Here is a 54,790-nt window from a genome sequence, read left to right on the forward strand (position 1 = left end):
TCATCGGGAGCATACTCCCACTTACAGCCCACGGACACCGCGTCCGTGGGCTATTTTCATGTGTAGCGAGCGGCCACACCACCACACCCGACCGCTAGGCTTAAACGCTCGACTGCGGTACGTTCGATAGCGCCAAGGTGGCAGAGTCTGGTCAGACGCAGCGGCCTGCAGAGCCGCCCAACGCCGGTTCAAATCCGGCCCTTGGCTTTCCTTCGAACTCCGAGGTCCGGTCGCTCGGTGAGTCGGGCGGTCGACTACTATTCGGCGTCGTCTCAGAGGTCGCCCGCGTCGAGCACTTCGTGCGGGATGTTTTCGTCGCGGAGCCGCGCGGTGTGTTGCGGCAGTTGGTCGGCCGTAACCACCAGTAACACGTCCAGTCCCCGCACTGCGGCCTCGGCGACGGCGTCGGCCGTCCCGAACCGGATGTCCGGGCGCGCGTCCGCCCGCGTCGCGAGCGCGTATGCTTCGGTTCCGGCGACGGCGAGGAGGCTCTCCGGGGTCAGGGTTTCCGTGAGCACCTCGGTGTTCACCGACTCGGTGTCCGTGACGGCCGGGACGGGGAGTACCGTGACGTACCCGGTGTCGTAGTCGACCACGCCGTCGAAGTCGGCGACACCGACGGCGTCGCCCGCCGTGGCGGCGGTGACGGTGACGGCCGTCGCCGTCCCGCCCGCGGGGTTCGCGTGGAGGACGCCGTTGCGCATGACGAGACCGACGTTGCTCCCCTCGGAGACGTCGTCTATCGCGATCGCGGCGTCGACGTCGACGCTGCCGAGGACGTCCGAGCTGACGCGGTCGAGGTACGCTTCGAGGCTGTCGGTCCGAGAGATCAGCCAGTCGACGCCCTCCTTCGTCACCTCGTAGCGTCCCCGACCTTCCTTCTGGACGTAGTCGTGCTCCACGAGGTCCCTGACGTAGTCGCTGACGGCCTGCGATGTCACGCCGATCGCGTCGGCGATCTCCGTTTGGCTCACCGCGGGCTGTCGGGCGGCGATCTCAACCAGAACTTGGTACCGCGTCGCGTCGCGCTTGCTGTCGAGGACTTCCGGTGGCGCCGCCCCGTCGGGATCTGTCATTGCCGGTGTTCGGCGGCGCGCAATTAAAGTACTGTTGCAGACCTCTCCGTCAGGGAGCGTCTTTCGACCGATCGACGACTCTAGTGAAGATTCTATTGTACCGGATCAGTCTTGATTGTTCGCTGTTCGCGTTTACTTGCGCTCTCTCGGGAGTTCGTTCGCCGCCACTGACCCGGTGGGCCGCCGCCACGGATCGGGGTCCGTCGAACCGCGTCGATCGATGCCGCTCCCCGACGCCGTTTCGCGCTTCGGGAGCACGGCTTAGTAACCGTTATACACCGGGTGACCCATGCTGGAACTATGCAACGACGCGCTGTGGCCGTGTACGCCGCGCTCTTCCTTCTCGTTGCGGGCGTGGCCGGTGTGCTCACTGTGACGGCTGAGAGTCCGGAGGTCGCGTTCGAGAACCCCGATCTCGAACTGTCCTCCGGTGACACGTTCGAAGTGGACGGCGCGGAGTACGCCGTCGCCGACATCTCCGAGGTCGAAGAGGGTGGTGGCGGCCACGGTGGAAGCGCCGAGACCTCGATCGTGGCGACGATCGAACGGGGGGTCACGGTAGAGCAGTCCGAGTCCTGGGGGAACGGGTCCACGGTCACCGTCGACGACCGCGAGTGGACCGTTGAGATCACCGGAGACGACCCGTCTGCGTTCACGCTCGTCGAAGTGCTTGACCGGCAGGCGATCCTCGAATCCGACGACGCCGCGGACAACGAGACCGTCGAGCGCGACGACGGCGAGTACGTCGCGGTCACCGAGGACGGTGAGACGACTCTCGTCCCGGCGGACGAGTACTTCCCGGCCCCCGAGGAGCAGTCGTACGCGACGGGTGACTCCTTCGAGTACGACGGACAGTCCGTGACCGTCGATCAGGTCGCCACTGATCAGGCTGTTATCGTCTGGGAGGGAACCCAGACCAACTCGATCGAGGTCGAAGAGGAGTCCACGGTGACGCTCGGTGAGACGGACTTCGTCGCGAACTTCCCGGACGCGTCTACGCTGACGATGTCGAGCGACATCGAGGGGTACGAGGCGCAGGTCTCGGAGATCGATCGGTTCGAACAGTACAACTCCGGGCTGACGCGCGTGGTGATCCTCGCGCTGTTCTCGGTCGTGCTCCTGCTCGCGGCGGCGTTCGTCCCCTCGCGGTACTGATCTCCGGCCCCGATCGGCCCTCTCGGTTCGCGGTGTCTGTTCGGTTTCCGTCTCCGTTCTCGGCGCGGTATCGCCTCTCCGCAGAGCGCGTCGCGACCGGCAACCTATACTCTTCGGACCCGTTGCGGGGCGTATGATCGAGACCGCGGAGAAAGTCCGCCAGCTCGCCCCCCACTGGGGCGTGATGTTCGTCGCGATGTTCGTCGTGTTGGCGCTCGTCGAGCGCGTCGTCGGATCGCTATCCGTTCTCCCGTCGATGCTTCTCGTGTTCGCCGTCGCGTTCGGCTATCCGGTCGTCGTCCGGGCGCTCGGCGTTGCCCCGCCGGTGTGGCAGCGGTCCTAGCCTCTCCGTCTGGCGGACCCCGTCTCCGGGTCGGGCCCTCGCGGTCACTCCTCGGCGGAGTCTCGGAACGGGGCCGCGAGCCGCCGGCCGTACGTGGCCGAAACGACGCCGAGAACGAACGAGACGACCGCGGCGATCGCGATCCACAGGGTGTTCGGATGTTCGAGTCCGGAGTGTAGCAGTATCTCCATGCCTCCCGGTTCGCGCTGTCCGGATTAAGGGGTTCGCTTCGGCGTCGACGCTGCTTCGGGCGCGATGTTCGATCCCCTCCGCGCCCGCTTTTCCGGCGCCACCGACGCTCGACCGGATAACACCGATGTCAGCCGGTGGCTCGGCGGTCCCTTTCGCTTTTATACGTGTTCGTCTCGTATCGGTGGTATGAGCGACGAAGACGCGGCTCCGGTCACGCCGGAGCGCCCGGACGCACCGTTCCACACCACCGGCACCGACCACATCACCGTCTGGGGGAGCAACGAAGCCGACACGATCGCGTTCTACCGCGACCTGCTCGGCATGCCGCTCGTCCTCCGCCAGCCGAACCTCGACGACCCCTCGCAGACGCACCTGTTCTTCGACACCGGCGACGGTCGCATCCTGACGTTCTTCGTGAGCGACGACCGTCCCTCGGCCCGCGGCCAGCGCGCCGGCACCGGCGCGGTCCACCACCTCTGTTTCAGCGTCGAGCCTGACGAGTACGAGGAGATCATGGAGGCGCTCGAAGAGGCCGGCAAGGGATACAACGTGTTCGACCGGGGGATATTCCACTCTATCTACACGCAGGACAACAACGGCCTCGTCATCGAACTCTCCGCCGACAAGTACGAGATCCCCGACGACCGCAAGGGCGAGGTGCTCGCGACCGCCCAGCGCCTCCGCGAGGAGGACGGCGCCGACTTCGCGCAGGACCGCCACATGAAGGGTGCCTTAGAGGAGCTCGGCCTCCCCGTGAAGAAGCACGACCTGCCCGACGCGGACGCGGGCGTCGGCGTATGAGCCGGGGATCGCCGCACGCGGGCGACGACCCGCACGCGGACGAGCCGCTGGTGACCGCCGGCACCGCGATTGAGGCGGCAGACGCCGCCGTCGTCCTCGTCCACGGCCGCGGCGCGACCGCGCGGAGCATCGTCGAGTTCGGGGAAGAGGTCGCCGGCGACCGCGAGGTCGCGCTCCTCGCGCCGCAGGCGGCGGCGAACACGTGGTACCCGAACTCCTTCCTCGCGCCGGTCGCGGACAACGAGCCGGGCCGGAGTTCCGGGCTGCGGGCGGTCGGTCGCGCGGTCGGGACCGCGACGGACGCGGGAATTCCGGCCGAACGGGTCGTCGTCGTCGGCTTCTCGCAGGGCGCCTGCCTCGCGAGCGAGTTCGTCGCGCGGAACCCCGCTCGGTACGGCGGGCTCGCGGTCCTGAGCGGCGGGCTCATCGGCGAGTCGATCGATCTCGACGGCTACGTCTCCGACGCGGCGGCCGCGATCGATGGCGACGCCGCCGACGCGCTCGCGGGGACGCCGGCGTTCCTCGGCTGCAGCGACGTCGACCCGCACATTCCGGAGGAGCGGGTCCACGAGACCGCCGAGGTCTTGGAGGCGCTCGGCGGCGACGTCGAGACCCGGATCTACGAGGGGATGGGTCACGGGATCAACGAGGAGGAGACGGCGTCCGTCTCCGAGATGGTCGCGGATATGGCGTAGGGCCGCGGTCGTTCGCGACCGAGCGCGCCGTTTCTCGACCGCCAGTCACGCCAGCCAGTCGTCCGGTTTCGTGTCGTAGTCGATCTCGTCGGCCGCGATCCGCGCTCTGATCTCCGGATCGAGGTCGTGTTCGGTCACCTCGCCGCCGTCGTACTGGAAGCGCACGCCGACCTCCTCGCCCTCCGGCTCGGTGCCCCGCCGCTTGGCGCGGCGGAGCGCCTCGTCGGAGTACTCGACGCGGATCGTCGCGAGGTTCACCGGGCGACCCCACAGCTCGAAGACGCGCTCCAAGGTCGCCTTCGCGGACTCCTCGTCGAGAGGGACCCCGTTGTACCGGTGGCCCAGGAGGAGTTCTCCCCGGTTCCGGTAGTTGCCGTCGAGCACGACGACCGTCGGCTTCCCGAAGTTCGTGAAGCGCAACAGGAGCTTCTTCCGCACGTCGTCGGCGTCGACGCTGGCGACCCGGTGCTCCTCGGCCGCCCGGCTGTACTCGTAGGTGAAGTAGTTCCCCTCGCGCACGAACTCGTCGGTGAGGAACGCGTCGATGAACGTCACGTCGTTGTGGCTCTCGCGGACCTCGAGCATCCGGTCCCAGCCGGCCGCGCGGTCCGCGTCGGCGAGCGCCTCGTCGACGGTCGCGTACCGGTCGACGTCGAACATGTACCGCGCGCGCTCGGCCAGCGTCTCCCGCGAGACGTTCCGAAGGGCGCCTCGGTGTTCCGGCCGCGAGAGGACGTAGTGGCGCTCGGCGAGCCCCTCGCGCGTGAGCAGTTTCCACGGGTACCGCTCGATGTCCGGGCCGGCGTCGGGATCGGTCTCGCCGCCGTCGCCGCCGGACGCCGGATGGTCACCGCTCCGGGCCGACAGCGCCCGGTCGACCGCCTCGGCGTCGACGCGGGGGTCGCCGTCGGCGGCGAGGTCCGCGAGTTCGTCGAGCGTCGCCGGTCCCGCCCCGGCGATCGCGGGCTGCGGTTCGAGCGCGTCGGCGACCTCGTCGAGGTCGACCCGCGAGTGGAAGTTCTCGGGCGTCACCCCCTCGACGCGGAGCAGCCTGTCGATCACGTCGCGGCGGGCGGCCCGCAGCTCCACGTGGGTCCACAGCTCGAACCCGAGCTTGTAGGGGTTGACCCCGGGCGAGCCGAGCACCCGCGACATGTGGTCGGCGTACGTGAGGAACTCGTCGGGGCCGGCGAACCCCTCGCCGCCCATCATAACGGATTCCCAATATGTTGCCCATCCCTCGTTGAGCACCTTCGTCTGCTTCTGTCCCGCGAAGTAGTACGCCTCCTCGCGGAGCGCGTCGATGACGGTCGTCTCCCACGGCTCGCGGTCGACCGCCTTCCCGCTGTCGGGGTCGTACCGCTTCCCGTGGTCGCGCAGGAACGCGAGCACGTCCGGGCGCGGCTCCTCGGGCTCGACGCCCTCGCCTCTGGCTTCGAGCCACTCGTCGTCGAACACGTCGCGGCGCACCTCCTCGGAGAGGTCCAGCTCCGCGATTCGGTCCTCGATCGCCGCGAGCGCGTCGTCGTCGGGGTCGTTCACGTCCTCCGCGATCCCCGGCTTCTCGACCGACCGCGCGGCGTCGATCGGGCTGTGCTGGTCGATCGTGTCCTCCAACGCGGTCACGGCGTCGATCAGGCGCTCGACCTCGTCTCGCTCGACCCCGGGGCGGTCGGCGATCGCAGCGATCCGGTCGGCGTTGCGCTCCAGCCGCGCCGCGGCGTTCGGGCCGCCCTCGCCGCGGTCGGCGTACAGCCCGAACCACCCGTTGTTCGCGAAGAAGTCGGCGTGCGCCTCGACGTGGGTGATCACGGCCTTCTGGTCGGCCGCCGAGTTCGACTCCTGCAGGAACGCGTGGCTCGGGTCGTCGTTGTTGACGATCTCGAACGCCTTCCCGAGCCCGTGGCGGTCCAACTTCGCCTGCCGCTCGTAGTTCATCCCCCAGCGCCAGTGGGGGTACCGCCGCTGGAACCCTCCGTACGCGATCAGCTCGTTCATCTCGTCGTGATCGACCACCCAGTACCGGACCGGATACGGCTCCAGCCCGAGCCGTTCGGCGAGTTCGCGGGCCTCCTCGGCGGGCTCGTCGAGCGATTCCGCCTCGCGTTTCGCCTCCACGCGCTCGTCTCTCATCGGTCCTCACCCCCGTCGATCCGCCCGCTCGTCGCCCCGCCGGGGGTCGCCCCCCTGTCGCCCTCCGCCTCCGTACTGAGGATCTCGTAGATGGCGTCGGTCACGTCGTCGGGCTCCGAGACGCGCGCGACGGCGACGTCGTCGGCGTCGCCGAGCGCCTCCTCCACCTCGTCTGCGTGGCGCGCGTTCGGCGCGGCGCCGCCCGGCTGGGTCTCCACGTACGCGTGGAGGTTGGCGTCGATCGACTCCATCATCGGGATCACCGCGTCGGTCGTGTCGCTGCCGGCGTTCTCGGAGTCGCCCGCGGCGAACACGTAGCGGTTCCACTCGCTGTACGGGTACTCCTCGAGGATCTCCGCGACCAGCTCGTAGGCGCTGGAGATCCGGGTCCCGCCGCCCGACTGAATCCCGAAGAACTCCTCGCGGTCGACCTCCCACGCCTCCGCGTCGTGGACGACGTAGCGGAACTCCGCGGCGTCGTACTTCCCGGTCAGGTACCAGTCCATCGGGGTGAACACGCGCTCGACCAGCTCGCGTTTCGTCTCGCGCATCGAGCCCGACGCGTCTCGGACGTTCACCACGACGACGTTGCGTTCGCGCTTCTCGATCACCTCCGGGTGGCGGAACCGTTCGTCCTCCCGCCGGAAGGGGACGCTGTCGAGCCCCTCCCGGCGGATTCGGTGCGCTGTGGGCTCGCGGTCGACCTCCTCGTCGAGCGCGTCGAAGCTCTGCCACCGATCCAGCGACTCCGCGGGCTCGCCGTGCTCCTCGGCGAGGGTCGCGGCCGCGTCGGCGATCCACGCCCGCGAGACGGGAACCTCCTGGTCGCGCGCCCACGCGAACACGTCGTCGACGTCGGCGCCCGCGACGAACAGCCCCTCGCGGACGTACGCCTCGTCGAAGTCGGTCGCGAGGTGGCGCTTCAGCCCGCGCTTGAAGAACTCGTCGACGTCGAGGGTCCCCCGCGGGCCGGCGCGGGCGGTGTCGGTGAAGTCGCCCTCCACCTCCTCGACCACGCGTTTCCCCTTCGGTTCGAGGTCGAGCCCCAGCTCCTCGTCGAGCTCGCGCGCGAACTCCTCCGGGTCCATCTCGTAGTACTCGTGTTCGCCGCCCTCCTCGCCGGGGTCGCCTTCCTCGTCGCCGCCGGGCTCGGGATCGACCGGCTGGCCGGGCTGCGGCTGGCCCTCCTGTCCCTGCCCGACGCCGCCGGCCGCCCGCCGGTCGTACTCGAACTCCGGGAGGTCGACGATCTTCACCGGAATCCGGACCCGGTCGGGGTCGGAGCCGCCCAGGTCGCCGTGGCTGATGAACTCCGCGAGGTCCTCGCGGCGCTTTTCGCCGGCCTCGCGGAAGCGCTCGCGGTCCTCGGTCAGTCCCACGTCCGCCCACCCCCGTTCCGGCCGCCGCGGTCGTCTCCCGGTCGGTCCGAGGCGTCCCCGCCGCCCGCGTCGCCGTCGGCGGTCAGGTCCGTCCACTCGTCGCGGACGCTCCGCATCACGGCGCGGCTCGTCAGCTCGGCGGACGCGGGGCTGTACCCCCGGTCGACGAGCCGGTCTATCGTCGCCGCCTTCGCGCGCTCCGTCTCGGTGTCGGCCGGCGGGTCGGCCCACTCGGCGGGGTCCAGGTCCGGGAACCGCTGTTTCACGTCCGCGAGGTCGTTCGACTCCAGAACCGCCTTCAGCTCCGGGATCTCGCCGAGCTCGACGTCGTCGACGCTGAACGCGTCGCCGCGGTTCCGCCACGCGTACCGGGTGAGCGCGCGGATCACCCGCTCGCGCCGGAACGTCGCGACCGACTCGCCGGGGTCGGTCCCGCGGTAGTCGCTCTCGTCGAACCGGCCGAGCGTCTCCGTCTCGAACACCTTCATCGCGAGCGCGTCCGGCTCCTCCGGGCCGCGCTCGGTCTCGACCGGCTCGTCGGCGTCCCACGCGTACACGTGCTCGACGTACTCGGCCACGGTCTCCTCCGGGACGGTCTCCGCCGCGAGGACCGCGTCGACCACGTCCGCCCGCTGGCGCTCGCGCACGCGCTCGGCGACGGGCGACTTCCGGCTCTCGAACTCCGCGACCTCCGACCGCGAGAACACCGGCGCGTCGGAGAGCCCCTCGGCCATCGCGTCGAGCACGTCCGTCGGCGTGACCACCCGCTCGACCGGCAGGTCCGGATGGCTCCGATCGGCGTCCGACCCGAGCAGCTCCGCAACCGCGTCGCGGACGTAGGTGACCGGAATCCCGTTCCGGCCGTCGCCGTCGCCGAACGCGATGTCGTCGACCGTAATCTGCCCCTCCTCGCCGCCCCGCTCGCGCCGGATCTCGCCGGTCTCGTACAGGTCCGCCTTCTCTACGAGGTCGATCTCCGCCGGGAGGTCGTCGGTGTCGAGCCGCGTGACGACCGCGTACAGCGCGGCCGCCCCGACCGCGTGGGGGGCGAGCTCGCGCTCCGTGACCCCGCCGTCGCCGTCGCGGACGCCGATCGTGAGGGCGGCAGCGCCGGGATCGCTCGCGGGGTCCCGTTCCGGGTCGCCGTCGCTCTCGGCCGGGTCGCCTGAGGTGGCGGTCTCCCCGTCGCTCTCGACCCCGTCGACCGTCGGCACGCCACGCGGCCCGCCGACCTCGCGGCGCAGCAGCTCCGCCTCCAGCCGCCGGTTCGTGAGGTACCGGAACTCGTGGCGCGTGAGGCGGCGCTTCAGCGCCTTCAGCGGGTCCGCCCCCTCGCGTTCGGCGTGTCGGTCCAGCTCGGCGTCGAGGTCGGGGTTCGAGATGACGACGAGCTGGGTGTCGAGATCCATCCCGATCCCCTTGTCGAGCTTCACCCGGCGCTCGTCGGGGACGTTGAGGAGCCGGCGGAGGAGGTCGGCGTGCTGGCTGGCGTCCTCGACGACCGTCGCGACCCCGTTCCCCTGCGAGAGCACGCCGTCGTAGCTGAACGCCTGCGGATTCTTCCGCCCGCGCGAGTCGAGCTCGCGGAGCATCCCGCCCATCCACGAGCCGACGAGGCGTTCCTTGGGGCTCCCGTCGTCCTCGGCGTGGAGCACGCCGATCCCCTCGCCCACGTCGACGACGTAGCTCGTCACGCGGAGGTGGTCGCGGTCGGTGATCGCCGAGAACAAGTCCCGGCGTCCCTCGTCGCGGTACACCGATTCGAGGTGGTCGTACGCCTCGCGGCTGAACGGGTCGAGGTCAACGTCGGCCGCGATCGGGTAGGCGTCGTCGTCGACGGCGTCGGCGATCGACTCCCGGACCGCCTCGGGGAACACCGAGAGGGGGTGCGTCTGGACGGGGCTCCGGTACCACGCCCCGGCGTCGCCGCCGTCCCCGTAGGAGAGTGACGCGGCGCCCGCCCCGCCCCCGCCGCCGGCGCCGCTTCCGGCCCCGGTGACGTTCCACTCGACGGTGTAGCGCCGCCCGGCCTCGGTCTTCGAGAACTCCCGGAGCCCGTTCACCAGACACCGCTTGAACTCCGACTTCCCGGTGGCCGTGGGGCCGTCGATCCACACGATCGTCTCGTCGTTGCCGCGCCCCGCGGCGGCGGCCCGGAGGTCGTCGACGAACGCGTTGAGCGCCGCGGTGTTGCCCAACACGGCGTGTTCCCCGTCGTTGAACGGGTCGTCGAAGAACCGGCACCGCTCCAGCCGCTCGCCGCGCTCGCGCACCTCGCGGGTCCCCTGCGACTCGACCGCCGCGAGGAGGTACCGCGCGCCGGAGGCGGCCGCGGTCGGGTTCGCCAGCACCCGGTCGACGTACTCCTCGAGGCTCATCGGCGGGTCGTACGCCCCCCGAAGCGTCTCGTCGGCGTCGCGGACGAACGCGTCCCCGTCCGGCGTGTCGCGTTCGGTCATCTCAGCCCCCGTCGTCTTCGATCTCGGAGCGGGCGACGGCCGCGCCCGCGTACTCTAACACCTCGGCGGCGCCGTCCTCGGAGTAGCCGCGGTCGACGAGGGCGTCGACCCACGCGCTCCGCTCCTCGTCGTCGAGGTCGGTCGCGGAGACCAGCGCCGAGAAGTTGATGTTGTGCTTCTTGTCCTCCCAGAGCTTGCGCTCTAAGGCGCGCCGGAGCCGGTCGTTCTCGCGCGGGTCGAAGCCGCGGCCCTCGCGGGCGCGCCGGGAGACCCAGTTCGACACCTCCTGCCGGAAGTCGTCCTTGCGGTCCGAGGGCACGTCGAGCTGTTCTTCGACCGCGCGCAGGAACGTCTCGTCCGGCTCGGTCTCGCGGCCCGTCAGCTCGTCGTCGACGGTGTCGTCGTCGATGTACGCCATCACGTGGTCCATGTACTTTTCGCCCTGTCGGCGGAGCTCGTCCACGTCGTACGCTAACGCGTGGCGCACGTCTTCGATGGCGCGCTCGCGGTACTCCTCGCGGACGGTCTCCAAGAGCCGCTCGTAGCGGTCGAGGTCCGACTCCGCGATCGAGCCGTGGCCGCCGAGGTTCGCCTCGAAGTGGTCGAAGACGGACAGCGGCGAGAGGTAGCCGCGGTCGCGGTGGGTGGCGTCCATGATCGCCTCGGCGATCTCGTCGCCGACGAACCGCGCGGAGACGCCGTCCATCCCCTCGCCCACGTCGGCGGATTCGGCGGCGTCCTCGCGGAGCTTCCGGCGGTCGATCTCCTCGTCTTCCAGCTCCCCGTTGTACGCCTTCGCCTTGTCGAGGAGGCTCACCGTCTCGTCGGTCGGCTCCTCCAAGCGGGTGAGCACGCCGAAGAGGCCGGCCATCTCCAGCGCGTGCGGCTCGACGTGGACGTTCGGCACGTCGGCGTTGTCGAGCATCTTGCGGTAGATCTCCGCCTCGCTGTCGTACTCCAACACGTAGGGGTAGTCGATCCGCTTGGTACGGTCGTTGAACGCCTCCATCTTCTCGTCGCCCGTCTTCTCGCGGTACTCCGGCATGTTCGTCCGGCCGACGATCACCTGATCGATGTCGATCCGGGGGTTGTTCTTCGGCTTGATCGTCGACTCCTGGGAGGCGTGGAGGAAGTCGTAGAGGAACTCCCGCTGGAGCTTCAGCAGCTCCTCGCCGGAGAACAGCCCGCGGTTGGCGTTACAGAACGCGCCGGCGTAGTCGAACGCGCGCGGGTCGGACTCGCCGTAGACGGCGAGCTTCGCGTAGTTGACATCGCCGGTGAGCTCCGTCTCGTCCTGGTTCTTCTTGTCTTTCGGCTCGAACGTCTCGATGCACTCCCGGCGGTTCTCGTCGGCGACGAGCCGGACCACCTCGACGTGTTCGTCGAGGACGCGCTCTAAGTCGTCGTCGTAGTGCGCGAGCAGCTCGTTCAGGTAGAACTCCGAGGCCGGGTCCGGGTGTTGGTCGTTCCGAAGGGTGTAGGGGGCGTCGAGTCGTTCGTTGACCCCGTCGATCACGTCCTCGCGCTGCGGGCGCGGGATGAGCACGAGCGGGTCCTGATTCATCGGCGACCGGACCACGTCGTCGCCGGGGTCCTGGTCGTCGATCACGGAACACAGGTCAACCCAGCGGAAGGTGTACATCCGGCCGGCCTCCTCGTGGGTGTACGCCTCGAAGTACCGGCGGACCAGCCAGTCGAAGTGCGACTTGCCGGAGCCGACGGGACCGAGCAGGAGCTTGATCCGCTTCTCCGGGCCGAGCCCGCGGGCGCCGGACTTCACCTTGTTGACGAACTCGTGGATCGCCTCGTGGACCTCCCGGCCGTAGAAGACGTTCTCGCCGTCGTGGAGCGGGTCGTCGGCGGCGAGCCCGTACTCGACGACCCCGCGCTCCTCGTCGTACCGGGTGCCGTAGTGGTCGAACATGTCCGCGACGCGCTGGTGGGCGTTCCGCGCGATCCGCGGCTCCTCGTACAGCGCGTCGAGGTACCAGTCGAACGAGCGGGGCTCCCGGAGGTCGTCCGGGACGTTCGTCCGGTACTCCTCGCTGAGCCGTTCGAGCGTGTGTCGGTTTGGCATTGTATCACGTTTCTCGGTCGGGCGACCCGACGACCGGGACGCGATCGATCGCGGCTCGCGACCGCGGCGCGCGGCGCGCGGCGCGCGGCGCGCGGCGTCGGAGAGCAGCGCGGCTCTCCGTGCCGGAACGACGGCTCATGAAGCCGCGAACGCCGCTGTCGTCGAGGGAACCCGCCGCGGGTCGCCGTTTCGCCCGTAACCGAGGCCATATGTATGGGAGGGATTCTCACCCATAAGTGTGTCGCCAGTTCACATGTACCGCGCGTCCGCGGACCCCTCCGCTCCCTGCGGTTTCACTTCCCCGAACCGGCCGTAATCGACACGCAGCGGGCATAAAACGGAGGTGTGCGATCAACGGTCGACGTCGGGCCGGTCGGAACCGGAAACGCCGCCCCCGGTGCGCAGTCTTTTGCCGGTCGCCGCCCCACGACCGGTGTGACGTTCAGCATCTGCGTTCGCGAGCGGTACACGGACGCCGACGGCGGCGATCGGGTCCGGTTCGGCGTGGCGGTGACCACGCGCCTGCCGGGGGTCGGGACGCTGTGTCCGTTCGCGTCGGCGGACGGCGCGGTGGCGACCCAGTCGCTCGTCAACGTCGAGCTGGGGCGGAAGGGGATCGAGTACCTCGGCGACGGGCTCGCGGTCGACGACGCCTTACGGGCCCTCCTGAGCGCCGACGATGGCAAGTCCCAGCGCCAGCTCCACGGCGTCGACGCCGACGGGACGTTCGCCTTCTCCGGCGAGGAGTGCAACGGCTGGTACGGCCACGTCGTCGGCGAGAACTACACCGTCGCGGGCAACCTGCTGACGGGGGAGGAGGTGATCGAGGACACCGCGGCCGCCTACGAGTCGGACGCCCACGGCGACGCGCCGCTCGCGGAGCGACTGATCGACGCGCTCGCGGCGGGCCACGCCGCCGGCGGCGACAAGCGGGAGGATCTGGAAGTCCAGTCCGCGGCGCTGCGGGTGACGAACACGGAGAGCGAGGCCGACGACCCGTACTACGACGACCTCCGGATCGACGCGAGCGAGACGCCGATTGCCGACCTCCGCGAGACGTACGAGACGGCCAAGCGCGGCTACGAGACCGTGATGGAGAAGTACGCGGACGGGGGGTAGCGATCGGCGCCGCTCGTCGCCCGTTACACGTCCAGCCGCGCGAGGATCGGCAGGTGATCGGAGGGGTATCGCCCCCGATCGTCGCGGTCCGCGAGGGTCGCGAACGCGTCGACGCCCAGGCCGGGCGAGACGAGCGCGTGGTCGATCCGGCGGCCGTCGATCAGCCGCGCGAAGTCCGTGAGGCTCGTCTCCGGGCCGTGCCGGAGGTCGGCCGCCGCGGCCGCGTCGCGGAGCGCCACCCCGGCCTCGTCGCCGGAATCCACCGCGTCTCCCCCCGGATCGTCGCCGACGAGAATCCGGTGCGGGTCGGACCCCGGCGTGCAGTTGAAGTCGCCGACGAGCGCAACCGGGGGCGTCGAGTCGGGAGCGTCGGCGTCCCTTCCCGCCGCGTCTCCCGCGATCTCCGGGAGCCGCTCGCGGAGCAGCCGCGCGGACTCCCGGCGCGCATCCGCGCTGACGTGGTCGAAGTGCGTGTTGACGACGAGGAGCGCGGCCGAGCCGTCGACCGCGCGGACCCGCGCCCACGTCGCGATCCGCGGATGGGCGGCGCCCCAGTCGGTCGACGGCTCCGCCGGGGTCTCGGAGAGCCAGAACGTGCCGCCGTCGGCGACCTCCCAGCGATCGGTCCGGACCGCGATCGGACACCCTTCGCCCTCGCCGTCGGTCTCGCGGCCGCGCCCGACGAACTCGTAGCTCGGGAGCCGCTCGCGCAGGTCGCGGCGCTGGTCGGGCAGCGGCTCTTGGAAGGCGGCGACGTCCGGGCGGTGGAAGCGGACGAGCCGCGCGACGGCGTCCCGCCGATCGTGCCACGCGTCGTGGTGGTCGCCGCGGTTGGCGTAGCGGACGTTGTAGCTCAGCACCCGGATCGCGGTCATTACCGTGGGGGTCACAGGGGAGGCGATTAAAAGGCGCGGAGCGATCGCGACTGTGAGGGAAACGGTGTCGACGGCGCTCCTGTTGACGCTCCAGTTGGTCGCTTATAAGTGACTGACACCGGATCGACGGTGAACACCGCCAAAGCCCCAGCCGCGACGACTCGCGCGCCTTGCTGCGCGCCGCACTCACTTCGCTCGTGCGGTGCTTGCTGCGGCGTGATTCGTCCTCGCGACTGCCCCTTTGAGTCCCACCCGCCCCGCACAGCAACCGCAGCCTCACGCCTCCCCAGCCTCGTCGCTGGCACCCTCCGCTTCGCTTCGGGAGCCAGCGACTCCCTCGCGCACGCTCCTCGGCCGCAAGGCGGCCTCGCAGGCACGCGCCACCGCACCATTTCTTTACGAATGCTCGTCGATATCGCCAGCATCATTTATATAAAAAACTCCGACCCCGCTCTCACTCGTCTACGCTGTCTACGCTGTCTACGCCGTCTACGCTGTCTACGCCGTCTACGCTGTCTACGCCGTCTACGCTGTCTACGCCGTCTACGCTGTCTACGCCGTCTACGCTGTCTACGCCGAGAACTCGTACAGCTCGTCGCCGACGTGGTGGATCGACTCGACGACCTTCCCGCTGTCGCCCGCCATCTCATCGCCGTCGACCAGCGCGCGGCCGACCGCGAGCACCTTCCCGTGGGTCTCCTCGGCGATCACGACGAGGTCGCCCTCGCGGATCGCCGGGTCGGCCTCGACGATGCCGGGCCGCATCACGTCGGCGCCGTCGGAGACGAACGAGATGGCGCCCGCGTCGACCGTGACGATTCCCGTCTCCGGCTCGTAGTCGTTCGCGCCCCGCACGGTGAGGAACGGCTCGTCGTCGTCGACGTAGAACACCGCCGGCTCACCGTCGACCAACACGAGTTCGTAGTTCGCGTCCACGAACTCCACGAACTCGAAGGCGTCCCCGTCGATGTCGACGCCGAGGTGATCGGCGACCGCCTCCCGGATCGCCGCGATGTCGTCGCTCCGGAGGTGGTGCCGCGATTTCACTTCCATGCGGGTCCAGTCGACCGCTCGGCCGATAAATGGACCGCTCCGTCGGTGGGCGTCCGGGACCGACGCCTCGGCGCCCCGATTCCGGCGTCTCGACGTTCCGATTCCGGCGTCTCGGCGTTCCGGTTCCGGCGTCTCGGCGTTCCGGTTCCGGCGTCTCGGCGTTTCGGCTCCGACGCCCCGGAGACCCTCTTCCGACGCCCTGTCGCCGAGCCCTCTCACGCAATTGGACCGATCAAAACGGCCTTAAACCACCTCTCCTAATCCGTTCGTATGCTCAATCCGCTTATCGCGAACGTCGCGAACGCGCCCGCGATCGTTCTCGCGGTGATCGCGACGCTGCTCGTCGTCCTCGTCAGCTCGCTGAAGGGGACGGGTTGGGAGCCCGCGACGGACATCTCGGACGAGGTACTCCAACGACGCGCCGCCGCGGTGCCCGAGACCGAGTTCCCCGAGCCCGGAAACCGCTCGATCGGCGGCGGTGGCGGCGGCGGGGCGATCCCCGCCGGCGGCGAGGGCGAGGAGGGCGAGCTGGAGGACGGCGAGGCCGGCGGCTCCGGTCCCGGCGACATCCCCGAAGACGAGGTCGAGTACTTCGAGATCGAGTTCGTCAAGCAGGGCGAGACCGTCGAGCTCTCCAACGACGAGCCGATCTTAGAGCAGGGCGAAGACGAGGGGTGGGACCTCCCGTACGCCTGCAGACAGGGCCAGTGCGTCTCCTGTGCCGGTCGGATCGCCGACGGCCCCTCCGAGGACTTCGTCGAGCACGACAACCAGCAGATGCTCGAAGACGCCGAGATCGACGACGGCTACACGCTGACCTGCGTCGCGTACCCCCGCGACTCCTTCAGCATCGAGACGGGCGAGGCGCCGTAGGCGTCGCGCTCTCTGGCCGGCCTCTCCTTCCCTCCGTTTCGCCTTCCGCCTCGGTTCGATCTCCCGCCCGCTCGCGACACCCTTTTTCGCCTCTCGACCGAACGATCGGTATGTCTGCTATCACGGTCCTCAGCGCTGGAATCGCCGCGCTCCTCGCCGCGGTCGCGGCCGCGCTCGTCCACCGCGATGCCGAGGCGGTCGGCGTCGACCTCGGATCGCCGCTCCTGTGGGCCGCCTTCGTCCTCGTCACGTCCGGCGTCGCCGGGATCACCGCCCTTCTCGTCCCCGACGCGCCGATCCCCGGCGTGCTCGTGGTCGCGGCGCTGGGGCCGCTGTTGTACCTCCTCGAACGCGACGACTCGATACACGGCGACGACCCGGCGGACCCGACGCGGCTCCCGAGCGACGGGGAGGACGCGGACCGGCCGGACGAGTGACCGCCCCACCGATTCCAGACGGATCGACGATGATACAGTTCCTTTCTCGCTTTTGCCGTGCTCTCAAACCGCAAGCTTCCATAGGCTCGGCCGCGAAGGTTCGGTGATGAGCGACGAGAGCCTCGCGGACCGGGTCGAGGAGTGGATGGTCGGACAGATGCCGATCATCCAGATGCACGGCGGAACGAGCGTCGTGCGCGAGGCGGACGCCGAGACCGGCGAGGTCGTCGTCGAGCTCGGCGGCACCTGCTCCGGGTGCGGCATCTCGAACATCACCGCCGACAACATCCGCCGCGACCTGATCATGGACTTCGACGAGGTGGAGAACGTGACGGTCCGAACCGCCTCCTCCGGCGATCAGGGCGCCTCAACCGTCGAAGGGGGCCGCGGCGGCGAGCTCAAACACGAGACCGAGTCCGCGAACCACTTTTAAGACATCCCGGCCCGGAGCGCCGTCTCCGGCGTCTCCTCCTACTCCCCGTCGACCTCCTCCCTACAGCGCGTTCTCCAGCGCCGACGCCACGCTCCGCGCCTTCTCCGCCAGCGGCTCCGGAACCGTTCCGGCGGCCTCCGCCTCCCGAAGCTCGTCGTCGTCGACGCGCTCGACGGTCCCGTCGGGGCGTTTCACCACGTCGACGTGGAGGTCCACGTAGCGGGCGGCGTCCGGGAACACCTCCACGGGGGTACAGATGTTGACGTAGGTCCCGCGCACCGTCCCGTCGCGCCCGCGGTACGTCGTCGGGTACCACCAGCGGCCCTCCTTCAGGCTCGTCTCCGCCACGTCGCCGGCCTCGCGGGGCACGTCCAGCCCGTCGTAGGTGCCGCCGCCGGTCATCTCCCGTTCGACCGTGACCGAGCCGTCGGCGTCGACCGCGGTTACCGCCGCCTCGCCCAGCGTGATCAGCCGCCCGTCGGGCTTGCCGTGGTCGAGCCGGAGCGCGTCGCCCTCGGCCGGGCCGAACGCGTCCGTCACGACCCCGAACGGGAACGCGGCGTCCGCGTCGGGCTCGCAGAGCGCCTCCGCGAGGTCGACGCCGGCGGACGCGTCCGCCGACCCCGCCTTCACGCGGTGGTGGCCCGGCATCGTCGCGGTCGCCTCGCGGCGCCGGTCGTCGAGCGCGAACCGGCTCTCGCGGCCGAACCAGGCCCAGAAGCCGGCGTTCGGGGTCGCCAGCGGCTCGTCGCGAACGGGGTCCGACCCGTCGAGGACGCCGACGCCCCCGGCCGCGTCAACGGCGGCGTCGAGCCCGTCCGCGGCCGCGACCGCCCGGTCCAGTCCGGCCTGCAGCTCCTCGGTGTCCGCGTCGACCGCGGGCGGCTTCCAGACGGCGCGCCACCCCTCCGGCGGCTCCAGCCCGAGCAGGTCGAGCATCCCCGAAAGCTCCCGGGCGGCCTCGTCGTTCCGCACGTCGACGCGGGTTCCGGAGCCCGGTTCGAGCGCGACGAGCCCGCCGCCCGCCCGCAGCGCCCCGTCCAGCTCGGGGCGGCGGTCCGTCCACGGCGCCGCGGACTCGCGGACCTGCACCCGGACCGGGTCGCCCGTCTCGACCCGGTCGTCGACGCCTCCGTACGGGAGGTACCCCTCGGCGGTCTCGGCGGAGCCCCCCGCGGCGGTCCCGGCGTCCCCGACGCGAAGCCGCACCACCGCGCCCCCGCCGAGCGTCTCGGTCACCTCGCCGTCGAGGACGGTCCCGGGCGGGGTCGGGTCGGTCCACGCCAGCGCGTCGAGGCCGGCGTCGGTCAGGAGGTCGCGGAGCGACCCCACCGCGTCCGGGTCGCCGTGGACGCCGACGCCCTGTCGGTCGTCTGTCGTCGCGATCCGAACGTCGGGCGGTTCGCTCCCGAATTCGGCGTCGAAGCGCCGCCGGATCGGCGCCGACGCGTCGACGACTTCGTGGCCCGCGTCCAGTAGGGTCTCGGTGAGCGCCGTCGCGTAGATGCCGCGGACGCGGGCCTTCATAGCTCGTTCGAGTCGCGCGCGAACCGGACGCGGTCGTGGACGGTCGCGCCGAGCGAGAGTTCGACGAGGGCGGGGGTCTCGCGGGTATCCTCTCCCTCGTCGTCGCCTTCGGCCTCCGCGGTCCGCAACACCCGCCCGCCCTCCACCGGGACGCCCCAGCCGTCGAGCGAGAGGTAGCCGCGGAGGTCGCTCCCGTGAGTGAACAGGTCGACATCTGCGGTCGCGTGCTCCTGTCTGTCCGTCGCGCTGTGTGCCATCTCCATGTCGGAGTGGTAGGGGCCGGCCGGCTCGAAGAACTCCCGGAGGCGGTCGGCGTCCTCGTCGACCAGCTCGGCGACCCGGTCGGACGCGGCCGCGATCGCGTCCGCGTCGAGCCACGCCTCGCGGAGGGCTCGTTGGGTCCGTGCGTCGAAGTGCATACCCTCCCTTCGGCCGCGGCGGCTTCAATCCTGTCGGGTCGTCGCGGCGCCCCCAATCCCGCCACGGCTTAAGTCACCCCGGTCCGAACCCGGTGACATGCCATCTCGGTCGGACCCGGTCGAGTCGCGCGCCGACGACGACCGCGACCTCTACGACATCGCCACGTGGGAGGAGCGCACCTCCCTCGACGGGCTCTCCGTCGCGTTACACTGGCTCATCACCCGGTCGGCGAAGGCGCTCGTCGTCTTCGTCGCGCTCCTCGCGCTCCTCGCGCTCCTCGGGTCGTTCGGGCTCGGGCTCGTCTTCGACCCGGCGGTCGCGGTGCTCGTCGGGCTCTCCGCGGTCCCCGCGCTCGGGCTCGCCGCGTACGTGTACGTCTCCGACGTGACCACCGGGGAGCCGCTCTCGCTGCTTGTGGCGACGTTCCTGCTGTCGATCCTTACTGCGACGTTCGCGGCGATCCTCAACAGCGTCGCGCAGCCGTACTTCGAGCCGCTCGGGTTCCCCGGGCTCGTCGTCTTCTTCTTCGTGATCGTCGGCCCGATCGAGGAATCGGTGAAGCTGCTCGCGGTCCGGCTGTACGCGTACACCGACGACCGGTTCGACGCGGTCATCGACGGCGCGGTGTACGGCGCGATCGCCGGGCTCGGGTTCGTCGTCATCGAGAACCTGGTGTACATCGCGCAGACCGTCGAGCTGGGCGAGCTGTCGCTCGGTCTCGCGGCTCTCGGCGCGGGCGACGGAATCGCGGCGCTCCGCGCGCTCGCCGGCCCGGGACACGTCATCTACTCCGCGTTCGCGGGGTACTACCTCGGGCTCGCCAAGTTCAACCCCGAGCACCGCGGGCCGATCGTCGTGAAGGGGCTCGTCATCGCGGCCGCGATCCACGCGCTGTACAACTCGCTCGTCGGGCCGGTCACCACCGTGCTCTCGCTGGCGACCGGGCTCCCGCAGGTCGCCGCGCTGTTCGTCTTCGTGATCCTGTTTCAGGGCGCGTTCGGCTACGTCCTCTTACGGAAGCTCCGCCGGTACCGGGACGCGTACGTCGAGACGCGGGACGCGGTCGATCCGGACGTCGAGCCCGAACTGACTGAGTTCGAAGACTGATCGGATCTCTGCCGGTCTCTCTCCCGATCCGCCTCCTCGCCTCCTCGCCTCGGCTCTCCCCGACCCACCGCTCACCCCGGCGGCGACTCCACCCGCGACCGGTCGCCCGTGCCGCCGGTGAGCGCGCTCGCGAGCGCCCCCTTCACCACCACCTCGTCGCCGAGTTCGGTGAGCCGCACCTCGGGGACGTTGATGAACACCATCTCGGCTAGCTTCTCGCGGATCGGGTCGAGCACCCGCTCGGGGTTGTTGAGCGCGACCGCGCCGCCGACGCTCACGACCAGCGGGGCGTACGCGTGGATCACGTTCGCGACGCCCATCGCGTTCCAGTGGGCGACCTGCTCGATCACGTGGTCGGCGAAGGTGTCCTCGCCGGCCGCGCCGAACACGTCGACCGCGGAGAAGTCGGGGTCCTCGATCGGGAGCGAGGTCTCGATCGGGTCCTCCTCGTGGAGTTCGCGGGCGTACTTCGGGATGTTGTTGCCAGAGCAGTACCCCTCCCAGTGGCCGTCGTGGCCGCACCCGCAGGTCATGAAGCCGTGCGGATCGACGGTCATGTGACCGACCTCGCCGGCGTTGCCGTCCCATCCCGAGAGCACGTTGCCGTCGACGGCGACGCCCGCGCCGATCCCCGAGGAGATGGTGAGGTACACCATGTCGTCGGGGTTGCGCTCGGCGTGGAACCGCTCGCCGATGACCCCCGCGATGGTGTCGTTGTGGAGGTGTACCTCGTCGGTGTCCAACAGCTGCGAGACCGGCCCGACGAGGGGGATACGCTCGACGGTATCCGGGAGGTTCGCCGGCCCCTGCACGACCCCGGCGGCCAGATCGAGGGGGCCGATAGAGCCGATCCCGGCCGCGACGACCGCGGTCGGGTCGATTCCGGCGTCTTCGCACGCGCCGCGGATCACGCCGAGAACGGCTTCGGTGACCGCGATCCCGTTCGGCCCGCGCGGGGTCCCTCGCGAGTCGGACCCGAGGACGGTCGCGGTCTCGTCGCCGACGACCGCCCGGACGTTGGTCGCTCCGAGGTCGACGCCCACGTAGTACATCGGGTAAAACGGCGACCCGGTATCACTTAAGCGGGACGCTTCGGGGGACGGGATCGCCGCCGGCGACCGCGCCCCCGGTCGTATTCGATGGCGCTCTTTACTCCGAGCGCACGAACGTCACCGGGCACGGCGACGAGAGGATGACCTCTTGGGCGACGCTTCCGAAGACGGCCTTCCCGGTCGGCGACCGGCTGCGCCCGCCCACGACGACGCGGTCGGCGTCGACCGCCGACGCCGCCTCGACGACCTCGTCGGCGTGATCGCCGACCGCGCCGCGGACCGTGTGCGACACGCCGGCCTCGGTGAGCGCCTTCGAGAGCGCCCGCGTGGTCGTGTGTCGCTCGGCGACGGCGTCGGGGGTCGACCCCTCGCTCGACTCGTCGACGCCCAGCCGCGACCTGACCTCGTCGAACTCCTCGTCGGTGAACACGTGGGTCAAGACGACCTCGGCGCCCGCGGGCTCGGCCACCGCGACGGCCTCCTCCGCAAGGCGCTCGGTTCGCTCTTCGTCTTCCGTTCCGACCGCCAGCATGACTGTCTCGATGCTCATACTTCCCTTTCACCCCCTGACAACTTAAAACCACCGGGCAATTAACTCGGTTCTGAATAAATTTTTCTACCGATCGATTCTGACACTCATCCGACCGACGGTGTCGCCGCTCGCGACATCGACCTGTCGAAAAGCGAAATCGCCGTTCAGTAGTCGGGCGCGTCGTCCTCGACTTCGCGCTTTAGCGAGTCGCGCCGGGACTTCGCGTCGCGGTCCGTCGCCTCCAGTAAGAACTCGTTTTTCGCGTCGACCGCGGCGGCGGCGGCGTCGGCGTTCCCCTCCGCGATCACGTCCTCGGCGGGGCGCTCCTCGAAGTGGACCGCCAGCTTGTCCTTCTTGCTGCCGTACTCGGCCGCGCCGGCCACGATGCGATCGAACACGGGATTGTCGGGGTCCTCGACGACGTACAGCTCGTGGCCCTGCCACTCCTCCGTGTCGGTGATCTCGCCGAAGTACTCCTCGACGGAGCCTTTCAGGTCGGGCATGCGGTCGTCCAGATGCTCACCGCGGCGCATCTTGTACTCCTTCATGCCGCGTTCGTTCGACAGGGGGCCGTAAACCAGTTTCGTCACGGGGTCTTCGCCCGGTTTGCCGGCGGTTCGAAATCGCCGGTCGGGGGAACGCCCGGGGACGGAGAACCGGCGACGGTCCGCCCTCAGAGCGGTCGCTCGTCGACGTACCCGCGCTTGCACTCCGGACAGATGTCGCCCGCGCGCATGGAACTGCCGTCGGCGACGCGTGTCATCTCGCACTCGGGGCAGTAGAACTCCGTCGTCACCTCCGAGGTCGACGTTTCGAGATCAGGGCTGTCGCCGCGGGTGATCCCGACGCCCTCGTCGGCCGCGCCGCCGGTTCCGGCCCCGCGGTCCGCCTCGCCCCCCGGCGCGGGCGCCTCGACGTACTCGGCGTCCTCGTCGTCGGCCGGCGGGTCGGCGGCCTCCGGCGTGAGCCCTCCGCCGAACTCCACGTCGCCCGCGTCGCTCTCGCCGATCTCGGCGCTGAACCCCTCGTCCTCGCCGCCGTGTTCGGGCCACGGGCTCGGCCCCCCGTCGTCTCCCGCCGACTCCTCCACGTCCGGCCACGCGCCGTGCTCGCGGTCGTCCGCGGCTTCGCCCTCCTCGTCGAGGATCACGCCGTCGTCGGTCTCCGCGCGCTCCTCCTCGGCGGGCGCGTCCGCCGCCTCGGCCTCCGGGTACGCCGCGTACTCGCCCTCGTCGCGTTCGAGGCCGTCGCCGGCGTCGCCACCGCGGTCCCCGCCGCCGCCCGCGCTCGACGACCCCTCGTCGATCAGCTCCGCTCCGCCGTCGTCGTCGGCCGCGTTCGCCTCCACGTCCGCTTCCGCCGTCGACGCGGTCGGGCCGTCCGGCTCCGCCTCCGGTGTCCCGGCGTCGGTCGCACCGGGCGCGCCGGGGCCGTCGGTCGCGGCGTCGTCGGCCTCGGAACCGTCGTCGATGATCACGGCGTCGTCGCCGCCGTCGTCGCCGAGTCCCGCGGCGTCCGCGGCCGCCGTCCCCGAGTCGGCTCCGACCTCGACGCCCTCCGGACCGGCGCCCTCGACCCCGGTCATCGGGGCCTCGCGGTCCGAGTCGGCGTCGGGTCCCGTCCGCCCGTCGCCCGCGGCGGTGGCCTCGTCGGTCAGCTGTTCCATCGTCGTGACCTCGGTGTTCTCGCTGACCACCTGCGTCTCGCCGCAGCGAGCGCAAGTCTTCACCTCGGTGACGGTGGTGACGACCTCGTTCCCGTCCTCCTCGCGCTCGCGCCGCAGTTCGGGCTCGTCAAAATCATGCCCGAGCAGACACCTGAGTCCCATTACGCTTCACCTGCGGTTCCGAGGGTAAAAAACGCCCCGTCCGGCGTCCGACGCCCGGCAGACGGGATTCGCGTCGGATCGCGAGCACTCCGTCCCCGTCCGTGCGACGATCCGGCCGCGCCGTCCGACGGTTCTCTTCTGGCTGCCGTCCCCGACGATTCTTTGTGGCTCGGTCACGTACCGCCCGGTTGTCCATGCCGACCGTATCCTACCAAGGCGAGGAGATCGAGTGCGAGGAGGGAGAGATCCTCCGCGACGTGCTCAGGGAGGCCGGCCTCTCGGTGTACAACGGCCGGGCCGAGCAGCTCAACTGCCGCGGAATGGGGTCGTGCGGCTCCTGCGCCGTGCAGGTCGACGGCGAGGTCAGCGAGCCCGGGAGAAAGGAGACGGCTCGCCTCTGGGCCCCTCCGCACCACCCGAGCCACGACGTGCGCCTCGCGTGTCAGGTCCGCGTCGAGGGCGACGTCGAGGTGACGAAGGGTCGCGGGTTCTTCGGCCAGCACGTCTGACCCCTCGATCGTCGAACGCGGCCGAGGCTCGTCGCCGCGAACCGCTCTCCCCCGCTCGGCGGGTCGACGGCAGCGGCGCTCGGTGTCGTGATAAGAACCCGCATCGGACGTGAATCCGGGGGCGGGCAGAAGTCTCGTTGTCGCGTGTCAGAGTCGCGTTCGGCGTCAGCCGGACCGACCCACCGTATCGGATCGGCTTACTGCCGAACGACGTTGGACGCGCGCGGCCCCTTGGGCGAGGACTCGATGTCGAACTCGAGCTCCTGGCCCTCTTCGAGGTCCGGCCCTTCGACGTCTTCCATGTGGAAGAACACGTCGTCGTCAGCGTCGTCAGTCTCAATAAATCCGTAGCCGCCAGTGTCGTTGAAGAAATCAACCTTTCCGGTCGCCATTGCATCCCAGCGGACGCACCCTCGGGGGATAAGGATTGCGAGTGTACAGTTACCACGGGCGTTGCCGGATATTGTTCCCACAACGTTTGCTCATCCAGACGATCGGTGACCGTACACGCGGTCTCACGGAGAAAAGAACGACCGATATGGCGATTCAGGGACGGAAACACTCCGAAGCAGAGATTCGATCTCTCGGGAGACGCGGTGGTCGGCGGCGCCCACGGACCGCCGACCCGACGCTTATGTTCGACCGCGCCGAACCGCCTCGCCGTGTTCCGACTCCTCCGCGAGAACGGGCCGGCGCTGCTCGTGCCGGCGGCGTGGCTCGTCGTCGCCGCGACGGTGCTCGACGCCGGGCAGACGGCGGGCATTCTCGACGCCACGTTGCGGTACTGAGCGCTCTCGCTCTCGCCCTCCCCCTCGTCCGAGACAGCGTGGTGTGAGATCACCCCACACTATCTCCCGCTGCGGTCCGTACGGTCCGTATGGTCGACCCCGGACTCCTCTACCTCGCGGTCATCGGTATGCTCCTGCTCGTCGCGTTGGGCCTCGGGGTCCGCGTTCTCCGGGGTATCGTCGGCGACGCGCGCGAGATCCGCCGCAAGCGTCGGTCCGGAGAGCTGGAGCCGTACGCGGAAGACGAGGAGTACGATCGGGTGCCCCGCGATCCGGCGGAGGGCGACGGCGAGCGCGGCGGGACGGCCTCGACGACGTGCCCGCAGTGCGGGGCGGACAACGACGCCGCGTTCGACTACTGCCGCCGCTGCGCGTCGCCGCTCCGGCCCGGCGGGTGACCGTCGCCGTCGGCCGCGTCGGGACGGGTGTACCACCACGCCCACAGCAGCAACGCGCCCTGCAACGGGAGCCGCGCCCACGCCGCCGCGCGGGCGACCCCCGAGAGGCGGTCGGGAGCGAGATCGGCCGCCACGCCGTCGGTCGCCATGTACACGTTCGCCGGGAAGACGGCGCCGAGCAGCGACATGATCCCCCACGCCGACCCGCGTCGCGTCCGGTCGAAGGCGACCCCCAGCCCGAGACCGATCTCCGCGATCCCCGAGAGGTACACGAGGGCGCGGGGCCGCGGGAGCCCGGGCGGGACGACCTGCGCGAATGCCTTCGGCGCGAGGAAGTGCGCGATCCCTGCGATCACGTACGCCGCGCTCATCGCGTAGCGAAGGGGGCGCTTCCGCCGGGCGAGCGGTCCGTCGTCGCGGGCGTCGGGGTCGTCGCGGTCGCGTTCGTCGTCGGTCATCCGCGTGGGTAGCGACGGCGGCGTAAAGGGCGTTCCTCTAAATCGGCTCGGCGTCGTTTTCTCGACGGTTCGCTACGCTCACCGTCTCGAAATATGCCGCCTCCCCGATTTGAACGCCGGAAGACTTCGCTCCGCTCGTCTTCCGAGCCCCCGCTCGCTGCGCTCGCGGGGACGGGAGACAGCCCGATCTTCAGTCGAAACTCACGAATGTGGTTCGCGCGGAAAAGGTATGCCGCCTCCCCGATTTGAACAGATGAGAGACGGTCGCGCTCACTCCGTTCGCGCGCTGCGACTTCCGTGCCCAAATCGGCTCGGCGTCGTTTTCTCGACGGTTCGCTACGCTCACCGTCTCGAAATATGCCGCCTCCCCGATTTGAACGGGGGACAGCTCGATCTTCAGTCGAGTGCTCTCCCAGTCTGAGCTAAGGCGGCTCGCAATCGGACCAACGCCGATTCGAGACAAAAGGATTTCGAAAGGCGGCGGTCGGATCGTCGACCCGCGTCGCGATCGCCCCCCGCCCGCGCGCCGGCTCCGCCACCGGTACGCCTCGACCCCTATCCCGCCCGTTGACGCCGCCAGATCACCTTCCCTACTTCAAAGCACCGTCCGTTTCGATCGCTTACTTGAAAGCAACGACCGTTGATCCGACCAACTCCGATCAAGTCGCCCGAACTCGGTTCAATTCACCGCCACGGTTTCCGGTTTTTACTACCCTCCCCGGCAAACGCCCAGACGCGATGACCCGACACACTCGACGTTCGGTCGTGAAGCTCGCAGGCGCATCGGTCGCGGCCGCCGCGGTCCCCGGCGTCGTGTCGGCGGACGCGGAGTCGGCCTCGGACTGGACCGCCGCGAAGACGCCGGTCGACGGGACCCTCCACGACGTCCGGTACACCGCCACGAATCCGCACGCGGTCGGCGCGGGCGGCGTGCTGATCGAGCGGACGGCGGCCGGCTGGGAGATCGTGCTCCGCGGCGGCGTCTCCGGCAACGGCAACGGCCTCTACGGCGCCGCGGTGACTGACGACGGAAAGCGCCTCTGGATGGTCGGCAACAGCGGAGCAATCGGTGAGTACGACGTGACGACCGGCAACCTGGTCGACCGGTCGCAGCCGGATGACACCTCCAACCAGTTCAACTCCGTCGCCGTCACCGGCCCCGCGGGCGACGCCGACGTGTACGTGGTCGACGACTCCGGGCTGGTGTACTACAGCTTCGCGAACGGCGAGGAGGGAACCTGGAACTACCTCACGCCCGGCTCCGGCGCCGGCATCCCCGCCGCCGAGTTCTACGACGCTCGCGCGGGGACCCTGATCGACACGAACGGGAAAGTGTTCGCCACCGACGACGGCACGACGTGGAACGCGTTCGGCATCGCGGACGCGGACACCACCTTCGCCGGGCTCGACGCCGACGCCCCCGACGACGTGACCGTGGTCGGCGGTGGCGGCTCGCTGTACGTCTACGACGGCGTCGAGTGGCGGTCGGACCGGATCGCCGAGGCCGGCCTGAAAGACGTGATCACGGGCGACGCCGGCGGCGTCGCGGTCGGCGGGAGCGGCACCGTCGTCGAGCGCGAGGACGGCGTCTGGAGCGTCGCCGACACGCCCTCCGGCCAGAACCTCTGCGCCGTCGCGGCGTTCGACGGCGACCGCGACTACGTCGTCGGCGCCAGCGGGACGGCGCTGGAGCGGTAAGGTCCCTTTTCGGTGCTGATTCTCTGGAGAATCGCCCAGACGGCAAGTCCGTTTATACTGGCCACGATTTTTCTAATAAGTAGTCCTCCGCAAAATTAATCCGGCTATCTTCTTTTTCGGGCGGCTCTATTCGAAGCGAGACGGAGTTCTCAAACGAATCATCTGACACGAGATTCCACTCCTCTTTTTCTGGATTCTTGAACGCATAGTACTCGGCATTGTTGCCGCTTGCATTGAACCGGAGTAGCCCCTCTTCTATCCATGCCGGCTCGACGCGGACTCGGAAACCCGACTCCTCACAATACACCTCCGCCGTCTTTTCCCCGTCGCATTCTACTCGGTCGTACGCCATCTGACCTTCTTCCAGTCTACTGATGAACTGGGTCAGTTCGGGCGTTGGATCTGTCGGTGAACTCCCGACAACTACTGGAGGCCAGTTGTTCTCGAACCTATACTCCTCGGCTGGATTCGATCTTATGTTTCGAGTATTCTTGGTGTCTACCCGGAAAGAGATCGACTCATCAAATTCATCCGAATGTACAGACAGTAGGTCATCTAAGTCATCACAATATATGAGATGGTACTCCGCGGTTTCACTCGGCGTGAACCTGACTCGACCATCCACGATCCATCCGGTCTCGACTCTAATCTGATATGTTTCACCGTCTGTGTCCACAAACAATAGGTTCCGGCTGTCCTCTCTGGTCGGATCAACGTATACGGAGCCCTCCACGCTCTCAAGCGTGTCGATAGCCGCGGAAACCGCTGGCGCATGTCTGTTGTGGTTACTTGGTGGCCACTGTTGATCGAGACGATAGTTCTCGGCCCAATTGATCTGATTAGTTTTCTGAGTGGGCGGATCGATCCGTAAATGCATCGAGGTGCCGACCTCCTCTGAATCGACAAGATAGGTCTCCTCTGTCTCGCCGCAGTGTACGAGGAAACAGTCGACACCGTCGCCGTACTGTTTGTAGACATGGCCAGACGAGTTCGTATGCTGACTTACTCCCTTGAACCGGACGACCCCGTCTTTCAATCGCCCCGTTTTGACTTGTGCACGCAACAGTTCGCCGTCCGGCTTTTCCAAGACGAGATCGTATCGCTCGTTGTTGCCTACCGGTGTTGATACGCTAATATCTCGTTTCTTCAACTCCGTGATGACAATTTGCTCGGTGAGATCGCCTCGCCTGTGTGGTTCCATATCTGTCGTGATTCGGTATCCGGTTTGAGAGTCATGGCACTTATATTTGTATATTTGCAAACCTCTTCGATCGAACAGCGTCAAACAGTTACCAGACAGAAATGTACACGGACTATGGCACGAACACGTGCTCTGCTTACCGAAACCGAGCGTGAACACCTCCGATCGGAAAACACTGGTTCGGACCAGTATCAGGCCGTGTCACGAATCCGAAACCGGATTCACGAAGAACTCCAGACTGACGTAGAGGTTCTCAGACAACACCATCCGGATCTTCATGCAGAACTTGAACAGATCGTCTGTACCGGACAAGAATAATGGATGGGGCCGCTGAGAGTCGAACTCAGGTCCACTGCACCCAAGGCAGCGAGGATACCACTACCCCACGGCCCCGCACCCATACCTACCCGCATCGACCGGTAAAGCGTTTCGTTGCGCGGGCGGATTCTCATTCCTCGTCGTCGCGCAGTTCGAGGTCCGCGACGATCTGGTAGGGATCGGTCCCCTTCCGGATCGCGTCGAGCATGAAGAACGCCTCGTCGGGCGCGAGGAAGTGCCTCGTGATCCCGCGACCGAGCGGCGTCGGCTCGAAGCCGTCGATGAACTCCCACTCCAGCAGCTTGCCGATCGCGTGTTTTGTCGGCACCTCGCCGATCATGCGGTCGTTGAGGCGCTTGGCCTTCTTGCCCGCGACGACGACGTTCGCCAGCGTCTCCTCGACCGCGGCGGTCTCGTCGTAGTGGGTCGCCACGTCCTCCATCTCCCCCTTGAGGAGGGTGAACGCGACCTCGTCCTCCGTGCGCTCCATGGAGTTGTGGTAGACGCCGTCGGGCTCGACGAGGAGGTAGACGCGGCCGCGGTCGTGGTAGTCCGGGCGCCCGGCGCGACCGAGCATTTGGGAGAACTCCTGGACCGAGAGCCACTCGATCCCCATCGCCAGCGAGTCGAAGATCACCTGCGAGGCGGGGAAGTCGACGCCGGCGGCCAGCGCCGCGGTGGTGACGACCGCCGAGAGGTCCTGGTTCCCGAACTGACGCTCGACCGTCTTCCGGCGCTTGTAGTCGAGTCCGGCGTGGTACGGCGCGGAGTCGTACCGGAGCTTCCGGCTGATCTCGTGACAGCGCCGCCGGGAGTTCGTGAAGATGATCGTCTGCCCGCGGTACCCCTTCGACGATTTCGTGTCGAACTCGCGTTTCACGAGCTTGTCGGCGATGTCGGCCTTCTCGCGGCTGTCCGCGAAGGTGACGTGGCGCTCGATGGGGACGGGTCGCTCCTCGTACTCGATCAGCGTCGCCCGGAGCTTCTCGGCGAGCCACTCGGGGTTTCCGACCGTCGCGGAGAGGTAGACGAACTGGGTGCCACCGTACCCCGAATGCGTCTCCATCCGGTTCTCGCTGTAGTACTTCAGCCGGGAGATGAGCCCGTCGAGTCGGTGGCCGCGCTCGCCCTCCTTCAGGGTGTGTACCTCGTCGATGACGACGGTGCCGATGTCGCCGAGGTCCTTGCCGGTCCGGAGCGCGTGGTCGATCCCTTCGTAGGTGCCAACGATCACGTCCGCGTTCGGGTCGAAGCGGTTGCCGTCGTCGTTCACCCGCGAGGAGCCGACCCGGATCGAGACGTTCAACAGGTCGCCGTACCGGTCCTCGAAGTCCTCGTGTTTCTGGTTGGCGAGCGCGACGAGCGGGACCAAAAAGAGGAGCTTCCCGTCCCCTTTCAACGCCCGATCGATCCCGGTCAGCTCGCCGACGAGGGTCTTCCCCGTCGCGGTCGCGCTCACGACGAGCTGGTCGTCCCCGTCCAAGAGGCTGTTCCGTACGGAGAGGCTCTGGACCGGCAGCAGCTCCTCGAAGCGCCCCTGCAGGTGCGCGGAGAGATCCGGATGCAGGTCCAAGTCTTCGGTCCGGACCGGCGAGATGTCGTCGACGTTGGCGGAGACCTCGTCGTACTTCGTGAGGTCGGGGTCGAGCCCCCCCTGCAGGAGGTTGACGATCCGGTCTAAATCGCCGGACTCGTACAGCAGCTCTTCGAGGCGCTCTTCGGCGGCGCCCGTGAACTCGCCTTTGTACGACAGCTCGCGCTCCAGCTCCCGACGGGCGCAGTCCCGGCAGATCAGCTCGCCGTTGTGCTCGACCGCGCTCTCGCTCGTGATGGGGCCGTATCGACCGTCGCTCGCGCAGCGCCGGCAGGTCCGGACCGCCGTCGCCTCCAGCTGGTAGCCGTCGAGCATCTCCTGTAGCCGCTTTCGGTTCTCCGGTGAGGTCTGCTCGGAGATCCGGATCCGGCCGGCCGCGCGGGCGAGTTCGACGAACTCGTCGGGCTGGCGGGGATGGTCCTCTCCGTCGCGGATCACCCGGAACTTCCCCGGACGCGGGCCCGCGGAGGTCTCCTTGAGTTCGAGCCGTCCGCGGAGCACCCGGTTGCCGTCGCGGTTCGCGACGATGGTGTAATCGCTCCGCGCCTCGTGGAGGAACAGCGTCTCGACCTCGGCCAACTGCTGTGACACTGCCGTTCGGTACGCGAGCGAGGTATTTCAGGTGTTCGGCTCGGCACGCGGCACGGGAGCTATGCCCGCGGTGTCGACGCTACGCGACGCTACGCGAAGCGAACGCACGGAAAAGGGCCCGCCTCGAACGGACGGGGAGCGCCGGCGGTCGTTACGAAACGAGGAGTTCTTCGCCGCTGTCGACCGTGATCCGGCACGGCGGCGAGAGCTTGTTGTACGCGCGGCGGAACGCCTCCTTCACGGTGGACGCCTGCTCGACGCCGCAGTACGCGGTGAAGACGATGTCGCCCTTGTTGAGCCGTGCGGCGGTTCCGACCGGCTTGCCGAACGCCTGCCGCATCCCGTCGGAGACACGGTCCGCGCCGGCGCCGGTCGCCTGTTTGTTCTCCCGGATGACCTGGTGGGGGAACTTGCGGAGAGTCATCTTGTAGTTGCCCTCGCCGAGCTCCTTGATGAGGTGACGGTTCGCCGAGAGCCGGGAGCTCTCAAGCGAGCCGTGCCGGATCTGAAGCTCCTCCTCGACGCGGAGGCTGATCTGGACGGGGTAGTCGTCCGGCTCCGCGGAGAGATCGCCCATGTTGTGCTGGGCGATCTTCGAGCCGGGAATGCCCGTGATGTATTCGCGGCGGGTGTACGACGGCTTGTCGATCGTCCGATACATAGAGGCGGGTTTGTCAGACATGGCTACTTGCCCGATGTAGCCCGCGCTGCGGCGATAAAGCCTTCGATACCACGGCGTCATCGTCGGTTCGTCGGGGGGAAGCGCCGGCTCTCCGGCGGATCGCGTCGGGCGTTGACACGCCCATCGGACCGCTTCGTGTCGCCGGATCACTCCACGCCGCTCGATCACTCCGCCGGCGTCGGGTCGAGCGCGACGTGGCCGAACCCGCGGTCCGCGAGCCGTTCCGCGGCCCGATCGGTGACCGAGGGCGCGACGAGGATGCCGCGAATGGCGGGTGCGGTCTCGTTGCGGTCGGCGCCGGAATCGTCGTCGCTTCCTTCCTCGATCCCCAGCTCCTCCCGAAGCGCCCGCACGTACCGGGCGAGCTGCCCGACCGCGTCCGGGCCGACCCGCCGGCGCTTCAGCTCGACGACGACCGGGGTCCCGTCGGCGTCCACGCCGAACACGTCCATCGGGCCGGCGCTGGAGGGGCGTTCGGTTTCCTTCGGCTCGAACCCCGGCTCGACGAGGTCGGGTCGGTCCAAGATCCGGGTTCGGAGGTCCTCCTCGCTCCCGTGGAGCGTGAGGTCGCGCCCGCCCGTGACGGCCATCGCCGAGAGCTGGTGCACGTCGGAAAACTGGACCGTCAGCGTCTCATCGGGGTTGCTTCGCGTGGAGCGCACGCGAAGCCGCCCCTCGCGGATCGCGGCGTGGTGCTCGGATCCCGGCGGCTGCCAGTTGACGGGCTGGCGCCCCTCGTCGGTGTGGACGAGGGCGGCGCCGTCGGGCTTCAACACGAGCAGCCGGTCGCCGGCGCCCAGATCGGAGGCGGCGCGGCCCTCGTAGCTGACGGTGCAGCGACCGAACACGCTGATCAGGTCGCCGCGCTCGAAGGCGTCTTCGAGTTCCCAGAGGGCCTCGCGGTGGCTCGGATCGTGGACGCTCGTGACTGTCACTGATACGTGTAGGGGGTTGCGGCTCAAAAAGGGCGCGAGGTCGAGATCGGTGACAGTGGTCGGTCGTACGTTGTCGCTGTTGACGGCGATGCGGTGAAGACCTCCAAAGGGGCAGCCGGGCTCGGCTCCCACAGCTCGCTGCGCTCCTCAGTCGCTCACTTCGTTCGCTCCTTACGGTGCTTACGTCGCTGGGGTTCGCCGAGCCCGGCTGCCCCTTTGAATCCCACTCGACCGCACAGCACCGCACCTCGCACCTCCCCAGCCTCGCGGCTCGCGCTTATCAGCGCTCGCCGCGTCCCTCGCACGCGCTCCTCGTGGCCTGTCGGCCACTCGGAGGCGCGCGCCACCGCATTCCCGTTTAAAAGTTGCTACGGGCGTTTATGTACCGTGCTCCCAGCTGTCCATGTACTCGCGCTGCTCGTCGCTGAGGTCGTCGTACTCGACGCCTTCCGCGGCGAGCTTGATGTCCGCGACCTCGCGGTCGAGCTCGTCGGGCACGTCGTGGACTCCGGGCCCGTACCCCTCGCCGTTCGCCGCGAGCTCGCGGACGACGACCGCCTGCACGCCGAAGCTCTGGTCCATCACCTCGACCGGGTGACCGAGGGAGATGGGCGCGGCGAGGTTGACGAGCCGCCCCTCGGCGATCACGTTCAGGACGCGGCCGTCGGGCATCTCGAACCCCTCGACGCCGTCGCGGACCTCGTAGCGGTCGACCGCGAGTTCGTCGAGGTCGTCGAGGTTCACCTCGACGTCGAAGTGCCCGGCGTTCGCGAGGAGGACGCCGTCGTCCATCTCCTCGAAGTGCTCGCGGGTGATCACGTCGCGGTTGCCCGTCGTCGTGATGAACACGTCGCCCGTCTTCGCGGCCTCACCCATCGGCAGCACCTCGTACCCCTCCATGTGGGCTTCGAGCGCCTTGCGGGGGTCGACCTCACAGACGATGACGTTCGCGTTCTGGCCCGAGGCCTTCTTGGCGACGCCCTTCCCGCACTGTCCGTAGCCGCCGACGACGACGTTCTTGCCGGCCCACGAGAGGTTCGTCGTCATCGCGATGGTCGCGAGCGACGACTCGCCCGTCCCGTGGACGTTGTCGAACAGCTGCTTCATCGGCGTGTCGTTCACGGCGAAGACGGGGTAGTGAAGTTCGCCGTCGGCGTCCATCGCGCGCAGGCGGTCGACGCCGGTGGTCGTCTCCTCGGCGCCGCCGACGATGGAGTCGATGAGATCCGGGTACTCCTCGTGGACGAGCTTCACCATGTCCATCCCGTCGTCGACGGTGATGGTCGGCTCGTGGGCGATACAGGCGTGCATCGCGTCGTAGTACTCCTCGTCGTCGACGCCCCGGACCGCGTAGGAGGTGATCGACTCGTGGGTGTCGAGCGCGGCCGACACGTCGTTGTGCGTCGAGAGGGGGTTACACCCGGTGATCGCGACCTCGGCGCCGCCGTCAGCCAAGAGTTCGACGAGGTTCGCCGTCTTCGCCTCGACGTGCATCGCCATCGCGATCGTCTCGCCGTCGAGCGGCTGCTCGTCGACGAACTCCTCGCGGAGGGCGTTCAGGATCGGCATGTGCTGGAGCGCCCAGTCCATCTTCCGGCGTCCCTCCTCGCGGGCCGTTTCGAGGTCCGAGAGGTGGTGTGACACCGGCGAGTACGCGGTTTCGCTCATGCCTCTCGGTTCGCTCACGGCGCACTAAACCCTGCCGACACCGGGCGCGTCGCGAAAAGGTGGCCGCCGGACGCGGCCGTCAGACGAGACCGTCAGCTACTACGGACCGCTGCCCTGACCGTTGCCGTTCCCCTGACCGTTGCCGTTGCCCGGCCCGTTCCCGGCGCTGCCGTCGGCATCGTCGTCGCCGTCGTCAGCGTCGTCAGAGTCGCTGTCGGTCTCATTTTCGTCGTCGTCGCCGTCGTCAGCATCCTCGTCTTCGGCATCGTCGTCGGCGTCGTCGTCTTCGGCATCGTCACCGTCCGGGCCGGCGTGGGACGGCGGCCCCTGCTCGTCGTCATCGCTGCCGTCACCGTCCTCACCGTTGTCACCGCCCGGACCGGCGTGGGACGGCGGCCCCTGCTCGCTGCCGTTTCCGCCGCCTTGCCCGGCGTGGCCGGGCGCGTTACCGGGACCGTCGCTGGCGTTGCTCGCATCGTTCCCGTTGCCCGCCCCGTTTCCGTTACCGGCGTCGGTTCCGTTACCGGCGTCGTTCGGGCCGCCCGGGCTCCCCGCGTGGTCCGGGGCGTTCCCCGGGTTGTTCTCCGTCGCGAAGTCCGAGACGGCGTCGCCGATGCCGCCCTCGCGGTCCTGCAGGCGGTCGACGAAGTCCCGAACGAGCTGGCCGAAGGGCTGATCCGCTGCCACGTCGCCGTCGGCGAGTAGATCGACCGTCGTCGAGACGGAGTCGTTCCCGTACTCGGCGGTCACGTCGATCGTGACGTTCTGCCCGGCGGCGGGGAGGGTGACGGTGCCGTTCCCGTCGGTCTCGTAGTCGCCCGCCCCGACGTAGGTGGCGTTCTGACCGTCAGCCGTCGTCACGTTCACCGAGGCGTTCTCCGCGGCCTCACCGTCGTCGGTGACCGTCACGACGGGTTCCCCGTCGGTGTCCTCGACGTCGAGTTCGAGGCCGTCGGGGGCTTCGAGGTCGACCGTCGTCGAGACGGAGTCGTTCTCGTGCTCGGCGGTCACGTTCACCGTGACGTCCTCCTCGGCGGCGTCGAGGGTGACGGTACCGTTCCCGTCGGTCTCGTAGCCGCCCTCGCCGCCGTAGGCGGCGTCCTGACCGTCGGCGGTGGTGACGTTCACCGAGGCGTTCTCGACCGCGGCGTCGTTGTCCGTCACCGTCACGACGGGCTCGCCGTCGGTGTCCTCGACGTCGAGTTCGAGGCCGTCGGGGGCTTCGAGGTCGACCGTCGTCGAGGCGGTCTCGTTCCCGGAGGCGGCGGTCACCTCGACCGTCACGTCCTCCTCGGGGACGGGGAGTTCGACCGTGCCGTTGGCGTCGGTCTCGTACTCGCCTCCTCCCGCGTACGACTCGTTCTCGTCGTCGCCTTCGTCGACCGCGCTCACGACCACGGTGGCGTTCTCGACCGCGGTGTCGTTCTCGGTCACCGTCACCGTCGGTTCTCCGTCCGCGTCGTCGACGCCCACTTCGAGGTGGCCGTCGGCGGCCGCGACGCCGGTCATCGCGCCCAGCGCGACGACCGCGATCAGTAGGATGGCTGTCGTGCGTTCTCTCATGTCCACTCGGGTCGTGTCGCCGTTACCCTATAAAAAGAGAACTCCGTTAACCCGGTTTAAACCGGATTTCATTCGGGTTAACGGCGCTGTCTCGGCTGTTTCGGTGTTCCAGCGGGATCGGGTAGGTAATCGACCCTGATCGGCGTCGATTCGGGTTCGGATAGAGCCGGTTCGCGGCTCAGGCGCGGCTCGATCATCGATCGATGGTGTCGGTGGTGAGTCAGACCGGGAGTACGTGAATCACTGTGGCGGATCGGTTATTTATAACTGATCGAGTGGTGCTGCTGTCGGCTGTGTATCGGTGATCGACGGCTCTGCGGTGACGACCTCCAAAGCCCCAGCCGGGCTCGGCTCCCACAGCTCGCTGCGCTCCTCAGTCGCTCGCGTTGCTCGCTCCTTGCGGTACTTACGTCGCTGGGGTTCGCCGAGCGCGGCTGCCCCTTTGAGTCCCACCCGACCGCAACCACACAGCGCCTCACGCCTCCCCAGCCTCGTCGCTGGCGCCGGCGGCGCCAGCGACTCCCTCGCACGCGCTTCTCGCGCCCAGTGGGCGCTCGAAGGCGCGCGCCACCGCACCGCCGGGTTCATTTATAAGCGATCGTCGCCCTCGCTCAAACGCGTTTAAATATCTCATCACCGCTGACGAACTGCAACACTCACTCCCGCTATCGATCACACCCGGCGGATACGCCTAATCCCTATTCGCCGACCCGATCGACGAGGTCGCTCGCGGCGGTCGCGGCGCGCTCCTGAACGGCTTCGGCGTCGAGCGTCAGGACCTCGCGGTCGCGCATGAGGATCTGGCCGTCACAGACGGTGTGACGCACGTCGCTCCCGCGGGCCGCGTACGCGAGGTGCGAGACCGGGTCGTGGACCGGTGTGAGGTGCGGCGCGTCGAGGTCGACGACCGCGAGGTCGGCGGCCGCACCCTCCTCGATCCGCCCGCCGGGGAGGCCGAGGGCCTCGGCCCCGCCGGCCGTCGCCATCTCCACGACCGCGGCGGCGGGCACCGCGCTCGCGTCGTCCGCGGCGAGCTTCCCGAGCATCGCGGCGTCGCGCATCTCGTCGAAGACGTCGAGGTCGTTGTTCGAGGCCGCCCCGTCGGTGCCGAGCGCGACCGTGACGCCCGCCTCGCGGAGCCGCTGGACCGGGGCCATCCCGCTGGCGAGCTTCATGTTCGAGGCCGGGCAGTGGACGACCGCGGTCTCCGAGCCGGCGAGCCGGTCGATCTCCGAGCCGTCGAGGTGGACCCCGTGCGCGAAGAAGTCGTCCGGGCCGAGCGCGTCGAGGTCGTCCGCGTACGCGATCGGTCGCTCTCCCCGATCGTCGACGATCGGGTCGACCTCGTCGGTCGTCTCGTTCGCGTGGAGGTGGATCGGGACGCCCGCCTCGCGGGCCTCGGCGACCCCCTCGCGGAGGTGCGCCTCACCGACCGTCGTCAGGGAGTGCGGCATGAACGCGGTCCGGATTCGGCCGTCCGCGGCGCCGTCGAGTTCCTTCGCGACCGCGAGGCTCTCCTCGACGTCGTCCCGGGCGGCCGCGTCGTCCTTCCCGACCGTGACGACGCCGTGACCGAGGCGCGCCCGCAGGCCCGCGCGGTCGACCGCGCTCGCGACGCGATCCATCGCGAAGTACATGTCCGCGAACGCGGTCGTCCCCGACCGGATCATCTCCAGCGCGCCGAGCGCGGCGCCGGCTTCGATGTCGTCGGGCGTCAGTTCGGCCTCCGCCGGCCAGATGTCCTCTCGGAGCCACGGGTCGAGCGGCTTGTCGTCGGCGTACCCGCGCAGGAGCGTCATCGCGACGTGCGTGTGTGCGTTGACGAGCCCCGGGATCACGAGCCCGCCGTCGGCGTCGAGGGTTTCGGCGGCACCCCCGCCGATCGCGTCCCCGATCCCTTCCGGGGCGTCCACGGCCCGAATCGTTCCCCCGTCGCGATCGACCGCGACGTCCGCCCGCTCGACGCGACCGTCGGGGCGGAGCACCCGCCCGCCCGTCACGAGAAGCGTGTCCATGTCCCCCGGTTCCCGCCGCCGGTCCTAACGCCTTCCGTTCGACGGCGACGGCGTTTCTCCGAACCTTCTTGCCCCGTCGCCGCCGCGTATCGCGTATGGCAACCGACGCCCAGCAGGCGTGCTTCGAGGCCGGCATCAAGTTCGGCTCGCTGTACCACCAGTTCGCGGGGACGCCCGTCAGCCCGTCGAGCGCGCGGAGCCTGGAGGCGGCGATGGCGGAGGCGATCGAGAACCAGCCGTTCTGCGAGTCCGTCGACGTCGCGATCCACGACGACCGCGTCGCGGACGCGGTCGACCACGAGAACGGGTACACGGAGCTGACCGGCTCGCTGATGGACGTCGAGATGCGGATCGACTACGAGGGCGTCACCGTCCGAACCCGAATGGCGATGCGGGACGAGTACCCGCTGATGGAACTGGTCTCGGTCGGTGACCGGTGAGATGCCCGAACAGACGAGGTGATCGTGATGGTGCAACGGCGTCACGACGGGCAGACGGACAGAACCGGGTTCGACGAAACGAAGAACTACCTCACCGACGCCGTCTCTCGGATCGCCCCGAGGTGGCTCGCGCGGCGCGCGGTCGACGTTGACGTCCGGACCGATCGGGCGGAGTACGACGCTGGCGATCCCGTCGAGATCACCGTTCGGCTCCGAAACCGGCTCCCGGTCCCCGTGGAGGTGGCGACCGTCGGCCGGCGGCGGTGGGGATGGCGGGTCGACGGCGTCCTCGAAGCGACCGACGAGCCGCGGTACGTCCGCGACGACCCCGATTCCGTCTCCTTCCGCGCCGGCGAGACGAAGACGGCCACGGTGACGTGGACCGGTCGCTTCCGACGGTCGAACGCGGACGGACTCGACCGCTCGGTCCCCGCCGATCGCGGGGAACACGTCGTCTCCGCGTTCCTCCCCGTCGACGACCCGGCGCCGCGACACGAGGACTCGACGCGGATCTACATCCGCTGAGGGGCCCCTCGACTCAGTCGTCGGCCTTGGCGTCCGCGGCGTACGGCTCGTCGGCCGCCCCGGCGAGGTCGGCGTCCTCGCCGGCGGCGACCGCCGCCTCGCGGTTGCGGTGGCACGCGGCGTAGTGCCGGCCGTCCCCGAACTCGGGGGTAACCTCGTAGGCCGGCTCTTCCGCCGCACAGACGCTCGCGTCGGCGAACGACTCCGTGAGCAGCCGCTCCGCCGCGTCCCACTCCTCGGCGGCGATGCGGTCGAGCGCCCGATCGACGCGCTCTCCCGCGTCGCCGTCGGGCTCCGCGTCGTCGAAGTAGCGGCGGCGGAGCGCGGACCGGTCCGTCGTCTCGAACGCGCGCCGCTTCACCGCCCGCTGAAACTCCACGGCGTTCTCCCACTCCGCGTCCGTCATGTCGTACGCCTCCGGCTGGATCAGCGACGGACACCGCGTCCGGAACCGACAGCCGGAGGGCGGGTCGATCGGCGACGGCACGTCCCCGGTCAGCAGCGCGGTCCGCCCCCCGCTCCGGGGGTCCGGCACGGGGATGGCGTCGAGCAACGCCTGCGTGTACGGGTGCTGCGGGTTCTCGAACAGCTCCGCCTTGTCCGCGAGCTCGACCATCTGTCCGAGGTACATGACCGCGACGCGGTCGGAGATGTGCCGGATGACGCTGAGGTCGTGGGCGATGAAGAGGTAGGTGAGGTCGAACTCGTCTTGGAGGTCCTGCATCGTGTTGAGCACCTGCGCCTGGATCGAGACGTCGAGCGCGGAGACGGGCTCGTCACAGACGATGAAGTCCGGATTCACCGACAGCGCCCGGGCGAGGTTCACCCGCTGCCGCTGTCCGCCGGAGAACGCGTGCGGGTAGCGGTTGTAGTGTTGCGGGTCGAGGCCGACCTTCTCCAGCAGTTCCTTGGCGCGCGCTTCCCGCCCCTCGTCGTCGAGCATCCCGTGGGCCTTCATCGGTTCCTCGACGATCGGACCGACCTTCATCCGGGGATCGAGCGAGGACTGCGGGTCCTGGAAGATCATCTGCATGTCCTTGCGCTTCCGGCGCAGCGGCTCGCCCGAGGTAGTCGCGAGGTCCTCTCCCTTGAAATAGACGCTCCCCTCGGTCGGTTCGAGCAGCCGGAGGACGGTGCGCGCGAGCGTCGACTTCCCGCACCCCGACTCGCCCACGAGCCCGAGCGTCTCTCCCTTCTTGATGTCGAAGCTGACGTCCTCGACGGCGCGGACGTTCGTGCCGTCCCGCGTGACGAACGGGAACTCGTCGTCGAGCGAGATCCCGCCGAACATCCCCCCGTCGTTGTCGAAGTACTTGCACAGGTTCCGCACTTCGAGCAGCGCCTCCCCGTCGGACCCCGCCCGCGTCGCCCCCGGCGCGTCGCTCATTCCGACTCACCCCCGGTGTCGGTGAACCCGGCCGAGAAGCCGCCGCCCGCGGTCGTGTCGATCGGAGCGCTCTCCTCGTATCCGACCTCGAAGGGGTCGTACTTCACGCACGCGGCCGTGTGCGGCGCGGCGTCGTCGTCGCTGAGATCCCGCGGCTCGGGATGGACCTCTCGGCACACCGCTCGCGCGTCGGGACAGCGCGAGTGGAACCGACAGCCGGAGGGCGGGTCGATCGCTTCGGGCATCACGCCCTCGATCGGCCGCAGCTCGTCGACCGTCTCGTCCGGACGCGGCATCGAATCGAGCAGCGCCTGCGTGTACGGGTGTTTGGTCTCGTAAAACAGGTCGTCCACCTCGGCGTGTTCGATGACCTCGCCGAGGTACATCACGTTCACGCGGTCGCAGATCTCCGCGACGACGCTCATGTCGTGGGTGACCCAGATGAACGACGTGCCGTACTTCTCCTGTAGGTCCGTCACCATCTCGAGGATCTGTCCCTCGACGGTGACGTCGAGCGCGGTCGTCGGCTCGTCGGCGATGATCAGGTCGGGCTCGCACGCGAGCGCCATCGCGATCAGCACGCGCTGGCGCATCCCGCCAGAGAACTGGTGAGGGTACTCGTCGTACCGCGACTCCGGCGCGGGAATCCCCACCTCCCTGAGCATGTCGATGGCCTCCTCCTTCGCCTCCTCGGCGGAGAGGTCGCGGTTGAGTTCGATGAACTCCCGGAGCTGTCCCCCGACGGTGAACACGGGATTCAGCGACTCCATCGGGTCCTGAAAGATGATCGCGATCTCCCGGCCGCGGATGCGTTCGCGCATCTCCGTCTCGGAGAGCATGTCGTCTCGACGACGGAGTTCGCCGTCTCCGTCCTCCTCCACGCCGAAGATCGTCTCGCCTTTGAACGTGATCTCGCCGCCGACGATCTCGCCGGGGCTGTCGACGAGCCGGAGGATGCTCGACGTCGCGACGGACTTGCCCGCCCCCGACTCGCCGACGAGGCCGACGATCTCCCCCTCGTGAACGTCGAAGGAGATGCCGTCGACGGCGCGGACCGTGCCGTCCTCTGTGAAGAACTGTGTCTTGAGATCGCGTACGCTGAGTAGTGGTTCGCTCATGTCAGTTGTTGATTCGGGGATCGAGTGCGTCCTGCAGACCGTCGCCGAGGATGTTGAAGCCGATGACGGTGATCAGAATGGCGACGCCGGGGAAGATGCTGAACGTCGGCGCGGGCAGCATGTACCCCCGGGAGGCCGACAGCATCTGTCCCCACGACGGCGTGGGCGGCTGGGCGCCGAACCCGAGGAACGAGAGCCCGGCCACGACGAGGATGCTGACGCCGACCTGCAGGGTCGCCTGCACGAGCACCGGCGCGAAGCTGTTCGGAATGATGTGTCTGAGGATGATGTTCCGGTCTTTCACGCCGGCCGCGCGGGCGGCCTCGACGTAGTCCTCCTCGCGGATCGAGACGACCCGCGAGCGGATGAGGCGGTTGAACACGGGGATCGCCGTGATCCCGACGCCGATCATCGCGAACCGGAGGTCGCGGCCGAACGCGGTCATGAAGGCGATGACCAAGACGAGGAACGGGATCGCGTAGATGGTCTCGGTGAACCGCTGGAGGACGTCGTCGATCCAGCCGCCGTAGTAGCCGGAGACCGCGCCGACGAGGGTCCCGCCGACGAGCCCGATTCCGGTCGCCATGAACCCGACCGACATCGCGACGCGCGTCCCGTAGATGACCCGCGCGAGCAGGTCGCGTCCGCGGTGGTCGGTGCCGAGGGGGTGTTCGAGCACGCCCTGACCGAACTGGTTCTCCATCCCGACGGGCGGGAGCAGCCGCCTGACCTCCGCCGGGTCGGTCTCGGGGTTGTACAGCAGCGCCTCCGCGATCGCGTAGTCGAGCAGATAGTAGTCGACCGCGGCGAACGCGGCGAGCAGGGTAATGAACCCGACGATGTAGGTCCCGATCCGGGCCGTCGTGTCGCGTTGCACCTGCTTGAGCGTGTACCGGAGCCCGACGCGGGCCTCGACGCCTTCGGCGCCGTCGTTCCCGTCGTCGCTGTCCGGCGTGTCGTCGTCCGCAGTTGCGCTGTTAATCGACATCAGTCGTCACCGTAGGTAACCCGCGGGTCGAGGTAGCTGTACGTGATGTCCGTGATGATCACGCCGATCACGTACACGAACCCGAACACGAGCGTCGTTCCCATGATCAGCTCGTAGTCTTGGTTGTTGATCGCGGTGATGATCAGCCGGCCCATCCCCTGGATCTCGAAGACGGTCTCCGTGAGGACGGCCCCGCCGAGCGCCGTCGACAGCCCGAGACCGATGATCGTGATCACCGGTAGCTGGGCCACCTGAAAGGCGTGTTTGCGGACGATCGTCGACTCGGGGACGCCGTACGCCCGCGCGAGCTTGACGTACTCGCCCTGCAGGGAGTCGACCATCGACGACCGCTCGATCCGCGTGATCTGTGCCATCTGGAGCGTCCCGAGCGCGATCATCGGCAAGAAGAGGTGATGGGCCGACTGGCGTATCACCTCCCACTGGGTCGCTGCGCCCCGGACGTCCGCCGGGTTGGCCCACGGGAGGATGAGGCCGCGCGCGGGGAACCACCCGAGGTAGAACGCGAACACGATGATCAAGACCAGCCCGATCCAGAAGGACGGCGTCGAGACGCCGATCAGCGAGACGAACCGGGAGAGGTGGTCGGCCGGCTCGTTCCGCCGCTTCGCCGAGATGACCCCGAGCGGGACGGCCGTGGCGATCGCGAACGCGAACGCCGACAGCATCAGGAGCATGGTCACCGGCAGCCGGAGCATGATCATCTCGGCGACCGGCCGGTCGTAGTAGATGCTGACCCCGAGATCGCCCGTCGCCACGCTGGCGAGGTAGGTGATGTACCGCTCGTGGATCGGCCGGTTGAGCCCGTACTGGGCGCGGATCGCCTCGACCTGCTCCTGCGCCGGCGTCGGTCCCAGCATGATCTCGACCGGGTCGCCGGGGATCTGGTTGGCGAGGAAGAACGTTATTGTCACGATACCTATCAGTACGGGTATCGCCTGTGCGAACCGCCAGAGTGTGTACCGGAGTAGCCCCACTGTGTGTTACCTCGTTGCGTGTTTCGGTTGTCGGCTGTCGCTTGTCCGTTTCGTGCGGAAGACCCGCCGGAACGCCGGGCACCTCGGCGCGACCGGCCGCCCGGCAGTCGACGGTCTGTATCCGGAACGCCCGTGTCGCGAACAGCCGCGACGGGACGCGTCGAACGCGTCCGCGCTGTCAGTTCACCGGGTCACCGAGACGCCGCCGACCTGGATCTCGGTGGCTATCGGGTGTGCGCTGTACCCCTCGACGGCGCTGCGGACGCCGTAGGAGTTGTTCAGGTTGTACGCCGGGAGGTGGACGCGCCCCTCGAGCAGCTCCGTCGTCGCGTCGACGTAGAGCTGCCGCCGCTCGTCGCGGTCGGCGGACTCGCGGGCCTGCGTCAGCATCTCGGAGGCCTCGTCGTACCCGTGGAACGTCCCGTTGGTGATGCCGTCCGCCTCCTGGCTCAGGAGGTTGTACGCGAACGCGTCCGGGTCCGGATTCCCGGACCACCCGAGCGTGTACATGTTGTACTCGTCGTCGCTGTTCGGTCCGTCGTCGCTCTGGTACGCCTCGGTGAACGTCCCCCAGTCGAGCCGCTGGACCTCGACGTTCTCGAAGCCGGCGTTCTGCAGGCCGTCGCCGACCGTGATGCCGATCTGTTCGCGCATGTCGTCCGGCGGCACGATGATCCGCCAGCTGTAGTCCATCGAGACGCCGGCCTCGTCGAACAGCGCCTGCGCCTCCTCGATGTTCTGATCGTGCGGAATGCTCTCCCACTCGTCGACCGGGAAGTTCCACTCCTCCGAGATGGAGGACGGGTACGGGCAGTACTGCCGCACCCCGGAGGGCTCGACGAAGTTCTCGATCGCCTGGTCCATCGAGAAGCAGTAGTCGACCGCCTCCCTGACGAGCGGGTCGCTCGTCGGCCCGTTGGCGCAGTTGAACGCGAGGTAGAAGTACCCGACGCCCGGCTCCTCGGTGATGGACGCGTTCTGGTTCCCCTCGACGGTCTCGTACAGCTGCGGCGGGATCGTCTCGATGATGTCGACGTTGCCCGTCTCGAGCTCGGTGACCCGGGTCGTCTGCTCCTCGATCGGATCGAACTCGATCGACCCGATCTCCGGGAGGCCGACGTCGTCGTCCCAGTAGTCGTCCCACCGCTCGACGGTCGCGTTGTTCTCCGGCTCCCACTCGACGAGCTGGAAGGGTCCAGACCCGACCGGGTCCTGGTTGTACGCCTCGGTGTCCTCCTGTCGCACGGAGGCGTTGACGACGCTGCGGACCATGGCGATCGTGAACGCCCCGTAGGGGTACGACAGGTCGAACTGCGCCGTGTGATCGTCGATCGCCTCCGCGGTGTCGATCATGTTGACCTCCGGGGCGTTCTCGGTCTGCTCCTCCACGGGGGCCAGCATCGTGTGGATGACGTCCTCCGCGGTGACGGGGTCGCCGTTCTGGAACTCGGCGTCCTCGCGCAGCGGGACGATGTACCGGGTCCCGTCGCGTTCCACGGTCGGCTCCTCCGCAGCGATCTTCGGCTGGATGCCGACGCCGTCGCCGTACTCGTAGATGCCGTCGAATATCTGTCCCGTGATCTGCGCGGACGGAACGTCGTTCATCACGACCGGGTCCATGTCGAGCGGTCCCTTCACCTGCGCGACGTACAGGGTCGGGTCCCCGGACCCGCCGTCGCCGCCGTCGCTGTCACCGCCGTCAGTACTGTTGCCGTCGCCGCCGTCACTGCCGTCGCCACCGCCGCCGCCGGCACACCCGGCCAGCAGGAGGGACGTGGTTGCTGCGCTCCCAGCGAGAACCTCTCTCCGCGAAACGTCGTTCGTACGTAGTCGACGCATACAGGGCGGTACGGTCTTATTATCATAAATATTTCGCATTCAATCACTCGAATGCCCAATTCTATCGGTGAGGCGCCACTCTTGCACAACCAGACCCGATCGAATTTGGAACGTTCCGGTATACGACGGCGGTGGCGGTGTGGAAACGCAAGACGGCACGCCCCCCCGGGGGTCACCGCCTCGGACCGTTCGGGCCGATCCGGGCCGCTCCGGGTCGCGCCGACCGTTCGCATCGCCCGAACCGACACCGCCGGTCCGGCCGTTCGTCACCGCTCGCCGTCGGTCGACGGCGGACCGTCCGCGACCGGACGCGTGTCGGTCACGGTGCCGACGCCCTTGCTCGACCCCTCGCGGAAGACGAACCGCTGGCCCTCCTCGACCAGGTACGGACGGAACTTGAACCGGACCGTCGTTCGGCCGGTGTCGCCGGGGAGGAGCCGCCCTCCCTCCGGCTCGAAGACGGCCGCCTCCGAGACGGTCTCGACGTGGACGACCGGCTCGTACCCCTCCCGTATCCGCGTCGGGTGGTTCAGCACCATCACCTCGGCCTCGAACTCGCGGACCGGGGCCGGGTCGCTGTCGCGGGGCACCAGGGCCATCCCGCGCTCGATCTCCGACTCGTCGACGCCCTTCAGCGCGATCCCGACGATCCGGCCGGCGGTGGCCTTGTCGACCCGGTGGTAGTGCATCTCGATCGAGCGCACCTCCACCTCGCGGAAGGAGCCGTCGGCCATCGGCCCCAAGAGGAGCTCGTCGCCGGCCTCCACGGTGCCGGAGTTGACCGTGCCGGACGCCACCGCGCCGACGCCGGTCACCTTGTAGCTCCGGTCGACGTACATCCGGAACTCCGCGCGCTCCGGCGTCGCCCGCTTCGGGAGCGTCTCGAACAGCCGGTCGAGCGACCCGACTCCCTCCTTCGTCACCGCGCTGGTCCGGAGCAGGGGGACGACGCCGTCGCCCACCTCCGCGACCGCCGTGTCGATCCCGTGGCGGTCGACGAGCAGCGGGGTCTGGCCGGCGTCCCGCAGCATCGACTCGGTCTCGCGTTCGACCGCGACGAGCCGCTCGTCGCTCACGGCGTCCGCCTTCGTGATCGCGACGATCGTCGGCAGCTCGGTCGCCAGCAGGATGCCGAGGTGCTCGCGGGTCGTCTTCGTCGGGCCGTCGTCGGCGGCGACGACTACGAGTCCGTAGTCGAGCTTCTGGCCGACGAGCCCGCGGATCGTCGTCCGGAGCCACGGCTCGTGGCCGACGGTGTCGACGAACGAGACCAGCCGGTCCGCCTCCTCGACGATCCGGGCGCGGTCGGACTTGCGGTGCGGGTTGTCCATCCGGATCGGCTCGTCGCCGTCGTCGTCGAAGCCGTAGGCGGCGTACGACAGATCGGCGGAGAGCCCGCGTTCGACCTCGTGGGGCTGGACGTCGAGGAAGCCGCGCGTGCCGCCCTGCCCGTCGTCGGCTCGGCCGGTGACGAGAGTGCCGACGAGGGTCGACTTCCCGTGGTCGACGTGGCCGGCCGTGCCGACCACGAGGTGGTCGTCGTCCGCCTCGAACATCCCGCCGTCGCGGAGGGTGGCGAGCCCGACGAGCCCCTCCGTGTCCCCGCCACCGGACTCCGTCCGGCTGCTCGCGGCGCCGTGCGACGCGCTGCCGGAGCCGGCGCTCCACGTCTCCACGTCGGCGATGTGGGCGTCCGCCTCGTCGGCCAGAAGCGAGAGCACGTCCATCGTTTCGGAGAAGGCGTCGGGCGAGACTCCGGCCAGCCCGCCGTCGTCGGTGACGCCGAGGACGTAGGTGGCCTCGCCGTCCCCGGAGAGCACGCGATGGCGGAGCTGGGCGACGAGCGACTCCATCCGCCCGTCCGCGAGGTGGACCTCGCGAGTCAGCCGCTCCTTGAACTCGATGGCGCCACCGTCCCGTTCGCCGCGCTCGATGGCCCGCCGGAGGGCGGACCGGTCAGCGCTCATACCCGCTCGTAGGCGACAGCCGGGCTTAACGGTTTTCGTGCTATGCGCCCCCACGTCACGTGATCGGTACCGAGGGCTCGGGAGCGGACGGGAGCCGTCCGGACCGCTTCCGAGCGCCGATCCTTTCTCCCAACAGCCCCGACCGCCGACCCGCGACGCATCTTTTAAGCGATCACCGGAAGGAACGGGTGTATGGACACATCGGTCCCCAGCGTGGCCGAACGGCGCGTTCACGTCGCGCCGCTCGGCCACGAACGAGACCGGATCGTCGAGCCCCTCCGCCGCCACGGCGCGGACGTGGTGTACCTGCTTGCGGACGCCCCGGACCGCGAGGCTCCTCGCGGCGCCGTCGACTTCGAGGCGGCCGGGGCCGCGGACCCGGCGGACACCCGCGTCGACCCCGACCGGCTCACCGACTACCAGCGCGACGCGTGGACCGCGGCCGCGGAGTTCGCGTCGGTCCGCGCGCTCCCCGTCGAACTCGCCGACGTGTACGACGTGCTCGGCGTGACGACGACCGTCGCCGCCCGCCACGGCGCCGGCGAGGAGGACGGCGACCGGCTGTTCGCCAACGTCTCGACCGGCCCGCGGATCGCCGCGGTCGGCGTCGCGATGGCGTGTATGATCGTCGGCGCACGCCCCTACAGCGTCGAGCCCGAGCGCCACCGCCACGACGTGGACGAGGAGCCGCTCACCGAGGGCGTCGAGCGCACCGTCGACCTCCCCTTGTACCCGATGGACGCGCCCACGACCGATCAGGTCGCGGTGCTCGGTCGGCTGCTCGACCGCGACGACGACAACGTGACGACCGACAAGTGGAACCTGATCGAGTGGGCGCACGAGCGCGGCCTCTCGTTCCTCCGCGAGGCGGGCGCGAGCCGGACGGCGAAGTACCGCGCGCTGGAGACCCACGTGCTCTCTCCCCTCCGCGACCGCGGCTACGTCGAGTTGGAGGACGTGGGTCGCTCCGACACCGTCCGACTGACGGAGACCGGTCGCCGGGTCTTCTTCGCGTTCCAGCACAAGCTCGGCGAGGAGTGAGCGCGGTACGCACGACGCGGTTCGTCGGGGCTGAGCGGATTGTTCGGTCCATCCGGACTATACACGGCTAACGTAGAACGGGGAACCGCACCTCGATTCGAGTGCGTGACGCCCGCCGGGCGGTCGCGGTGCCCTCCCTGCCCTCCGCCTTCCGCCCTCCCACTCGCCCGCCGTCGGCCTCCGGCCGTCGCCGGTCCCCTCGGCGACGACCGGTCACCGTCGGCTTCCCCGCCGCCGGTTTCCCCACCGGCGGCGGCCCCCGCTGACGCCGCCGCGGCCGCCCCGCGGACCGTCACGAAACGGCGGCTTCGCCGTCGTTCTTCCTTTTAACCCGCCCGCTCCGCCGACACCGAACCGCCGGGTCGCGGGGTCGAGCCTGCTGGTCAACTTCGTCTGGAGCCCGCTGCTGGCGGTCGGGCTCGGCGCGGTCTTCCTCCGCGACCAGCCCGCGCTCTGGGTCGGGCTCATCATGCTCCTCGTGACGCCGTGTACGGACTGGTACCTCGTGTTCACCGACATCGCCGACGGCGACGTGCCGCTGGCGACCTCCCTGCTACCGTACAACCTCGTCCTCCAACTGGTGTTGCTGCCGGTGTACCTCTACGCGTTCGCGGGGACGCTCGTCGACCTGCCGCTCGCACTTTTGGCCGAGAGCGTCCTGCTCGTCTTGGTCGTCCCGCTGCTCTTCGGCGGCGTCGCCCGATGGGGGCTCACCCGGACGAAGGGGGAGACGTGGTTCAGAGAGCGATTCCTGCCGCGGCTGAGCCCGGTCCAGATCCTCTTCCTCGCGCTGGCCATCGGCGCGATGTTCGCGTCGCAGGGCGCGGTGATCGTCGCGAACCCCCGCCTGTTGGCGCTGATGGCGGTCCCCGTCGTGCTGTTCTACGCGATCAACCTCGCGGTCGGGTTCGCCGCCGGCCGCCTGCTCTCCTTCTCGTACGGAGAGCTAGTCTGTTTCACCAACACGATCCTCTCGCGGAACTCCCCGACCGCGCTCGCCATCGCCGTCGTCGCGTTTCCCAACGAGCCGCTGATCCCGCTGGCGCTCGTGATCGGGCCGCTGCTCGAACTCCCCCTCTTAGGACTCATCTCGCAGGTTCACCTCGCGGTCAGAGGGCGGTGGACGACCGGTTTCGACGCCTCGCGGAACGATCGATAGACCGGGTGCTCGCGCTCGTCCTCACTCACGCTCTCGCCTTCGCTCGCACCCTCGTTCTCGGGGGCTCTCGACTCGCGGCGCAGAAGATGACGGGCTCTCGGCTCGGTGTCATGGCGTCCGTCTCGCGACTCACTCGCGGGCGGCGTCGGCCGCTCCGGTCACTCCTCGGTCAGATCGGCGTACGTCCGACGGACGGTCACCGGCGTCACGTCGGCCGCGTCGGCGGCCTCCTGCTGGGTGCAGTCCGCGTCCAGCTCGCGGGCCGCGGTGTACAGGCAGGCGGCGGCGACGCCGACCGGGTTGCGGCCGTTCGCGATCCCCTCCTCGACGGCGCGCTCGGCCAGCTCGCCGGCGCGGCGCTCCACGTCGGCGTCGCAGTCGAGGTCGCTCGCGAACCGCGGGAGGTACTCGGCCGGGCCGGTCGGCGCGATCGGTAGCCCCAGCTCGCGGTTCATCGCGTCGAAGGCGGCCCGGTGCTCGTCCTCCGTCGCCTTCGCCTCGGCGCAGATCTCGCCGACGGTGCGGGCCACGTCGGCGGTGCGGCAGGCGACGTACACGCAGGCGGCCGCGAACCCCTCCAGCGACCGGCCGCGGAGCAAGCTCTCGGCCTGCGCGGAGTCGAACAGCGCGCAGGCGGCGTCGCGGACGCTGTCGGGCAGTCCCAGGGCGCCGGTCAGCCGCCGGACCTCGGTGTACGCGTACACCTTGTTGCGGTCGCGCTTCGTCGAGATCCGCGCGCGGTTGTGCTGGGTCCGCATCCGGGCGAGCCGCCGGCGCTTGCGTCCCTTGACCTTCGTCGACCGCCCGATCTCCGTCGAGAGCCCGCGATCGTGGCGCGAGCGCGTCAGCGGCGCGCCGGTGCGCTTGGGGTTCGTGTCGTCGTCGCCGAACGACCGCCACTCGGGGCCGTGGTCGATCCGGTCGGCCTCGACGACGAGCCCGCAGTCGGTGCAGACGCGCTCCGCGGCGTCGACGCGCGTCCGGCCGCCGCACTCCGGACACGTCTCGCGGGCGGCGGCCTCGTCGGCGCCCGCGGTCTCGTCCCCGCCGGTCGTCGCGGCGCGGTCGACGGTTTCGGTGCGGGGCGAACGGGTCTGGGTCGAGCGTGCCTCACTCATCACACGTCGAACTCGGGCCCGATGCCTTACTTAAACCCGGGAGAATTCGGGGTGGATCGGCCCGATCGGCGCGCTCGAACCGACCGGTAACCGATCGGTGTTCAGCGCGGTTCTCCCGCCGCAGTACGGTGGTTTTAACCCTCCGAGCGAGCCAGCGGTTCGCATGACGCTGTCGGAGATCGCGGACGGCCTCGAAGTGACCGCGAGCCAGCGCGACCGAGGGGTCGCCGTCGCGGACGACACGGAGACCCCGCTGGTCGATCGGCTCGCGGAGCACGCGGACGACCTCCCGTGCACGCCGGCGGCGACGGCGACGCTCGTCGACGCCTACACCGCCGGCCGGAGCGTGGGCGACGCCGCCCGCGAGGCCGGCGTGACGCCGATGACGGGCGCGAAGGCCCTCCACCGCTGCGGCGTCGAGGGCGTCTGTCCGCTCGCGCCGACCCGCCGAGACGCGGTCCGCGACTGGCTGGACGGTCGGCTCGCGCGCAGCGAGGCGGTCGCGCTCGCCGGCGGCGACGAGGCCGACTTCGCGCTGGCGACCTACGTCGAGACTCACGATCCCCTGTCCGCGGTCGACGAGGCGGTCGACGCCCACGTCGCCGGCTCCGCCGGGTCAGCTGGTTCCGCCGGAAGCGACGACGCGCTCGGCGGCGCGCTCGGGTCGCCCGACGGGCTCCGCTGAGCGCCGCGGCGTTCTCTCCCGCCTTCGGCTGCTTCTCCCCGTTTTCGCTCAGGGCGTCAGCCGATCGACCAGCCCGGGCTCCTCGAACTCGATCCCGACCGTCGCGTCGAAGGCGTCCTCGAACACCGCCGCGACGGCGCGGGCGTACGCCCCCGTCCCCGTCGCCGCCGTCGGCGCGCTCGCGACCGCGGGGTCGGTCGGGGGAAGTCGGACGTCCGCGTCGCTCTCGTCTCCCCCTTCGGCGGTTCCCTCTCTCCCCACGCCCCGCGCCACCGCGATCGACCGGTCCAGCCCGGCGCCCACGTCGGCGACCCGGCCGCGGAGCCGCTGGAGGGCGTCGCGGCCGTGGGCGGTCGACGAGTACACGGCGGCCGCGCGGTCGACCGCGGTGACGGCCGCGACCGCCTCGTTCGAGCCCACGGGCGCGGCGTCGACGATCACGGCGTCGTAGCCCGTCGCAGCCTCGTCGATCCGGCGTTCGAGCTTCCGGGCCGCTTCCGCGGTCTTCGCCCGCGCGACGCGTTCGAAGGGCGCGCGGGCCGGAATCGCGTCGGCGCGGCCCGGGAGGTCCGGGGCGTCGGAACCGGCTCCGGCGCCGGTGCTCCCGACGGCTCCTCCGCTCTCGCCCCCCGCAGCGATCGGATACGTCGCCGCCGACAGCGACGCGCCGGTCTCGTCGGTGACGAGCGTCGTGAGGTCCGTTCCGATCCGACCCGACACGTACTCGGAGAGCCCCTGCGTCGTGAACGCGGCGTCGACGATCGCCACGTCGCGGCCGTCGCGCGCGCCGAGCGCCGCCAGTTCGACCGCGGTTCGCGTCGTTCCCGTGCCCCCGGTCGCACCGACGAGCGCGAGCGTCGTCGCCTGCATGCCACCTGTTTCTCGCCGTTCGGTTCTTAAGCGCCGCGAAGCGGCGCGGCCCCGGGCCTCACCCGTCGACCGCCGCCGCCACGTCCTCGGCGACGGCGTCCAGCTCGTCGTCGGAGAGGTCCGGTCGCTCGCCGCCGACGGCGTGGAGGGGCGCGCCGCCGTCGCCGTCGAACCGCGGGATGATGTGGACGTGGACGTGCGGGACCTCCTGTCCGGCCGCCTCGCCGTCGTTGATCCCGACGTTCGCGCCGTCGGCGCCGACGGTCGACTCGACGCGCGGCGTGAGCTCGGTCACGGCCGCGAAGAGGTCGCTCGCGAGGTCGTCGTCGAGGTCCCCGACGTGTTGCGCGTGCGACTTCGGGATCACGAGGGTGTGCCCCCGCGCGAGCGGGTTGGCGTCGAGGAACGCCAGCACGTCGTCGGTCTCGTGGACGGTTCGGGCCGGGATGTCGCCGTCGGCGATCGAACAGAAGATACAGTCTGCGGACATACGCGAGGGGTCGTCGCGGCGACCCATCAAGGTTTCCCGGAGCGCGGCGGTTTGCGGTTCGTCGCCCGATCCGGTCGGCGGGCTACTCCTCTTCCTCTCCGTCGTCCTCGCGGACGGTCCCGCCGACGACGAGCGCCGCCCCGATGATGACGAGGTTTTTCACGATGTACTGCCCCTCGACGGTCAGCTCGTGGGGGAACGTGGCGAACACGACTTCCGGGAGCAACACCATCGGAAGGAACGTGCCCGGCATCTGGAGGAACAGCAGCAGCACCCCGACCCGGATCAGCGGTCGGTACAGCAGGCACAGTCCGATGAGGACCTCCCAGACGCCCAGAACCGGCACGAACAGCTCCGCCGGCACCACGTACACCGTCGCGGCGACGAGGTCCGCGGCCGGGCTCCCGCCGACCACCTTCAGCCCGCCGAACCACACGAAGACGACCCCGAGCGCAACCCGGAGCGCCGGAATTCCGAACCGGTCCATCTGCCGCGTGATCTCGCGGTCGACGCGGTCGAACCGCTCTCGGGCCGCACGGAGCCGGTCCGAGTCCGTCGAGTCGCCGTCGGCGGTCTGTGGTGTCGCCATGATCGCTCGCGACCGCCTTCGGGCCAGAGACGCAAAAACCCTCGATAGAGGCGCTGATACCGCGAAATGTGGGCTTCGTTCGTGACGGATTCTCGAACCGGGCCGTTCGCGGCCGTCACCGTCGTCGGAGCGCCCGGCCGCAGTTCAGGTGTCACTCCTCGGCGTCGGGGAACAGCACCTCGATCAGGTCGCCGTCGTCGGGGAGGAGGCACTCGCCGCCGAACGCCTCCCGTGCGTCCCGGAGGATCGGCGAGGCGTCCGCGGCGTACCGCGAGGAGACGTGGACCAGCGCGAGCCGCTTCGCGCCGGCGCGCTCGGCGATCGAACCGGCCTCCCGGCCGGTCGAGTGGGCGGTGTCGCGGGCGCGGTCCGCCATGTCGTCGGCGAAGGTGGCGTCGTGGACGAGCAGGTCGGCGTCCGCCGCGGCCTCGACGGTTCCCTCCCGCGGGCGGGTGTCAGCGGTGTAGACGAGCTTCCGGCCGGGCCGCGGCGGTCCCACCACCTGATCGGGCTCGACGATCGAGCCGTCCTCGGCCTCAACCGGCTCGCCTGTGTGGAGCCGCCCGAACTTCGGGCCGACTGGGACGCCGAGCCCCTCGGCCTTCGGGCGGTCGAACCGCCCGGGCCGGTCGTCCTCCTCCAGCACGTACCCCTGCGAGACGGTCCGGTGGACCGTCTCGAACGCGCGGACCTCGTACCCGTCGGCGTCGAGCGCGACCTCGCCGGGGGCGACGGGTTCGATCCGAATCCGGAACGCGGGGTCGTGGCCGACCGCGTGCACGAGGTCGTGGAGGTCGTCTTCGGTCCCCGGCGGGCAGTAAATCGTCAGAGGTTCCTCTCGGTCGTTGAAGCCGAGCGTCTGGACCAGCCCCGGAATTCCGAGGACGTGGTCGCCGTGGAGGTGCGAGACGAACAGGTGATCGATCCCGAACCCGGTGCCGTGCCGCATCATGCCGCGCTGGGTGCCCTCTCCGCAGTCGAACAGCAGGCGGTCGCCCTCGCGGTTGACGAACAGTGCGCTCGGCGCGCGCTCGGTGGTGGGGACGGCGCCGCCCGTCCCGAGGAAGGTGACGCGAAGGGACATACCCGCCCTGCGGCCGGCGGCGATAAACTCCTTTCGAGGTCGCCGTCGACGCCGAGGGGGGTGACGTGACCGGCCCGGCGGCCGAGGATCGGTCGAAGCCGACATGTGTCCGCCGCCCCGAACGGGACCGTGCACGACTCGATCGCCGCGCTGGTCGAACAGGAGGGGTGGCGCGCCGAGGGCGACGCGGCGCGCGTCCACTACGACGGCGGGGGCGACCGGTTCGCGGTGGAGTTCTACGCGAGCGTCGAGCGCGTCCTCTACTGGACGGTACCGGCCGCCGGGAACGAGGACTCGGCGACGACCGCCACGGCCGCCCCGGTCCCCCGCGACGACGTCCCCGACCCCCTCCGGCGGCGCATCCGCGAGGACCTCGTCGCCGCGGGCGCCGATCCCGACGCGGAGCGCCGCGGGGTCTGACCCCGCGTCCGGACCGGTCTCATCTCGTTCCGTTTCGCCCGCCTCCGATACCTGATCGTGCGCTTCGGCGCCCGATAGCGGAGATTTCCGC

52 protein-coding genes, 3 tRNA genes and 1 pseudogene are annotated in these 54,790 nt (G+C 69.4%); 20 read left to right on the top strand and 36 right to left on the bottom strand.

What is annotated here, in order from left to right:
- Nucleotides 1-131: 131 nt before the first annotated feature.
- Nucleotides 132-207, top strand: a tRNA-Cys gene (locus tag ESO89_RS13255).
- Nucleotides 208-272: 65 nt separating this feature from the next.
- Here ESO89_RS13255 and ESO89_RS13260 read toward each other — a convergent pair.
- The gene (locus ESO89_RS13260) at nt 273-1,076 is read right to left on the bottom strand and encodes a DUF7839 domain-containing protein (protein WP_128905956.1); all 804 of its coding nucleotides are present in this window, start codon (nt 1,074-1,076) and stop codon (nt 273-275) included.
- Between the two features lie 315 nt (nt 1,077-1,391).
- Between ESO89_RS13260 and ESO89_RS13265 the strand changes: the two genes are divergently transcribed.
- Both ESO89_RS13265 and ESO89_RS13270 read left to right on the top strand, forming a co-directional pair.
- A complete protein-coding gene (locus ESO89_RS13265) occupies nt 1,392-2,231 on the top strand; it encodes a hypothetical protein (protein ID WP_128906008.1) in 840 nt (279 codons plus the stop codon).
- A 133-nt stretch (nt 2,232-2,364) separates the two neighbouring features.
- Complete coding sequence (locus tag ESO89_RS13270) at nt 2,365-2,574, top strand: hypothetical protein (RefSeq protein ID WP_128905957.1); 210 nt, start codon at nt 2,365-2,367, stop codon at nt 2,572-2,574.
- A gap of 44 nt (nt 2,575-2,618) precedes the next feature.
- Here ESO89_RS13270 and ESO89_RS18595 read toward each other — a convergent pair whose 3' ends face one another.
- Complete coding sequence (locus tag ESO89_RS18595; protein WP_164932799.1) at nt 2,619-2,765, bottom strand: hypothetical protein; 147 nt, start codon at nt 2,763-2,765, stop codon at nt 2,619-2,621.
- 187 nt (nt 2,766-2,952) lie between these two features.
- Between ESO89_RS18595 and ESO89_RS13275 the strand changes: the two genes are divergently transcribed.
- Together ESO89_RS13275 and ESO89_RS13280 are read left to right on the top strand one after the other, a co-directional pair.
- Entirely contained in the window at nt 2,953-3,567 is a 615-nt protein-coding gene (locus ESO89_RS13275) for a VOC family protein (RefSeq protein WP_128905958.1), read from the top strand.
- Entirely contained in the window at nt 3,564-4,262 is a 699-nt protein-coding gene (locus tag ESO89_RS13280; RefSeq protein ID WP_128905959.1) for an alpha/beta hydrolase, read from the top strand. The genes ESO89_RS13275 and ESO89_RS13280 overlap by 4 nt, the downstream gene beginning before the upstream one ends.
- A 45-nt stretch (nt 4,263-4,307) precedes the next feature.
- Here ESO89_RS13280 and ESO89_RS13285 read toward each other — a convergent pair whose 3' ends face one another.
- The 4 genes from ESO89_RS13285 to ESO89_RS13300 are packed head-to-tail and all read right to left on the bottom strand — an operon-like array spanning nt 4,308 to nt 12,310.
- Nucleotides 4,308-6,395 carry a SpoVR family protein gene (locus tag ESO89_RS13285; RefSeq protein WP_128905960.1) on the bottom strand — a complete coding sequence of 696 codons (2,088 nt, stop codon included), beginning with the start codon at nt 6,393-6,395 and terminating at the stop codon, nt 4,308-4,310.
- Nucleotides 6,392-7,774, bottom strand: a complete 1,383-nt coding sequence (locus ESO89_RS13290; RefSeq protein ID WP_128905961.1) for a DUF444 family protein — start codon at nt 7,772-7,774, stop codon at nt 6,392-6,394. The genes ESO89_RS13285 and ESO89_RS13290 overlap by 4 nt, the downstream gene beginning before the upstream one ends.
- On the bottom strand, nt 7,765-10,233 hold the full coding sequence (locus ESO89_RS13295) for a PrkA family serine protein kinase (protein WP_128905962.1): 2,469 nt from the start codon (nt 10,231-10,233) through the stop codon (nt 7,765-7,767). Before ESO89_RS13295 ends, ESO89_RS13290 begins: the two co-directional genes overlap by 10 nt.
- 1 nt (nt 10,234) lies before the next feature.
- Nucleotides 10,235-12,310: a PrkA family serine protein kinase gene (locus tag ESO89_RS13300; RefSeq protein WP_128905963.1), complete on the bottom strand. Its 2,076-nt coding sequence runs from the start codon at nt 12,308-12,310 to the stop codon at nt 10,235-10,237.
- Between the two features lie 435 nt (nt 12,311-12,745).
- Here ESO89_RS13300 and ESO89_RS13305 point away from each other — a divergent pair, with 435 nt between their 5' ends.
- Nucleotides 12,746-13,429: a DUF1028 domain-containing protein gene (locus ESO89_RS13305; RefSeq protein ID WP_128905964.1), complete on the top strand. Its 684-nt coding sequence runs from the start codon at nt 12,746-12,748 to the stop codon at nt 13,427-13,429.
- 23 nt (nt 13,430-13,452) lie between these two features.
- On the opposite strand, the gene ESO89_RS13310 is transcribed toward ESO89_RS13305, so the two are convergent.
- Both ESO89_RS13310 and ESO89_RS13320 read right to left on the bottom strand, forming a co-directional pair.
- Entirely contained in the window at nt 13,453-14,304 is an 852-nt protein-coding gene (locus ESO89_RS13310) for an endonuclease/exonuclease/phosphatase family protein (protein ID WP_128905965.1), read from the bottom strand.
- A gap of 570 nt (nt 14,305-14,874) precedes the next feature.
- Complete coding sequence (locus ESO89_RS13320; protein WP_128905967.1) at nt 14,875-15,357, bottom strand: RNA-binding protein; 483 nt, start codon at nt 15,355-15,357, stop codon at nt 14,875-14,877.
- Nucleotides 15,358-15,627: 270 nt separating this feature from the next.
- Here ESO89_RS13320 and ESO89_RS13325 point away from each other — a divergent pair, with 270 nt between their 5' ends.
- The 3 genes from ESO89_RS13325 to ESO89_RS13335 all read left to right on the top strand — a co-directional run bounded on the left by ESO89_RS13325 (nt 15,628) and on the right by ESO89_RS13335 (nt 17,100).
- Nucleotides 15,628-16,230, top strand: coding sequence for a 2Fe-2S iron-sulfur cluster-binding protein (locus tag ESO89_RS13325; RefSeq protein ID WP_128905968.1), 603 nt, complete (start codon nt 15,628-15,630; stop codon nt 16,228-16,230).
- Nucleotides 16,231-16,340: 110 nt separating this feature from the next.
- Nucleotides 16,341-16,667 (top strand): hypothetical protein, encoded by a 327-nt coding sequence (locus tag ESO89_RS13330; protein WP_128905969.1) that lies wholly within the window; start codon nt 16,341-16,343, stop codon nt 16,665-16,667.
- 106 nt (nt 16,668-16,773) lie between these two features.
- Nucleotides 16,774-17,100, top strand: coding sequence for a NifU family protein (locus ESO89_RS13335; protein WP_004048079.1), 327 nt, complete (start codon nt 16,774-16,776; stop codon nt 17,098-17,100).
- Nucleotides 17,101-17,160: 60 nt separating this feature from the next.
- Here the strand turns inward: ESO89_RS13335 and ESO89_RS13340 are convergent, their stop codons facing one another.
- Entirely contained in the window at nt 17,161-18,627 is a 1,467-nt protein-coding gene (locus ESO89_RS13340; RefSeq protein WP_128905970.1) for a DUF402 domain-containing protein, read from the bottom strand.
- The gene (locus ESO89_RS13345) at nt 18,624-19,046 is read right to left on the bottom strand and encodes a DUF7532 family protein (RefSeq protein ID WP_128905971.1); all 423 of its coding nucleotides are present in this window, start codon (nt 19,044-19,046) and stop codon (nt 18,624-18,626) included. The genes ESO89_RS13340 and ESO89_RS13345 overlap by 4 nt, the downstream gene beginning before the upstream one ends.
- Before the next feature lie 97 nt (nt 19,047-19,143).
- Here ESO89_RS13345 and ESO89_RS13350 point away from each other — a divergent pair, with 97 nt between their 5' ends.
- Nucleotides 19,144-20,154, top strand: coding sequence for a PrsW family intramembrane metalloprotease (locus ESO89_RS13350; RefSeq protein WP_128905972.1), 1,011 nt, complete (start codon nt 19,144-19,146; stop codon nt 20,152-20,154).
- Between the two features lie 71 nt (nt 20,155-20,225).
- Here ESO89_RS13350 and ESO89_RS13355 read toward each other — a convergent pair whose 3' ends face one another.
- The 4 genes from ESO89_RS13355 to ESO89_RS13370 form a co-directional block, all read right to left on the bottom strand.
- Complete coding sequence (locus ESO89_RS13355; RefSeq protein WP_128905973.1) at nt 20,226-21,206, bottom strand: ROK family protein; 981 nt, start codon at nt 21,204-21,206, stop codon at nt 20,226-20,228.
- A 97-nt stretch (nt 21,207-21,303) separates the two neighbouring features.
- Entirely contained in the window at nt 21,304-21,756 is a 453-nt protein-coding gene (locus ESO89_RS13360) for a universal stress protein (RefSeq protein ID WP_128905974.1), read from the bottom strand.
- A gap of 146 nt (nt 21,757-21,902) precedes the next feature.
- A complete protein-coding gene (locus ESO89_RS13365; RefSeq protein ID WP_128906009.1) occupies nt 21,903-22,286 on the bottom strand; it encodes a DUF5611 family protein in 384 nt (127 codons plus the stop codon).
- Nucleotides 22,287-22,411: 125 nt separating this feature from the next.
- Entirely contained in the window at nt 22,412-23,566 is a 1,155-nt protein-coding gene (locus ESO89_RS13370; protein ID WP_128905975.1) for a DUF7093 family protein, read from the bottom strand.
- Between the two features lie 194 nt (nt 23,567-23,760).
- Between ESO89_RS13370 and ESO89_RS13375 the strand changes: the two genes are divergently transcribed.
- On the top strand, nt 23,761-24,075 hold the full coding sequence (locus tag ESO89_RS13375; RefSeq protein WP_128905976.1) for a 2Fe-2S iron-sulfur cluster-binding protein: 315 nt from the start codon (nt 23,761-23,763) through the stop codon (nt 24,073-24,075).
- A gap of 197 nt (nt 24,076-24,272) precedes the next feature.
- On the opposite strand, the gene ESO89_RS13380 is transcribed toward ESO89_RS13375, so the two are convergent.
- Nucleotides 24,273-24,467, bottom strand: a complete 195-nt coding sequence (locus ESO89_RS13380) for a cold-shock protein (RefSeq protein WP_004048101.1) — start codon at nt 24,465-24,467, stop codon at nt 24,273-24,275.
- A 270-nt stretch (nt 24,468-24,737) separates the two neighbouring features.
- Between ESO89_RS13380 and ESO89_RS19220 the strand changes: the two genes are divergently transcribed.
- Nucleotides 24,738-24,863 carry a hypothetical protein gene (locus ESO89_RS19220; RefSeq protein ID WP_277750271.1) on the top strand — a complete coding sequence of 42 codons (126 nt, stop codon included), beginning with the start codon at nt 24,738-24,740 and terminating at the stop codon, nt 24,861-24,863.
- Nucleotides 24,864-24,952: 89 nt separating this feature from the next.
- The gene (locus ESO89_RS13385; RefSeq protein WP_128905977.1) at nt 24,953-25,261 is read left to right on the top strand and encodes a zinc ribbon domain-containing protein; all 309 of its coding nucleotides are present in this window, start codon (nt 24,953-24,955) and stop codon (nt 25,259-25,261) included.
- Here ESO89_RS13385 and ESO89_RS13390 read toward each other — a convergent pair.
- Nucleotides 25,219-25,719: a DoxX family protein gene (locus tag ESO89_RS13390; protein WP_128905978.1), complete on the bottom strand. Its 501-nt coding sequence runs from the start codon at nt 25,717-25,719 to the stop codon at nt 25,219-25,221. The two genes, ESO89_RS13385 and ESO89_RS13390, sit on opposite strands and share 43 nt — an antisense overlap.
- Before the next feature lie 358 nt (nt 25,720-26,077).
- Nucleotides 26,078-26,151 (bottom strand) — tRNA-Phe (locus tag ESO89_RS13395).
- Between the two features lie 306 nt (nt 26,152-26,457).
- On the opposite strand from ESO89_RS13395, the gene ESO89_RS13400 reads away from it, so the two are divergent.
- Complete coding sequence (locus ESO89_RS13400) at nt 26,458-27,417, top strand: WD40/YVTN/BNR-like repeat-containing protein (RefSeq protein WP_128905979.1); 960 nt, start codon at nt 26,458-26,460, stop codon at nt 27,415-27,417.
- Nucleotides 27,418-27,469: 52 nt separating this feature from the next.
- Here the strand turns inward: ESO89_RS13400 and ESO89_RS13405 are convergent, their stop codons facing one another.
- The 8 genes from ESO89_RS13405 to ESO89_RS13445 all read right to left on the bottom strand — a co-directional run bounded on the left by ESO89_RS13405 (nt 27,470) and on the right by ESO89_RS13445 (nt 37,984).
- Nucleotides 27,470-28,618 (bottom strand): group I intron-associated PD-(D/E)XK endonuclease, encoded by a 1,149-nt coding sequence (locus tag ESO89_RS13405; RefSeq protein ID WP_128905980.1) that lies wholly within the window; start codon nt 28,616-28,618, stop codon nt 27,470-27,472.
- A 322-nt stretch (nt 28,619-28,940) separates the two neighbouring features.
- Nucleotides 28,941-29,011, bottom strand: a tRNA-Pro gene (locus ESO89_RS13415).
- Nucleotides 29,012-29,066: 55 nt separating this feature from the next.
- Nucleotides 29,067-31,121, bottom strand: a complete 2,055-nt coding sequence (locus ESO89_RS13420; RefSeq protein ID WP_128905982.1) for a DEAD/DEAH box helicase — start codon at nt 31,119-31,121, stop codon at nt 29,067-29,069.
- Nucleotides 31,122-31,272: 151 nt separating this feature from the next.
- Nucleotides 31,273-31,803: a 50S ribosomal protein L16 gene (locus ESO89_RS13425; RefSeq protein ID WP_128905983.1), complete on the bottom strand. Its 531-nt coding sequence runs from the start codon at nt 31,801-31,803 to the stop codon at nt 31,273-31,275.
- Between the two features lie 164 nt (nt 31,804-31,967).
- A complete protein-coding gene (nucS, locus tag ESO89_RS13430) occupies nt 31,968-32,738 on the bottom strand; it encodes an endonuclease NucS (RefSeq protein ID WP_128905984.1) in 771 nt (256 codons plus the stop codon).
- Nucleotides 32,739-33,116: 378 nt separating this feature from the next.
- A complete protein-coding gene (locus ESO89_RS13435) occupies nt 33,117-34,406 on the bottom strand; it encodes an adenosylhomocysteinase (RefSeq protein ID WP_128905985.1) in 1,290 nt (429 codons plus the stop codon).
- A gap of 99 nt (nt 34,407-34,505) precedes the next feature.
- Nucleotides 34,506-35,969, bottom strand: coding sequence for a DNA primase (locus tag ESO89_RS13440; protein ID WP_128905986.1), 1,464 nt, complete (start codon nt 35,967-35,969; stop codon nt 34,506-34,508).
- A gap of 698 nt (nt 35,970-36,667) precedes the next feature.
- Nucleotides 36,668-37,984: an amidohydrolase gene (locus ESO89_RS13445; protein ID WP_128905987.1), complete on the bottom strand. Its 1,317-nt coding sequence runs from the start codon at nt 37,982-37,984 to the stop codon at nt 36,668-36,670.
- 95 nt (nt 37,985-38,079) lie between these two features.
- Between ESO89_RS13445 and ESO89_RS13450 the strand changes: the two genes are divergently transcribed.
- Both ESO89_RS13450 and ESO89_RS13455 read left to right on the top strand, forming a co-directional pair.
- The gene (locus ESO89_RS13450; RefSeq protein WP_128905988.1) at nt 38,080-38,424 is read left to right on the top strand and encodes a dihydroneopterin aldolase family protein; all 345 of its coding nucleotides are present in this window, start codon (nt 38,080-38,082) and stop codon (nt 38,422-38,424) included.
- Between the two features lie 27 nt (nt 38,425-38,451).
- The gene (locus tag ESO89_RS13455; protein ID WP_128905989.1) at nt 38,452-38,949 is read left to right on the top strand and encodes a hypothetical protein; all 498 of its coding nucleotides are present in this window, start codon (nt 38,452-38,454) and stop codon (nt 38,947-38,949) included.
- 13 nt (nt 38,950-38,962) lie between these two features.
- Here ESO89_RS13455 and ESO89_RS13460 read toward each other — a convergent pair whose 3' ends face one another.
- From ESO89_RS13460 to ESO89_RS13485, 6 genes are all read right to left on the bottom strand, one after another.
- On the bottom strand, nt 38,963-40,336 hold the full coding sequence (locus tag ESO89_RS13460; RefSeq protein ID WP_128905990.1) for an ABC transporter ATP-binding protein: 1,374 nt from the start codon (nt 40,334-40,336) through the stop codon (nt 38,963-38,965).
- The gene (locus tag ESO89_RS13465) at nt 40,333-41,454 is read right to left on the bottom strand and encodes an ABC transporter ATP-binding protein (RefSeq protein ID WP_128905991.1); all 1,122 of its coding nucleotides are present in this window, start codon (nt 41,452-41,454) and stop codon (nt 40,333-40,335) included. The genes ESO89_RS13460 and ESO89_RS13465 overlap by 4 nt, the downstream gene beginning before the upstream one ends.
- Before the next feature lies 1 nt (nt 41,455).
- Nucleotides 41,456-42,442 carry an ABC transporter permease gene (locus ESO89_RS13470; protein WP_128905992.1) on the bottom strand — a complete coding sequence of 329 codons (987 nt, stop codon included), beginning with the start codon at nt 42,440-42,442 and terminating at the stop codon, nt 41,456-41,458.
- Entirely contained in the window at nt 42,442-43,437 is a 996-nt protein-coding gene (locus ESO89_RS13475) for an ABC transporter permease (RefSeq protein WP_277750272.1), read from the bottom strand. Before ESO89_RS13475 ends, ESO89_RS13470 begins: the two co-directional genes overlap by 1 nt.
- A 183-nt stretch (nt 43,438-43,620) precedes the next feature.
- On the bottom strand, nt 43,621-45,276 hold the full coding sequence (locus tag ESO89_RS13480; protein ID WP_128905994.1) for an ABC transporter substrate-binding protein: 1,656 nt from the start codon (nt 45,274-45,276) through the stop codon (nt 43,621-43,623).
- Between the two features lie 266 nt (nt 45,277-45,542).
- Nucleotides 45,543-47,243, bottom strand: a complete 1,701-nt coding sequence (locus ESO89_RS13485) for a GTPBP1 family GTP-binding protein (protein WP_128905995.1) — start codon at nt 47,241-47,243, stop codon at nt 45,543-45,545.
- A gap of 192 nt (nt 47,244-47,435) precedes the next feature.
- On the opposite strand from ESO89_RS13485, the gene ESO89_RS13490 reads away from it, so the two are divergent.
- Nucleotides 47,436-48,284 (top strand): HFX_2341 family transcriptional regulator domain-containing protein, encoded by an 849-nt coding sequence (locus ESO89_RS13490; RefSeq protein ID WP_128905996.1) that lies wholly within the window; start codon nt 47,436-47,438, stop codon nt 48,282-48,284.
- 352 nt (nt 48,285-48,636) lie between these two features.
- Nucleotides 48,637-49,443: pseudogene (locus ESO89_RS13495) on the top strand (arsenic resistance protein); the annotation flags it as partial.
- Nucleotides 49,444-49,601: 158 nt separating this feature from the next.
- On the opposite strand, the gene ESO89_RS13500 reads toward ESO89_RS13495, so the two are convergent.
- A complete protein-coding gene (locus ESO89_RS13500) occupies nt 49,602-50,561 on the bottom strand; it encodes a transcription initiation factor IIB (RefSeq protein WP_128905997.1) in 960 nt (319 codons plus the stop codon).
- Nucleotides 50,562-50,724: 163 nt separating this feature from the next.
- Here ESO89_RS13500 and ESO89_RS13505 point away from each other — a divergent pair, with 163 nt between their 5' ends.
- Nucleotides 50,725-51,246 carry a DUF7858 family protein gene (locus ESO89_RS13505; protein WP_128905998.1) on the top strand — a complete coding sequence of 174 codons (522 nt, stop codon included), beginning with the start codon at nt 50,725-50,727 and terminating at the stop codon, nt 51,244-51,246.
- Between the two features lie 48 nt (nt 51,247-51,294).
- On the opposite strand, the gene ESO89_RS13510 is transcribed toward ESO89_RS13505, so the two are convergent.
- The 4 genes from ESO89_RS13510 to rnz all read right to left on the bottom strand — a co-directional run bounded on the left by ESO89_RS13510 (nt 51,295) and on the right by rnz (nt 54,279).
- Nucleotides 51,295-52,116: a P-loop NTPase family protein gene (locus tag ESO89_RS13510; RefSeq protein ID WP_128905999.1), complete on the bottom strand. Its 822-nt coding sequence runs from the start codon at nt 52,114-52,116 to the stop codon at nt 51,295-51,297.
- Between the two features lie 58 nt (nt 52,117-52,174).
- The gene (locus tag ESO89_RS13515) at nt 52,175-52,606 is read right to left on the bottom strand and encodes an HIT family protein (protein WP_128906000.1); all 432 of its coding nucleotides are present in this window, start codon (nt 52,604-52,606) and stop codon (nt 52,175-52,177) included.
- Nucleotides 52,607-52,688: 82 nt separating this feature from the next.
- Nucleotides 52,689-53,195, bottom strand: coding sequence for a DoxX family protein (locus tag ESO89_RS13520; protein WP_128906001.1), 507 nt, complete (start codon nt 53,193-53,195; stop codon nt 52,689-52,691).
- A 151-nt stretch (nt 53,196-53,346) separates the two neighbouring features.
- A complete protein-coding gene (gene rnz / locus ESO89_RS13525; RefSeq protein ID WP_128906002.1) occupies nt 53,347-54,279 on the bottom strand; it encodes a ribonuclease Z in 933 nt (310 codons plus the stop codon).
- A gap of 129 nt (nt 54,280-54,408) precedes the next feature.
- Between rnz and ESO89_RS13530 the strand changes: the two genes are divergently transcribed.
- Complete coding sequence (locus tag ESO89_RS13530) at nt 54,409-54,699, top strand: DUF7538 family protein (RefSeq protein ID WP_128906003.1); 291 nt, start codon at nt 54,409-54,411, stop codon at nt 54,697-54,699.
- The last annotated feature ends 91 nt before the right edge of the window (nt 54,700-54,790 follow it).

Origin of the sequence: Halorubrum amylolyticum, assembly GCF_004114995.1 — an archaeon.
GTDB classification, from domain to species: domain Archaea; phylum Halobacteriota; class Halobacteria; order Halobacteriales; family Haloferacaceae; genus Halorubrum; species Halorubrum amylolyticum.

What these genes read in the sequence shown, in the direction of transcription:
- ESO89_RS13380 (WP_004048101.1), bottom strand. Translation starts at nt 24,467, where the DNA reads ATGGCGACCGGAAAGGTTGATTTCTTCAACGACACTGGCGGCTACGGA.
- ESO89_RS13455 (WP_128905989.1), top strand. Translation starts at nt 38,452, where the DNA reads ATGGTGCAACGGCGTCACGACGGGCAGACGGACAGAACCGGGTTCGAC.
- ESO89_RS13365 (WP_128906009.1), bottom strand. Translation starts at nt 22,286, where the DNA reads ATGAAGGAGTACAAGATGCGCCGCGGTGAGCATCTGGACGACCGCATG.
- ESO89_RS13520 (WP_128906001.1), bottom strand. Translation starts at nt 53,195, where the DNA reads ATGGCGACACCACAGACCGCCGACGGCGACTCGACGGACTCGGACCGG.
- ESO89_RS13270 (WP_128905957.1), top strand. Translation starts at nt 2,365, where the DNA reads ATGATCGAGACCGCGGAGAAAGTCCGCCAGCTCGCCCCCCACTGGGGC.
- ESO89_RS13450 (WP_128905988.1), top strand. Translation starts at nt 38,080, where the DNA reads ATGGCAACCGACGCCCAGCAGGCGTGCTTCGAGGCCGGCATCAAGTTC.
- ESO89_RS13330 (WP_128905969.1), top strand. Translation starts at nt 16,341, where the DNA reads ATGTCTGCTATCACGGTCCTCAGCGCTGGAATCGCCGCGCTCCTCGCC.
- ESO89_RS13360 (WP_128905974.1), bottom strand. Translation starts at nt 21,756, where the DNA reads ATGAGCATCGAGACAGTCATGCTGGCGGTCGGAACGGAAGACGAAGAG.
- ESO89_RS13510 (WP_128905999.1), bottom strand. Translation starts at nt 52,116, where the DNA reads ATGCAGGCGACGACGCTCGCGCTCGTCGGTGCGACCGGGGGCACGGGA.
- ESO89_RS13370 (WP_128905975.1), bottom strand. Translation starts at nt 23,566, where the DNA reads ATGGGACTCAGGTGTCTGCTCGGGCATGATTTTGACGAGCCCGAACTG.
- ESO89_RS13485 (WP_128905995.1), bottom strand. Translation starts at nt 47,243, where the DNA reads ATGAGCGCTGACCGGTCCGCCCTCCGGCGGGCCATCGAGCGCGGCGAA.
- ESO89_RS13460 (WP_128905990.1), bottom strand. Translation starts at nt 40,336, where the DNA reads ATGAGCGACGCGCCGGGGGCGACGCGGGCGGGGTCCGACGGGGAGGCG.
- ESO89_RS13480 (WP_128905994.1), bottom strand. Translation starts at nt 45,276, where the DNA reads ATGCGTCGACTACGTACGAACGACGTTTCGCGGAGAGAGGTTCTCGCT.
- ESO89_RS13340 (WP_128905970.1), bottom strand. Translation starts at nt 18,627, where the DNA reads ATGAAGGCCCGCGTCCGCGGCATCTACGCGACGGCGCTCACCGAGACC.
- ESO89_RS13445 (WP_128905987.1), bottom strand. Translation starts at nt 37,984, where the DNA reads ATGGACACGCTTCTCGTGACGGGCGGGCGGGTGCTCCGCCCCGACGGT.
- ESO89_RS13345 (WP_128905971.1), bottom strand. Translation starts at nt 19,046, where the DNA reads ATGCACTTCGACGCACGGACCCAACGAGCCCTCCGCGAGGCGTGGCTC.
- rnz (WP_128906002.1), bottom strand. Translation starts at nt 54,279, where the DNA reads ATGTCCCTTCGCGTCACCTTCCTCGGGACGGGCGGCGCCGTCCCCACC.
- ESO89_RS13300 (WP_128905963.1), bottom strand. Translation starts at nt 12,310, where the DNA reads ATGCCAAACCGACACACGCTCGAACGGCTCAGCGAGGAGTACCGGACG.
- ESO89_RS18595 (WP_164932799.1), bottom strand. Translation starts at nt 2,765, where the DNA reads ATGGAGATACTGCTACACTCCGGACTCGAACATCCGAACACCCTGTGG.
- ESO89_RS13470 (WP_128905992.1), bottom strand. Translation starts at nt 42,442, where the DNA reads ATGTCGATTAACAGCGCAACTGCGGACGACGACACGCCGGACAGCGAC.
- ESO89_RS13440 (WP_128905986.1), bottom strand. Translation starts at nt 35,969, where the DNA reads ATGAGAGAACGCACGACAGCCATCCTACTGATCGCGGTCGTCGCGCTG.
- ESO89_RS13320 (WP_128905967.1), bottom strand. Translation starts at nt 15,357, where the DNA reads ATGGAAGTGAAATCGCGGCACCACCTCCGGAGCGACGACATCGCGGCG.
- ESO89_RS13400 (WP_128905979.1), top strand. Translation starts at nt 26,458, where the DNA reads ATGACCCGACACACTCGACGTTCGGTCGTGAAGCTCGCAGGCGCATCG.
- ESO89_RS13425 (WP_128905983.1), bottom strand. Translation starts at nt 31,803, where the DNA reads ATGTCTGACAAACCCGCCTCTATGTATCGGACGATCGACAAGCCGTCG.
- ESO89_RS13515 (WP_128906000.1), bottom strand. Translation starts at nt 52,606, where the DNA reads ATGTCCGCAGACTGTATCTTCTGTTCGATCGCCGACGGCGACATCCCG.
- ESO89_RS13435 (WP_128905985.1), bottom strand. Translation starts at nt 34,406, where the DNA reads ATGAGCGAAACCGCGTACTCGCCGGTGTCACACCACCTCTCGGACCTC.
- ESO89_RS13500 (WP_128905997.1), bottom strand. Translation starts at nt 50,561, where the DNA reads ATGAGTGAGGCACGCTCGACCCAGACCCGTTCGCCCCGCACCGAAACC.
- ESO89_RS13385 (WP_128905977.1), top strand. Translation starts at nt 24,953, where the DNA reads ATGGTCGACCCCGGACTCCTCTACCTCGCGGTCATCGGTATGCTCCTG.
- ESO89_RS13375 (WP_128905976.1), top strand. Translation starts at nt 23,761, where the DNA reads ATGCCGACCGTATCCTACCAAGGCGAGGAGATCGAGTGCGAGGAGGGA.
- ESO89_RS13325 (WP_128905968.1), top strand. Translation starts at nt 15,628, where the DNA reads ATGCTCAATCCGCTTATCGCGAACGTCGCGAACGCGCCCGCGATCGTT.
- ESO89_RS13275 (WP_128905958.1), top strand. Translation starts at nt 2,953, where the DNA reads ATGAGCGACGAAGACGCGGCTCCGGTCACGCCGGAGCGCCCGGACGCA.
- ESO89_RS13505 (WP_128905998.1), top strand. Translation starts at nt 50,725, where the DNA reads ATGACGCTGTCGGAGATCGCGGACGGCCTCGAAGTGACCGCGAGCCAG.
- ESO89_RS13335 (WP_004048079.1), top strand. Translation starts at nt 16,774, where the DNA reads ATGAGCGACGAGAGCCTCGCGGACCGGGTCGAGGAGTGGATGGTCGGA.
- ESO89_RS13465 (WP_128905991.1), bottom strand. Translation starts at nt 41,454, where the DNA reads ATGAGCGAACCACTACTCAGCGTACGCGATCTCAAGACACAGTTCTTC.
- ESO89_RS13355 (WP_128905973.1), bottom strand. Translation starts at nt 21,206, where the DNA reads ATGTACTACGTGGGCGTCGACCTCGGAGCGACCAACGTCCGGGCGGTC.
- ESO89_RS13350 (WP_128905972.1), top strand. Translation starts at nt 19,144, where the DNA reads ATGCCATCTCGGTCGGACCCGGTCGAGTCGCGCGCCGACGACGACCGC.
- ESO89_RS13490 (WP_128905996.1), top strand. Translation starts at nt 47,436, where the DNA reads ATGGACACATCGGTCCCCAGCGTGGCCGAACGGCGCGTTCACGTCGCG.
- ESO89_RS13260 (WP_128905956.1), bottom strand. Translation starts at nt 1,076, where the DNA reads ATGACAGATCCCGACGGGGCGGCGCCACCGGAAGTCCTCGACAGCAAG.
- ESO89_RS13310 (WP_128905965.1), bottom strand. Translation starts at nt 14,304, where the DNA reads ATGACCGCGATCCGGGTGCTGAGCTACAACGTCCGCTACGCCAACCGC.
- ESO89_RS13285 (WP_128905960.1), bottom strand. Translation starts at nt 6,395, where the DNA reads ATGAGAGACGAGCGCGTGGAGGCGAAACGCGAGGCGGAATCGCTCGAC.
- ESO89_RS13295 (WP_128905962.1), bottom strand. Translation starts at nt 10,233, where the DNA reads ATGACCGAACGCGACACGCCGGACGGGGACGCGTTCGTCCGCGACGCC.
- ESO89_RS13280 (WP_128905959.1), top strand. Translation starts at nt 3,564, where the DNA reads ATGAGCCGGGGATCGCCGCACGCGGGCGACGACCCGCACGCGGACGAG.
- ESO89_RS13405 (WP_128905980.1), bottom strand. Translation starts at nt 28,618, where the DNA reads ATGGAACCACACAGGCGAGGCGATCTCACCGAGCAAATTGTCATCACG.
- ESO89_RS13390 (WP_128905978.1), bottom strand. Translation starts at nt 25,719, where the DNA reads ATGACCGACGACGAACGCGACCGCGACGACCCCGACGCCCGCGACGAC.